56 protein-coding genes and 1 pseudogene (2 of these 57 only partly in view) are annotated in these 56,284 nt (G+C 69.9%); 44 read left to right on the plus strand and 13 right to left on the minus strand.

Annotated elements, in window-relative coordinates; genetic code table 11:
• The 14 genes from NXI30_25565 to NXI30_25630 form a co-directional block, all read left to right on the plus strand.
• Positions 1-71 carry the final stretch of a peptidoglycan DD-metalloendopeptidase family protein gene (locus NXI30_25565; GenBank protein ID MCR9097600.1) on the plus strand. 1,093 nt of this gene lie to the left of the window's left edge, so 71 of the gene's 1,164 nt are visible here — the last part of the coding sequence; its start codon lies off the left edge, out of view; the stop codon is at positions 69-71.
• A gap of 172 nt (positions 72-243) precedes the next feature.
• Positions 244-1,761, plus strand: coding sequence for a S41 family peptidase (locus tag NXI30_25570; protein ID MCR9097601.1), 1,518 nt, complete (start codon positions 244-246; stop codon positions 1,759-1,761).
• A complete protein-coding gene (gene xseA, locus NXI30_25575; GenBank protein MCR9097602.1) occupies positions 1,758-3,014 on the plus strand; it encodes an exodeoxyribonuclease VII large subunit in 1,257 nt (418 codons plus the stop codon). The genes NXI30_25570 and xseA overlap by 4 nt, the downstream gene beginning before the upstream one ends.
• Before the next feature lie 124 nt (positions 3,015-3,138).
• Positions 3,139-3,456 carry an exodeoxyribonuclease VII small subunit gene (gene xseB, locus NXI30_25580; protein ID MCR9097603.1) on the plus strand — a complete coding sequence of 106 codons (318 nt, stop codon included), beginning with the start codon at positions 3,139-3,141 and terminating at the stop codon, positions 3,454-3,456.
• Between the two features lie 43 nt (positions 3,457-3,499).
• Entirely contained in the window at positions 3,500-4,369 is an 870-nt protein-coding gene (locus tag NXI30_25585; protein ID MCR9097604.1) for a polyprenyl synthetase family protein, read from the plus strand.
• Between the two features lie 28 nt (positions 4,370-4,397).
• Positions 4,398-6,293 carry a 1-deoxy-D-xylulose-5-phosphate synthase gene (gene dxs, locus NXI30_25590; protein MCR9097605.1) on the plus strand — a complete coding sequence of 632 codons (1,896 nt, stop codon included), beginning with the start codon at positions 4,398-4,400 and terminating at the stop codon, positions 6,291-6,293.
• Between the two features lie 13 nt (positions 6,294-6,306).
• A complete protein-coding gene (locus tag NXI30_25595) occupies positions 6,307-7,077 on the plus strand; it encodes a TlyA family RNA methyltransferase (protein MCR9097606.1) in 771 nt (256 codons plus the stop codon).
• A 118-nt stretch (positions 7,078-7,195) separates the two neighbouring features.
• Positions 7,196-7,522 (plus strand): iron-sulfur cluster assembly accessory protein, encoded by a 327-nt coding sequence (locus NXI30_25600; protein ID MCR9097607.1) that lies wholly within the window; start codon positions 7,196-7,198, stop codon positions 7,520-7,522.
• A gap of 6 nt (positions 7,523-7,528) precedes the next feature.
• Positions 7,529-8,725, plus strand: a complete 1,197-nt coding sequence (locus NXI30_25605) for a cysteine desulfurase (GenBank protein ID MCR9097608.1) — start codon at positions 7,529-7,531, stop codon at positions 8,723-8,725.
• 57 nt (positions 8,726-8,782) lie between these two features.
• Positions 8,783-9,448 carry a TetR/AcrR family transcriptional regulator gene (locus tag NXI30_25610; protein MCR9097609.1) on the plus strand — a complete coding sequence of 222 codons (666 nt, stop codon included), beginning with the start codon at positions 8,783-8,785 and terminating at the stop codon, positions 9,446-9,448.
• A 48-nt stretch (positions 9,449-9,496) separates the two neighbouring features.
• Positions 9,497-9,898 (plus strand): cupin domain-containing protein, encoded by a 402-nt coding sequence (locus NXI30_25615; GenBank protein ID MCR9097610.1) that lies wholly within the window; start codon positions 9,497-9,499, stop codon positions 9,896-9,898.
• 416 nt (positions 9,899-10,314) lie between these two features.
• Positions 10,315-10,923 (plus strand): adenylyl-sulfate kinase, encoded by a 609-nt coding sequence (cysC, locus tag NXI30_25620; GenBank protein ID MCR9097611.1) that lies wholly within the window; start codon positions 10,315-10,317, stop codon positions 10,921-10,923.
• Between the two features lie 338 nt (positions 10,924-11,261).
• Entirely contained in the window at positions 11,262-13,103 is a 1,842-nt protein-coding gene (locus NXI30_25625; protein ID MCR9097612.1) for a tetratricopeptide repeat protein, read from the plus strand.
• A gap of 7 nt (positions 13,104-13,110) precedes the next feature.
• Positions 13,111-14,019, plus strand: a complete 909-nt coding sequence (locus NXI30_25630) for a hypothetical protein (protein MCR9097613.1) — start codon at positions 13,111-13,113, stop codon at positions 14,017-14,019.
• A gap of 24 nt (positions 14,020-14,043) precedes the next feature.
• Here the strand turns inward: NXI30_25630 and NXI30_25635 are convergent, their stop codons facing one another.
• Entirely contained in the window at positions 14,044-15,720 is a 1,677-nt protein-coding gene (locus NXI30_25635) for a formate--tetrahydrofolate ligase (protein MCR9097614.1), read from the minus strand.
• A gap of 260 nt (positions 15,721-15,980) precedes the next feature.
• Between NXI30_25635 and NXI30_25640 the strand changes: the two genes are divergently transcribed.
• From NXI30_25640 to NXI30_25670, 7 genes are all read left to right on the plus strand, one after another.
• Positions 15,981-18,026, plus strand: a complete 2,046-nt coding sequence (locus NXI30_25640) for an ABC transporter substrate-binding protein (GenBank protein MCR9097615.1) — start codon at positions 15,981-15,983, stop codon at positions 18,024-18,026.
• Positions 18,027-18,989: an ABC transporter permease gene (locus NXI30_25645; GenBank protein MCR9097616.1), complete on the plus strand. Its 963-nt coding sequence runs from the start codon at positions 18,027-18,029 to the stop codon at positions 18,987-18,989.
• Positions 18,989-20,017 (plus strand): ABC transporter permease, encoded by a 1,029-nt coding sequence (locus tag NXI30_25650; protein MCR9097617.1) that lies wholly within the window; start codon positions 18,989-18,991, stop codon positions 20,015-20,017. The genes NXI30_25645 and NXI30_25650 overlap by 1 nt, the downstream gene beginning before the upstream one ends.
• Entirely contained in the window at positions 20,014-20,988 is a 975-nt protein-coding gene (locus tag NXI30_25655) for an ABC transporter ATP-binding protein (GenBank protein ID MCR9097618.1), read from the plus strand. The genes NXI30_25650 and NXI30_25655 overlap by 4 nt, the downstream gene beginning before the upstream one ends.
• Positions 20,985-21,983: an ATP-binding cassette domain-containing protein gene (locus NXI30_25660; protein ID MCR9097619.1), complete on the plus strand. Its 999-nt coding sequence runs from the start codon at positions 20,985-20,987 to the stop codon at positions 21,981-21,983. The genes NXI30_25655 and NXI30_25660 overlap by 4 nt, the downstream gene beginning before the upstream one ends.
• A gap of 148 nt (positions 21,984-22,131) precedes the next feature.
• Positions 22,132-23,355, plus strand: coding sequence for a hypothetical protein (locus tag NXI30_25665; GenBank protein MCR9097620.1), 1,224 nt, complete (start codon positions 22,132-22,134; stop codon positions 23,353-23,355).
• A 118-nt stretch (positions 23,356-23,473) separates the two neighbouring features.
• Positions 23,474-23,782, plus strand: a complete 309-nt coding sequence (locus NXI30_25670; GenBank protein MCR9097621.1) for a hypothetical protein — start codon at positions 23,474-23,476, stop codon at positions 23,780-23,782.
• Between the two features lie 28 nt (positions 23,783-23,810).
• Here the strand turns inward: NXI30_25670 and NXI30_25675 are convergent, their stop codons facing one another.
• Both NXI30_25675 and NXI30_25680 read right to left on the minus strand, forming a co-directional pair.
• Positions 23,811-25,340 (minus strand): hypothetical protein, encoded by a 1,530-nt coding sequence (locus NXI30_25675; protein MCR9097622.1) that lies wholly within the window; start codon positions 25,338-25,340, stop codon positions 23,811-23,813.
• Positions 25,337-26,461 (minus strand): glycosyltransferase family 4 protein, encoded by a 1,125-nt coding sequence (locus tag NXI30_25680; protein MCR9097623.1) that lies wholly within the window; start codon positions 26,459-26,461, stop codon positions 25,337-25,339. The genes NXI30_25675 and NXI30_25680 overlap by 4 nt, the downstream gene beginning before the upstream one ends.
• 321 nt (positions 26,462-26,782) lie before the next feature.
• Here NXI30_25680 and NXI30_25685 point away from each other — a divergent pair, with 321 nt between their 5' ends.
• The 5 genes from NXI30_25685 to NXI30_25705 are packed head-to-tail and all read left to right on the plus strand — an operon-like array spanning position 26,783 to position 32,251.
• A complete protein-coding gene (locus tag NXI30_25685) occupies positions 26,783-27,484 on the plus strand; it encodes a TetR/AcrR family transcriptional regulator (protein MCR9097624.1) in 702 nt (233 codons plus the stop codon).
• 42 nt (positions 27,485-27,526) lie between these two features.
• Entirely contained in the window at positions 27,527-28,351 is an 825-nt protein-coding gene (locus tag NXI30_25690) for an ABC transporter ATP-binding protein (GenBank protein MCR9097625.1), read from the plus strand.
• 1 nt (position 28,352) lies between these two features.
• Positions 28,353-29,150, plus strand: a complete 798-nt coding sequence (locus NXI30_25695; GenBank protein MCR9097626.1) for an ABC transporter permease — start codon at positions 28,353-28,355, stop codon at positions 29,148-29,150.
• Positions 29,151-30,782 (plus strand): Gldg family protein, encoded by a 1,632-nt coding sequence (locus tag NXI30_25700; protein ID MCR9097627.1) that lies wholly within the window; start codon positions 29,151-29,153, stop codon positions 30,780-30,782. It abuts the gene before it with no gap.
• Entirely contained in the window at positions 30,779-32,251 is a 1,473-nt protein-coding gene (locus NXI30_25705) for a DUF4340 domain-containing protein (protein MCR9097628.1), read from the plus strand. The genes NXI30_25700 and NXI30_25705 overlap by 4 nt, the downstream gene beginning before the upstream one ends.
• Positions 32,252-32,257: 6 nt before the next feature.
• Here the strand turns inward: NXI30_25705 and NXI30_25710 are convergent, their stop codons facing one another.
• From NXI30_25710 to NXI30_25720, 3 genes are all read right to left on the minus strand, one after another.
• Positions 32,258-33,079: an inositol monophosphatase gene (locus NXI30_25710; protein ID MCR9097629.1), complete on the minus strand. Its 822-nt coding sequence runs from the start codon at positions 33,077-33,079 to the stop codon at positions 32,258-32,260.
• Positions 33,080-33,126: 47 nt separating this feature from the next.
• Positions 33,127-33,921 (minus strand): TatD family hydrolase, encoded by a 795-nt coding sequence (locus tag NXI30_25715; protein MCR9097630.1) that lies wholly within the window; start codon positions 33,919-33,921, stop codon positions 33,127-33,129.
• A 95-nt stretch (positions 33,922-34,016) separates the two neighbouring features.
• Positions 34,017-34,934 (minus strand): hypothetical protein, encoded by a 918-nt coding sequence (locus NXI30_25720; protein MCR9097631.1) that lies wholly within the window; start codon positions 34,932-34,934, stop codon positions 34,017-34,019.
• Positions 34,935-35,095: 161 nt separating this feature from the next.
• On the opposite strand from NXI30_25720, the gene NXI30_25725 reads away from it, so the two are divergent.
• The gene (locus tag NXI30_25725) at positions 35,096-35,578 is read left to right on the plus strand and encodes a polymer-forming cytoskeletal protein (protein ID MCR9097632.1); all 483 of its coding nucleotides are present in this window, start codon (positions 35,096-35,098) and stop codon (positions 35,576-35,578) included.
• A gap of 169 nt (positions 35,579-35,747) precedes the next feature.
• Here the strand turns inward: NXI30_25725 and NXI30_25730 are convergent, their stop codons facing one another.
• Both NXI30_25730 and NXI30_25735 read right to left on the minus strand, forming a co-directional pair.
• Positions 35,748-36,008: a NifU family protein gene (locus NXI30_25730; protein ID MCR9097633.1), complete on the minus strand. Its 261-nt coding sequence runs from the start codon at positions 36,006-36,008 to the stop codon at positions 35,748-35,750.
• 138 nt (positions 36,009-36,146) lie between these two features.
• Positions 36,147-37,553 (minus strand): hypothetical protein, encoded by a 1,407-nt coding sequence (locus tag NXI30_25735; GenBank protein ID MCR9097634.1) that lies wholly within the window; start codon positions 37,551-37,553, stop codon positions 36,147-36,149.
• Between the two features lie 389 nt (positions 37,554-37,942).
• Between NXI30_25735 and NXI30_25740 the strand changes: the two genes are divergently transcribed.
• The 3 genes from NXI30_25740 (at position 37,943) to NXI30_25750 (ending at position 40,630) form a co-directional block, all read left to right on the plus strand.
• Complete coding sequence (locus NXI30_25740; protein MCR9097635.1) at positions 37,943-38,611, plus strand: molybdenum cofactor biosynthesis protein MoaE; 669 nt, start codon at positions 37,943-37,945, stop codon at positions 38,609-38,611.
• 53 nt (positions 38,612-38,664) lie between these two features.
• Positions 38,665-39,204 carry a molybdenum cofactor biosynthesis protein MoaB gene (locus NXI30_25745; GenBank protein ID MCR9097636.1) on the plus strand — a complete coding sequence of 180 codons (540 nt, stop codon included), beginning with the start codon at positions 38,665-38,667 and terminating at the stop codon, positions 39,202-39,204.
• 70 nt (positions 39,205-39,274) lie between these two features.
• Complete coding sequence (locus tag NXI30_25750; protein ID MCR9097637.1) at positions 39,275-40,630, plus strand: peptidase MA family metallohydrolase; 1,356 nt, start codon at positions 39,275-39,277, stop codon at positions 40,628-40,630.
• Positions 40,631-40,636: 6 nt separating this feature from the next.
• Here the strand turns inward: NXI30_25750 and NXI30_25755 are convergent, their stop codons facing one another.
• The 5 genes from NXI30_25755 to NXI30_25775 all read right to left on the minus strand — a co-directional run bounded on the left by NXI30_25755 (position 40,637) and on the right by NXI30_25775 (position 45,297).
• Positions 40,637-41,149, minus strand: coding sequence for a DUF192 domain-containing protein (locus NXI30_25755; protein ID MCR9097638.1), 513 nt, complete (start codon positions 41,147-41,149; stop codon positions 40,637-40,639).
• Positions 41,146-42,285, minus strand: coding sequence for an RNA polymerase factor sigma-32 (locus NXI30_25760; protein MCR9097639.1), 1,140 nt, complete (start codon positions 42,283-42,285; stop codon positions 41,146-41,148). The genes NXI30_25755 and NXI30_25760 overlap by 4 nt, the downstream gene beginning before the upstream one ends.
• A 78-nt stretch (positions 42,286-42,363) precedes the next feature.
• A complete protein-coding gene (locus NXI30_25765) occupies positions 42,364-42,765 on the minus strand; it encodes a cytochrome c (protein MCR9097640.1) in 402 nt (133 codons plus the stop codon).
• A 227-nt stretch (positions 42,766-42,992) separates the two neighbouring features.
• A complete protein-coding gene (locus NXI30_25770) occupies positions 42,993-43,370 on the minus strand; it encodes a cytochrome c (GenBank protein MCR9097641.1) in 378 nt (125 codons plus the stop codon).
• 403 nt (positions 43,371-43,773) lie between these two features.
• Positions 43,774-45,297, minus strand: a complete 1,524-nt coding sequence (locus NXI30_25775) for a leucyl aminopeptidase (GenBank protein MCR9097642.1) — start codon at positions 45,295-45,297, stop codon at positions 43,774-43,776.
• Positions 45,298-45,471: 174 nt separating this feature from the next.
• On the opposite strand from NXI30_25775, the gene NXI30_25780 reads away from it, so the two are divergent.
• The 14 genes and pseudogenes from NXI30_25780 to NXI30_25845 all read left to right on the plus strand — a co-directional run.
• Entirely contained in the window at positions 45,472-46,176 is a 705-nt protein-coding gene (locus NXI30_25780; protein MCR9097643.1) for a MotA/TolQ/ExbB proton channel family protein, read from the plus strand.
• 9 nt (positions 46,177-46,185) lie between these two features.
• Positions 46,186-46,599, plus strand: coding sequence for a biopolymer transporter ExbD (locus NXI30_25785; protein ID MCR9097644.1), 414 nt, complete (start codon positions 46,186-46,188; stop codon positions 46,597-46,599).
• 22 nt (positions 46,600-46,621) lie between these two features.
• Positions 46,622-47,482 carry a cell envelope integrity protein TolA gene (locus tag NXI30_25790; GenBank protein ID MCR9097645.1) on the plus strand — a complete coding sequence of 287 codons (861 nt, stop codon included), beginning with the start codon at positions 46,622-46,624 and terminating at the stop codon, positions 47,480-47,482.
• A gap of 33 nt (positions 47,483-47,515) precedes the next feature.
• Complete coding sequence (locus NXI30_25795) at positions 47,516-48,862, plus strand: hypothetical protein (protein MCR9097646.1); 1,347 nt, start codon at positions 47,516-47,518, stop codon at positions 48,860-48,862.
• 292 nt (positions 48,863-49,154) lie between these two features.
• Positions 49,155-49,856: a tol-pal system protein YbgF gene (ybgF, locus tag NXI30_25800; GenBank protein MCR9097647.1), complete on the plus strand. Its 702-nt coding sequence runs from the start codon at positions 49,155-49,157 to the stop codon at positions 49,854-49,856.
• 84 nt (positions 49,857-49,940) lie between these two features.
• Positions 49,941-50,303, plus strand: coding sequence for an RNA polymerase-binding protein DksA (gene dksA, locus NXI30_25805; protein MCR9097648.1), 363 nt, complete (start codon positions 49,941-49,943; stop codon positions 50,301-50,303).
• Positions 50,303-51,391 (plus strand): tRNA (adenosine(37)-N6)-threonylcarbamoyltransferase complex transferase subunit TsaD, encoded by a 1,089-nt coding sequence (gene tsaD / locus NXI30_25810; GenBank protein MCR9097649.1) that lies wholly within the window; start codon positions 50,303-50,305, stop codon positions 51,389-51,391. Before dksA ends, tsaD begins: the two co-directional genes overlap by 1 nt.
• On the plus strand, positions 51,388-52,320 hold the full coding sequence (gene rsmA / locus NXI30_25815; protein MCR9097650.1) for a 16S rRNA (adenine(1518)-N(6)/adenine(1519)-N(6))-dimethyltransferase RsmA: 933 nt from the start codon (positions 51,388-51,390) through the stop codon (positions 52,318-52,320). The genes tsaD and rsmA overlap by 4 nt, the downstream gene beginning before the upstream one ends.
• Entirely contained in the window at positions 52,313-52,621 is a 309-nt protein-coding gene (locus NXI30_25820) for a hypothetical protein (protein MCR9097651.1), read from the plus strand. Before rsmA ends, NXI30_25820 begins: the two co-directional genes overlap by 8 nt.
• A 473-nt stretch (positions 52,622-53,094) precedes the next feature.
• Positions 53,095-53,925 carry a 3-methyl-2-oxobutanoate hydroxymethyltransferase gene (gene panB, locus NXI30_25825; protein ID MCR9097652.1) on the plus strand — a complete coding sequence of 277 codons (831 nt, stop codon included), beginning with the start codon at positions 53,095-53,097 and terminating at the stop codon, positions 53,923-53,925.
• A gap of 39 nt (positions 53,926-53,964) precedes the next feature.
• Entirely contained in the window at positions 53,965-54,840 is an 876-nt protein-coding gene (gene panC, locus NXI30_25830; protein ID MCR9097653.1) for a pantoate--beta-alanine ligase, read from the plus strand.
• Positions 54,841-54,924: 84 nt separating this feature from the next.
• Positions 54,925-55,260, plus strand: a pseudogene (locus tag NXI30_25835) (aspartate 1-decarboxylase).
• 96 nt (positions 55,261-55,356) lie between these two features.
• Positions 55,357-55,863 carry an SsrA-binding protein SmpB gene (gene smpB / locus NXI30_25840; protein MCR9097654.1) on the plus strand — a complete coding sequence of 169 codons (507 nt, stop codon included), beginning with the start codon at positions 55,357-55,359 and terminating at the stop codon, positions 55,861-55,863.
• A 43-nt stretch (positions 55,864-55,906) separates the two neighbouring features.
• Positions 55,907-56,284 carry the 5' portion of a nitroreductase family deazaflavin-dependent oxidoreductase gene (locus NXI30_25845; GenBank protein MCR9097655.1) on the plus strand. It continues 48 nt past the right edge of the window, so the window shows 378 of its 426 coding nt (coding positions 1-378); it begins with the start codon at positions 55,907-55,909; its stop codon lies off the right edge, out of view.

Below are 56,284 nucleotides of genomic sequence, written 5' to 3' on the forward strand. Positions count from 1 at the left end.
TCTACTTCGAGCTCCGCGAGAACGGGCAGCCGGTCGATCCGGAGCCGTGGCTGCTGGACCCACGGGCGTGAGCGCGGTCGCACCGTCCCGGTCGCGCCGCGCTCTCCGGTGTCGTCCAGGCTTCCGGACCTCGCCGAGGGCCAGAGCGGAACTGCTACCGTCCCGGCTTCGTCCGAAACCGGACGCCCCCCGATCACGACCCGTTCCCGCGCATGGCTGCGGGCGGGACCATGAGGACTCGACGTGAACGAGCGACCGTCCACCCACCCCTCCCGAGGCGGGCTGGCCTCGCGCCTGCGACGCGCTGCCGGGGCCCTCTTCGTGGCTTCGATCGCGCTCGCCGCGCAGCCCCTCACCGCGCTCGCCGACGAGGAGCGCGATCGCCGCGCCCAGCGCTACGAGGATCTCGCCGTCTTCACGAGCGTGCTCGAACGCGTGCGAAGCCACTATGTCGAAGAGGTCGACGAACACGCGCTGATGGAATCGGCGATGAAGGGGATCCTCGAGGACCTCGATCCGCACTCGGCCTTCATGACGCCGGACGCCTGCGAGGACATGAAGGTCGAGACCCGCGGCGAGTTCCACGGGATCGGCATCGAGATCTCGAAGGCGAGCGGCGCGTTCATCGAGGTCGTCTCCCCGATCGACGGCACCCCCGCTTCTCGCGCCGGCATCCAGGCCCGCGACCGCATCACCTCGATCTGTCCGACCGAGAAGCCGGCGGACTGGACCGAGGATTGTCGCGGCACGACGGAGATGAGTCTCGTCGAGGCCGTCTCGCTCATGCGCGGCAAGCGCGGCACGACGATCTCGATCTACGTCCTCCGCGAAGGCCTCGCCGAACCCCGGCGCTACGAGATCGAGCGGGACACAGTCAAGGTCGCGTCGGTCCGCGACGAGATCGTGGAGCCCGGGATCGGGCACCTCAAGATCTCCTCGTTCCAGGAACGAACCGGCGCGGACGTTCGGAGGAGTCTCGACGAGCTGCGCGAGGTGAACGAGGGGCCGCTCGAAGGACTCGTCCTCGATCTGCGCGACAACCCGGGCGGGCTGCTCAACCAGGCGGTCGAGGTCGCAGACGCCTGGCTCGGCGAAGGTCTCGTGGTCTACACGCAGGGACGCGACGAGCGGGAACGGACGGAGTTTCCGGCGGGCGACGCGACGCGCGAGCCCGACTACCCGGTCGTCGTGCTCGTGAACGAGGGCAGCGCGAGCGCCTCCGAGATCGTCGCCGGCGCCCTCCAGGACCATCACCGCGCGCTCGTGCTCGGCGTGCCCACCTTCGGCAAGGGCTCCGTACAGACGATCTACGACCTCGACGGCGGCGCCTGCCTGCGGATCACGACCGCCCTCTACTACACGCCGGCGGGTCGTTCGATCCAGGAGGTCGGCATCCAGCCCGACCTGCTCGTCCAGCGGGGCGACTCGGAGGGCGGCCGACTGCCGAGCCGGCGTCGCGTGAGAGAGAAGGACCTGCAGGGGCACTTCACCCAGAAGGACGCCACCGAGCTCGACGGGGGCACCGCGCCGCCGACTCGCATCCTCGAACACGAGCAGTCGCCCGCGGATGGAGCCGCTCCCGACGGAGAGACCCAGGCGCTGGAAGCGTCCGAGCAGGCTGAGCCCGTCGACGTGCAGCTCGCCCGCGCGGTCGAGGTCCTCAAGAGCTGGACCTATTTCGAGGATCTGCGGAAGATGCGCGAAGAGCGGGACGGCGAAGCGACCGACGGCGCGACGGTCGCAGCGGCCGAGGGTTCGTGACGAGCGAGGTCGGTGGGGTGCGCCCGCGCCGGCGCGAGCCGCGGTTGCTCGGTGTCGGCCAGCTGCTCCGCGGCCTCCAGGGCCTCTTCGAGCAGCGCGTCGGAAACGTCTTCGTCGTCGGCGAGATCAGCAATCTCCACGAGGCGCGCTCGGGGCACGCCTACTTCACGCTCAAGGACGACGAGGGGCAGATCCGCTGCGCACTCTTCCGCGGCGCGGCGCGAAGCGTCCGCTTCGGCCTCGAAGAGGGGCTCGAGGTCGTCGCCGAGGCGGACGTCTCGATCTACGCCGCTCGCGGCGATCTCCAGCTCGTCGTGCGGACGCTCGAGCCGCGCGGGGTGGGTGCGCTCCAGCTCGCCTTCGAGCAGCTGCGCAAGCGCCTGCAGGCGGCGGGTCTCTTCGACGAGGAGCGGAAACGCCCGTTGCCCGAATACCCGAAGCGGATCGGGTTGGTGACCTCGCCGACGAGCGCGGCCGTCCGTGACGTGCTCAAGGTCGCCGGGCGGCGTTTCCCGGGGACACCGATCCTGATCGCGCCGACGCTCGTCCAGGGCGACGAGGCGCCGGCGCAGGTGGCCGCGGCGATCGGTCGCGTCGCCTCTGCGCCGGATGTCGACGTGGTGCTCGTCGTGCGCGGCGGCGGCTCCCTCGAGGATCTCTGGGCCTTCAACACCGAGGCGGTGGCCCATGCGATCGCGGACTGCCCGGTCCCCGTCGTCGCGGGGGTCGGACACGAGACCGACGTGACGATCGCGGACCTGGTCGCGGACGTGCGTGCGCCGACGCCGTCGGCGGCGGCGATGGTCGCGCTCCCGGACGGGGAGGCGCTCGCACGGCTCGTCGAGCGGGACACGCGACGGTTGGTGTCGGCGATCGAGTCGGAGCTCGATTCGGCGCGGCATCGGGTCGAGCGGTCCGTCGAGGTCCTCCATGCGCGCAGCCCGCAGGCGCGGGTCGCGCTCGCGCGGACCCGCGAGGCCCGGGCGCGAACGGCGGCCCTCGCGGCGATCCGGCGCCACGTCGATCGGCGGAGGCGGCGGGTCGGCGAGTTGGCGGCGCGGCTCGATGCGATGAGTCCGCTCGCCGTGCTCGGGCGGGGCTACGCCCTGGCGCGCCGGAGCGAGGACGGCCGGGTCGTGCGCCGGGCGACGGACGTGGCGGTCGGCGAGACCCTCGACGTGCAGCTCGCGGAGGGGGCGCTCGGCGTCGAGGTCACGCGACTCGACCCCGCCGAGGACGCGGACCGGGCCTGACCGGAGGCCGGGCGAAACGATTCGCTGCGCTAAAAAGTCCTTCGATTCCAAGGGGTTCGGGGCATGTGTCGCGTTGACGCACACCGGGTCCACGGTTAGAGTCGGGAACACCGATCGAGGTCCCATGGCCGCCAAGAGCAGCAAAGCCGCCGCGCAGAATCAGGAGGCCCCCGAGCCCCTCAGCTTCGAGGGTGCCCTCGAGCAGCTGGAGACGACGGTCGGTCGCCTCGAAGAGGGGGAGATGCCCCTCGAAGAGGCGCTCGAGCTCTTCGAGAAGGGCGTGGGGCTGTCTCGGCAGTGCACGGAGACCCTCGAGGCCGCGGAGAGGCGGATCGAAATCCTGGTGGCGGACCGGGAGGGCGCCGACGGCGAGTGGGCGAGCGAGCCCTTCGACGATGCCTTCGAGCAGGACGAGGACGATGACGAAGATCCCGACGACTGAGCGGTCGGTCAGGGACGCCGCGCGAGCGGCCTGAGGATTGCCGGTGGATGTCGCAGCGTACATGGCGGAACGGATTCCGCTGGTCGATCGCGCGATCGAAGCGCGCCTCGATGGCCTCGCGAGCGGGGAGGCGCCGATCCCGGCGAACCTCGCCGGCGCGATGCGGCACCTGCTCTTCCCGGGCGGCAAGCGGCTGCGGCCCGTCATGGCGCTCGCTGCGGCCGAGGCCGTCGGAGGGCCCGCAGAGGCGGCGCTTCCGCTCGGCGTCGCGGTCGAGCTCGTCCACACGTATTCGCTGATCCACGACGACCTGCCCTGCATGGACGACGACGATCTGCGGCGGGGTCGGCCGACGGTCCACAAGGCCTTCGACGAGGCGACGGCGGTCCTGGCCGGTGATGCGCTCCTGACCGAGGCCTTCTCGGTCCTGTCGGAGGACGCGCACGCCGCCGATGCGCAGATCCGCCTCGACGTGGTCGGGCTGCTCTCGCGCTCGTCCGGCGCGCTCGGGCTGGTCGGCGGACAGGTCGACGATCTCGCCTTCGAAGCGGCGGGCGGGGACACGGGGGGAACCTCCGCGGGCTTCCTCGCGTCCATCCATGCGCGCAAGACCGCCGCGCTCTTCCGTGCCTCGATCGAGGGCGGGGCGATGCTGGCGGGCGCCAACGCCGGGCAGCGCGAGGCGCTCGAGCGCTTCTCGCGGGACGTCGGCATCGGCTTCCAGATCGCTGACGACGTGCTCGATGCGGACTCGGGCGAGGCAGCGAGTATCCTCCGGCTCCAGGGGATCGACGACGCGAAGCACGGTGCAGAAGGGCTGCTCGACCGGGCCCTCGGCGAGATCGATGGGTGGGGCGAGGCGGCGGAGCCGCTGCGGGCGCTGGCGCGCTTCGCGATCCGGAGAGAACGATGAGCGGACGATGCGGAAGACGGGGACGGCGATGAGCGACGCAAACGAGACGCGACCGCTGCTCCACGAGATCGAGCGCCCGTCCGATCTGCGCAAGCTTCCGCGCGACAAGGTCGAGCAGGTGGCCTCCGAGATCCGCCACGAGATCCTCTCACGGGTTTCGCAGACCGGCGGCCATCTGGCGTCGAGCCTCGGCGCCGTCGAGCTGATTACGGCGATCCACTACGTCTTCGACACGCCGAGCGATCGGCTGATCCTCGACGTCGGTCACCAGGGCTACCCGCACAAGATGCTGACGGGCCGGCGCGAGGACTTCGAGACGATCGGCCAGCGCGGGGGCATGTCCAAGTTCCTGCGCCGGACCGAGTCCGAGTTCGACCATTTCGGCGCCGGCCACGCGGGGACGTCGATCTCGGCGGCCCTCGGGATGGCGCGCGCGAAGTTCCACCAGGGCGAGGACGGCGTGGTCATCGCCCTGATCGGCGACGGCTCGATGACCGCGGGCATGGCCTTCGAGGCCCTGAACCACGCGGGTCACCTCGACGAGAACAACCTGATCGTCGTCCTGAACGACAACGAGATGTCGATCGATCCGAACGTCGGCGCGCTCTCCTCCTACCTCTCGAGAAAGCTCTCGGCGCCGATGGTCCGCCGCATGAAGGGCTGGGCGCGCGAGTTCCTCGACGGCCTCCCTGGCGACATGCTCCACTGGGCCCGGAAGGCCGAGGAGTCGGTCAAGACCTTCTTCACCCCCGGCATGCTCTTCGAGGCCCTCGGTTTCCGCTACGTCGGTCCGATCCAGGGACATCGCATGGACATCGTCCTCGAGACGATGGAGAACGTGAAGGAGCTCGTCGCGAACGGCGGCGGTCCCGTCTTGATCCACGCGATGACCGAGAAGGGCCACGGCTACGCGCCGGCCGAGGCCGACCCGCTCAAGTACCACGGCGTCGGCCAGTTCGACGTGGAGAGCGGAAAGTTCGCGCCCAAGAAGGCGGCGCCGCCGACCTACACGAACGTCTTCTCGGACACGCTGATCCGGCTCGCGCGCGAGGACGAGCGGATCGTCGCGATCACCGCGGCGATGGCCTCGGGCACCGGCCTCGACAAGTTCCAGCGAAAGCTTCCGAAGCGCTTCTACGACGTCGGAATCGCCGAGCAGCACGCGGTCACGTTCGCTGCGGGTCTTGCCGCCGAGGGCATGAAGCCCGTCGCGGCGATCTACTCGACCTTTCTCCAGCGGGCCTTCGACCAGGTCGTGCACGACGTCTGCCTGCAGAACCTCGACGTGACCTTCGCCCTCGACCGGGCCGGGCTCGTGGGTGCCGACGGCGCGACCCACCAGGGACTCTTCGACTACGCCTACCTGCGAACGCTGCCGAACGCGGTCGTAATGGCTCCGAAGGACGAGAACGAGCTCCAGCACCTGCTCGCGACCGCGATCAAGTACCCGGGCCCGTCGGCGATCCGCTTCCCGCGCGGCTCGGGGATCGGGACGGCGCTCGATCCCGACGTCAAGGAGATCGCCATGGGCGAGGCGGAGCTCCTGCGAGACGGCGACGACGTCGCGCTGATCGCGATCGGCAACACCGTCCATCCGGCGGTCGAGGCGGCCGGTGAGCTCGCGAGCGAAGGCATTTCGAGCGCGGTCCTCAATGCGCGCTTCGTGAAGCCGCTCGACCGCGAACGGATCCTCGACCTGGCCCGCCGCGTCCGCACCGTCGTCACCATCGAGGAACACAGCGCGATGGGTGGCTTCGGGAGCGCGGTGCTCGAGCTGCTGGCCGAGGAAGGGATCCGGACGCCGGTCCGGACCCTCGGCATCCCGGACAAGCTGATCGAGCACGGCGAATCCGCCGCGACCCTCGGGCTCGCCTCGCCGGACATCGCCGCCGCCGCCCGCGCCCTCGTCGCGGCCGCGGACTGATCCCCGTACTCCCTTGGCGCCCGCCGCCGCCCGGGGTGAGCGACTCGACGAGCGGGTCGTCCGCGAAGGCCTCGCCGAGAGTCGGAGCGCGGCGCAGGCGCTGATCCTCGCGGGCCGGGTCCTCGTCGACGACACGCCCATGGACAAGGCGGGGACGCGGATCGCGCCGGAGAAGTCCGTGCGCCTCAAGGGCGGCGCCCGCGCCTTCGTCTCTCGCGGTGGCGACAAGCTCGCCTCCGCCCTCGACCATTTCGGCTTCGACCCGACCGGTCTGCGCGCTCTCGACGTCGGCGCCTCCACCGGGGGCTTCACCGACTGCCTGCTGAAGCGGGGGGCGTCCCACGTCTGCGCGATCGACGTCGGGCACTCCCAGATGCACTCCCGGCTCCGGCTCGATCCGCGGGTCGACGTCCACGAGCGGGTGAACGCGCGGCACCTCGACCCGGCCGAGTTCCCGGGGCCCTTCGATCTCTTCGTCGTCGACGTTTCCTTCATCTCCCTCACGCTGGTCCTGCCCGCGATCGATGCCTGCGCGCCGGCTGCCGACGGCCTGCTCCTCGTGAAGCCCCAGTTCGAGGTCGGGCGCGATCACGTGGGGAAGGGCGGGGTGGTTCGCGACGACGCGCGGAGGGCCGAGGCCGTGGACGCGGTCGCGGCCGCAGCGGCCTCCCTCGGCCGCCGGGAGCTCGGGCGCGTGGACAGCGCCGTGCCCGGTCCCAAGGGCAACCGCGAGATCTTCCTCTGGATATCCGGCGCCGGGGACGATGAAGGGGCAGGGGGTTGATTCCGGGTCCCGCGGGACCAGGTTCGCCCCACGCGGATGGGGAGGGGCCGGGCTGCTATGGTCCCGAATGCCCGCGATGCGCCGGTTCCGGCCGGTGCTGCGAAGAAGGAGTTCCCGGATGATCGACGTGACGACGGAAGCGGCCGCGCAGATTCGAACGCTGCTCGCCGAGGACGACAAGCTCGAGACTCATGGCCTCCGCATGAAGGTGATCGGCGGCGGCTGCTCCGGACTCCAGTACCAGCTCTCCTTCGACGACGTCGTGCGCGACGTCGACGCGGAGATCGAGGCCGAGGGCGTCAAGGTGATCGTCGACGAGAAGAGTGCGCTCTACCTGGTCGGCTCGGTCCTCGACTTCGTCGATACGCTCCAGGAGTCGGGCTTCAAGATCGAGAACCCGAACGCCTCCAACACCTGCGGATGCGGCTCTTCTTTCGCCGCCTGATGAACGGTGTCTGATCGCTCGGGCGCCTCTCCCGATCCCGACCGCTCCCCTCGCGTTCCCTACCTCGACCACCACGCGACCACGCCCATCGACGAGCGGGTTCGCGAGGCGATGGCGCCCTATCTCGAGTCCGAGTTCGGGAACGCCGCGAGCACGACCCACGCCTTCGGGTGGCGGGCGGAAGCCGCGGTGGATCTCGCGCGGGAGCGGATCGCGGAGTTGGTCGGCGCGGAGCCGCGGGAGATCGTCTTCACGAGCGGAGCGACCGAGAGCAACAATCTGGCGATCCTCGGTCTCGCCGACGCGGCGGCGCCGCCCGGGCATCTCGTGACCGTTGCCACCGAGCACCCCGCGGTCCTCGACCCCTGCCGCGCCCTGATCGCCCGCGGCTGGGAGCTCACCGAGCTTCCCGTGGACGGGGAGGGACGCGTCTCCCTCGACGATCTGGACGACGCGTTGCGTGACGACACGCGACTGGTCTCCGTCATGGCGGCGAACAACGAGATCGGGATCATCGCGCCGGTGGGCGAGATCGCCGGGCGATGCCACGCGCGCGGGATCGTCTTCCATACCGACGCGGCCCAGGCGGCGGGCAAGATCCCGCTCGATGCCCGGGCGCAGGGCCTCGACCTCGTGAGCGTGTCGGGCCACAAACTCTACGGACCGAAGGGCGTGGGCTTTCTCCGCGTTCGCCGCGGCGGGCAACCGCGGGTGAAGCTCGCGCCGCGCCAGTTCGGGGGCGGACACGAAGGCGGACTGCGTTCGGGGACGCTGCCCGTTGCGCTCATCGTCGGACTCGCGCGCGCCTACGAGATCGCCGAGGGCGAGCGCCAGGCGGAGTCGAAGCGGCTCGCCGATCTGCGGGACGGGCTCTGGCAGGCACTCGCGACCGCGCTTCCCGGACGCGTGCGCTGGAACGGACCCCGCGACGAGCGTCTGGCCGCGAACCTGAACGTCTCGTTCGAAGGCATCGACGGCGAGCGGCTCCTCGCGGATCTCGGCGGGCTCGCGATCTCGTCCGGCTCCGCCTGCAGCTCCGCGAAGCCCGAGCCGAGCCACGTGCTGCTCGCCCTCGGGCACACGCCCGCCCTCGCCAAGGCGACGCTCCGGATCGGGTTCGGGCGCCACAACACGCCCGCCGACGTGGACCATGCGGCGGAGCGGATCGTCGGGGCCGTGCGCGCACAGAAGCCGAAGAGCTGAGCGCGGTGTCTCCCCGGGGCGCCTCGCGCGGGGAGTGTACGTGTATACTCCGCGCCCATGGCGGCCGGCGGAGCGCGTCCGACAAAGAGGGGGCGCCGCCCCCGACTCTCCCGCGATCAGGTCGTCGACGCGGCGACACGGATCCTGCTCGAGGAAGGGGTCGAGTCGCTCACGATCCGCGCGGTCGGTACGGCGCTGGGAAGCTCGCCGATGGCCGTGTACCGCCACGTCCAGGACAAGGACCACCTGCTGGTGCTCGTCCTCGACCAGGTCGCGGCCGAGATCCCGAGGCCGAGGCTCCCGAAGCGGCCCCGCGCTCGGGTGATCAAGCTCTGGTGTGCCATCCATGCATGCCTGACCGAGCACGCCTGGGCGGTCGAGGTACTGGCGGCAGGCGACAAGATGGGCCCATCGATCCTCTGGTTCATGGAGCGGACCGGCGGTGCGCTTCGGGACGCGGGTCTCTCCGAGCGCGAATCGGTTCGAGTGATCGACGCGATCTGGCGTCTCACGATCGGGTCGTTGCTCGTCCAGCGCGGGTACGACGCACTGACGGGCTCGTCGCCCGAGGCGTCGATGCAGCGGGCGCTCTACGAGAATCCCGATCGCGACGCCTTCCCGGTTCTGGCGACGTTGTCCCGGGAATGGGAAGCCGTCCGCGCACGGAACGACTATCGCGCCCACCTGGGGGCCCTCCTCGACGGGCTCCACGAATGGGATTGACCAAGGGCCTGCTTTTTGTTTACGTGTACGCAAAAGGAGGACCCACCCGTGGAAGCGTATGAGCTCGGTGCGATCGTCCCGAACCTGAAGCCCCTGAAGCTGTCGCCGAACGCGACGGAAGCGGATCACGATGCCGCGATGAGGCCGCTCGGGACCTTCAACGAATGCATGACCGGACTGCTCCGTTTCGAAGGGCAGTCGCCCTGGGAGCGGCACCCGCAGGACGAGCTGCTGATGGTCCTCGATGGCGCGGTCGAGCTGACGCTGCTCGCCGACGATGGGCGTCACGTGACGGAGTCGCTGGGCAAGGACTCGGTCGCCGTCGTTCCCTCCGGCGTCTGGCATCGCCAGCACGCGAGAGCGGGCGTGACGCTCTTCTTCGTGACGGCTTCGGGGGAGGACGACGTGTCCTGGGCGGACGACCCGAGGTCGGCGGACGACCCCGCCTGAGCGCGCGACGAGTCGCCGGGAAGCGCGTGGACGGTTTGCCCCCAGGGTGGGGCTGGGTGCCCGATCGTCGATCCACGCCGGCTCGGGACGAGTCGCGGCCCCTCGAAGCCTGCTCCGAGCGCTCGGAGCCCGGCCAGCGGATCGGGACCGGTCCGCTATAGTGCCGCCGCCGCAGCGCGACCCCCGGTCACCCTCGGCGCTCCGATGGGTCTTGGCCCGTCCCGGAATCCCGCCCGTGCTCTCGGGCCGGTGACCGGTCACCGGAGCGGCCCGACCCCCGCGCGCGGCGAATCCGCGGAACAGGGCGCGTACGTCGCGCCCTCTCGTTCGCATCGCACCCATCACCCGGAGCGCAGCGGCGGCCGACCCGGCCGGCGGACGGCGCTCCCGTCCGAAACCCGAGAAGGAAGAAGCAAGTGTCGGAACCCAAGGGAAAGAACCTCACGTGGCACGAAGGTCAGGTCAGCCGTGACGACCGCGAGAAGAAGCTCGGCCAGAAGGGCTGCACGATCTGGCTGACGGGGCTCTCCGGCTCCGGCAAGTCGACGATCGCCGTGGCCGCCGAGAAGGCGCTCGCCGAGAAGGGCCACCTCACGTACATCCTCGACGGCGACAACATCCGCATGGGCCTCAACTCGAACCTCGGCTTCTCGCCGGAGGATCGGACGGAGAACATCCGGCGGATCGGCGAAGTGTCGAAGCTCTTCACCGACGCCGGCATCATCTGCTTCACGTCCTTCATCTCGCCGTATCGCGCCGACCGAGACCAGGTCCGCGAGATCATGGGCGAGGGGGACTTCATCGAGGCCTGGGTGCAGGCCTCGGTCGAGACCTGCGAAGGCCGCGACGTGAAGGGTCTCTACAAGAAGGCCCGCGCGGGCGAGATCCCGGAGTTCACCGGCATCTCCGCGCCGTACGAGGAGCCGCTGAACGCCGAGCTCGCGCTCGACACGAACGGGCAGTCGGTCGACGAGAGCGTCGCCCAGCTGATCGCGTTCCTCGACAAGAGCGGATACCTCTCCTAGTCGGCGCTACGCGGCGCTCTCCAGTCGGCGCTTCGCGCCTCTCGGCAGGCCCCTTCTTGGGGCCTGTCTTGCGCCGAGGGCTCCTGTTGGAATCCGGCGGTGTGCGCTCGGCGCTGATCTCCAGTCGCGGCCCTTTTCCGTCGATGCAGGACGGGAAAGGGCCGCGCTGCATTTCGAAGCTGGAAGCGGGGGAGGGGGGAACCCCGCGCCCTGCGTTCCTCGAGGCGCAGTCGACAGGAGAGGGTCGAAGGGTGACTCTCTCGGCCGCGGTACGCGGACACCCGGTCGGTTCGGTCGGTGTCCCAAGTGCCTGGAATCGCAGGGAACGAGGGGGAGATGTGAGCGAAGCGGCCGAGATGGCGATGCCGAGTCCGGTGCGAGGACGTGCCGGGCGGTCCTGGCTCGCGGTGGCCGCGACGCTGATCCTCCTGGGAAGTGCGGGCTGTGCCTCGGTCCCCTCGCCGAAGTGGACCGTGGGCGACGGGCGGGCCGAGCGGCGCGCCCCGGCCCTTCGCGAGATCCGAGCGGAACGCTCGGCGGACTACGACGTGCTGGTCGGCGAGCTGGCCAAGGCGGACCGTGACCTCGAAGGCGCCCGCGAGGCCTACCTGCGGGCCGCCGAGAAGGATCCGAACTCGGCCTTCATCGCGGACCGGCTCGCGCGGCTCCACTGGCAGCTCGACGACGTCGATCTCGCGGTCGACCAGGCGGAGCGGGCCTTCGAGCTCGCGCCGGACCAGGTCGAGGTCCGTCTCTTCCTGGGCCGTCTCTACAGCCTGGAGCAGAACTACGAAGGACTCGATCGCGTGCTGCGCGATCGGGACGGGCGGCCCCTGGACGCCGACTCCGCGTCCCAGCTCTATCAGGTCAGCCTCGAACGCGGCGACCTCGACGAGGCCGAGAACCTCGCGCGCCAGCTCAGCGAGATGGAGCCGGACCAGCTCCGTGGCCCGCTCGGACTGGCGACCGTGTACGAGCAGCGCCGCGACTTCGACGCGGCGACCGCCGTCGTACGCCGGACCCTCGAGAACTTCCCGGACAATTTCCTCCTGTACATGCGCCTGGTGCAGATCGAACGCCAGCGCGGGGATCGTGCAGGAGAGATCGCCGTCTACCGGGAAGTGCTTCGCAGTCACGCGAACCACTACGGCGTCCTTCAGCGCATGGGCCAGGCCCAGCTCGAGGAGAACGACATCGACGGGGCGATCGCGACCTATTCGTTGATCGTCGAGAACTATCCCGAGGACGTGCGCACGCTCCGCCGCCTCGCGCAGATCGAGTTCTCCGCGGGGCGCTACGAGTCCGCCGCCGGGCGGCTGGAGGTCGTGCTCGAGAAGTCGCCGGACCAGCCCGACCTCGCCTTCGCCCTCGGGCAGATCAAGCGCGCGCTCGGGGACGACGAGCGCGCGTTCGCCATCTTCGAAACGATCGCCCCGACCGCGGCCAACTACGTCGACGCGCGGCTGCAGATGGCGGCGATCCACGAGCAGGCCGGCCGCAAGGCCGAGTCCCTCGCCGAGGTCGACCGTCTTCGCGCTCTCCGACCGAATCGGCAGCTGGATTTCCATGCCGCCGCCCTGCGGATCGAGATCGGGGACTTCGAAGGCGGCGTCGCGCTGCTCGAAGGACTCCTCGACGGCAGCGACGACGACCGCGACGTGCTCTACCAGCTGGGCGTCCAGTACGGCATCGCCGGCGACGCCGATCGTTCCGTCGAGTACATGCAGCAGGTCCTCGAACTCGACCCGGACGACGCGAACGCGCTCAACTACATCGGCTACACGTGGGCGGACGAGGGTGAGAATCTCGAGGAAGCGGAGCGCATGATCGCGCGGGCCCTCGAGCTGTCCCCCGACGACGGCTACATCACGGACTCCCTCGGCTGGGTCTACTACCGGAGGGCCGAGGAGCGCTTCGCGGCCAAGGACGAGGACGAGGCGCTTCGCCTGCTCGAGCGGGCGGAGACGGCGCTCATGCGCGCGGCAGAGCTGACCGGCGGCGACTCGGTCGTGTCCGAGCACCTCGGTGACGTGTTGCTGCTTCGTGGAGACAAGCGCGGAGCGCTCGGGTACTACGAAGAGGCCGTGACCCTCGACGTGCGCGAGGACGAACAGCCGAACCTCTACGACAAGCTCGAGAGTCTGCGGCGCGACCTCGGGGCGTCGAGTCCTGCTCAGTGAGAAGGCCGTGAGCCTGCCCCTTCGGGCAGTGCGCCTCGTCGCACTCCTCGCGATCGCCGCGAGTCTGGCCGGATGTCTCGACCGGCGCCCGGCGCTTCCGATCGTGCCCGAGGGCCAACCCCTCGCCTTCGCCGACGAGCGGGTGGCTCGTGTCCTCGCACGCCACGCCTCGCGAGCGAGCGAGCGGGCCGGGCTCACCGGCAGCGCCCGCGTCGCGCTCTCGGGACCCGACTTCAAGCTGAACCGTCCCCAGCGAATCGCCCTCGCGCGCCCGGCCCGACTCCGCTTCGAGATCCTCGGCCTCTTCGATCAGCTCGCGGCGATCCTCGTGACCGATGGGCTCGACTACGGCTTCTTCGACGCGTCGACGGGCGAGGTCTCCCGCGGCCGCGTCTCGAGCGCGCTCCTCTGGAACCTGACGAAGATCGACCTCGCTCCGGACGAGCTCGTCGGTCTCCTGCTTGCCGGGCCGCGCCCCGCCGACGGGACCCTGCACGCGGGGGCCTGGCTCGAGCCGTCCGGGCGCCTCGCGATCGCCTTCGCCTGGCCCACGGACGGGGCAGAGGCGGCCTGCCTGGCCGAGGACCCGCTCGACGTCTCCGCTTCGCCGGAGTGCGCCCTCCCCGAACGCGCGGTCGTCGCGACGGGGGGCCAGCTCTTCTTCTTCGACGAGATGGAGGAACTCGTGGAGGTGCGGGGGCTCGATCCCGGCGGCGTGATCCGGTACCGCGTCCGCTTCGAAGACTACGTCGCGATCGAAGGTCCGGACGAGTCCCGGTTCCCGAAGCGCGTGACGTTGGAATCCCCCGCGACCGCCTCGGAGGCCCGCTTCCAGTGGAAGCGGGTTCGTTTCGTGCCGGAGCTGACCGACGAAGTCTTCCAGCTTCCGGAAACGATGCGGGGGCGCGACGGCTAGCCGTTCGAGGCCGTCGCGTGACGGCTATTCGAGGCCGGTGATGCGATCCCCGTCGACGTCGATCCGCTCTGCGAGCGGACGGGCGGGCAGGCCGGGCATGCGCAGGATCTCGCCGGTCAGCGCGACGAGGAAGCCGGCGCCCGCGTTGATCTGCAGACCGCGCACGGTGATGTCGAAGCCGCTCGGGCGTCCGCGCAGACGCGCGTCGTCGGAGAGCGAGCCCGGGACCTTGGCGATGCAGATCGGCAGGTCGCCCAGGCCGAGGCGATCGATCTCGGTGAGGTCGCGTCTCGCGCTCTTCGTGAACTCGACGCCACTCGCGCCGTACATCGTCCGGGCGACCGCCTCGATCTTCTCCTGGACCGGATCGGAGAGCGCGTAGAGCGGGCGATAGGGCGAGGGACTCTCTTCGGCGTGCTCGACGAGCAGGCGGGCGAGTGTCTCCGTGCCCTCGCCGCCGTGGGCGAAGTGATCGGCGAGGGCGACGGGCACCGAGAGCGATTCGCAGAACGCGATGACGCGATCGAGCTCCTCGGGCGAGTCCTCACCGAAGCGGTTCAGCGCGACGATCGGCGTCTCTCCGAAACAGCGGATGCTCTCGAGGTGCTTCTCGAGGTTCGGCAGTCCCCGCTCGAGCGCCTCGATGTCGGGCTGGCCGAGCGCGCTCCGAGCGACGCCGCCGTGCATCTTGAGCGCCCGGATCGTCGCGACCAGCACGACCGCGGCGGTGTCGAGGCCGGCCGCGCGGCACTTGATGTCGAAGAACTTCTCGGCCCCGAGGTCGAACCCGAAGCCCGCCTCGGTGATCGTCCAGTCGGCGTGATGCAGGGCCATGCGGGTGGCGAGCACGCTGTTGCAGCCATGGGCGATGTTCGCGAAGGGGCCACCGTGCAGAAAGGCGGGTGTGCCTTCGAGGGTCTGCACGAGGTTCGGGCGGAGCGCATCGCGAAGCAGCGCGAGCATCGCGCCGGTCCCACCGAGGGATTTCGCAACGACCGGATTGCCCGCGCGATCGAAGCCGATGAGAATCCGGTCGAGCCGCTCGCGCAGGTCCTCGATGCCTTCCGCGAGGCAGAGGATCGCCATCACTTCGGAAGCGGCCGTGATGTCGAAGCCGCTCTCGCGCGGAACGCCGCCGGTCTTCCCGCCCAGTCCGATCACGATGTCGCGCAGGGCGCGATCGTTCATGTCCATCACGCGCTTCCAGAGCACGCGGCGAGGGTCGAGGTCGAGGTCGTTGCCGTGGTGGAGGTGGTTATCGATCAGCGCGGCCAGGAGGTTGTGTGCGCTCGTGATCGCATGGAAATCCCCGGTGAAGTGCAGGTTGATGCGCTCCATCGGGATCACCTGCGCGTAGCCGCCGCCCGCGGCACCGCCCTTGAGCCCCAGCGACGGTCCGAGCGAGGGTTCCCGGAGCGCCAGGGCGACGGACTCGCCGATCCGCGCGAGGCCGTCGGCCAGTCCGATGCTCGTCGTCGTCTTGCCTTCGCCCGCCGGGGTGGGGGTGATCGCGGAGACCAGCACCAGTCGGCCGGGCTCGCGACGCGCCGCCGGTCGCTCCCGGGTGAGGGCGGCCAGGTCGATCTTGGCGACGTCCTCCCCGTAGCGGTGGAGGTCGGTGGTCTGGATCCCGAGCGCCCCCGCGATCTCGTCGATCGGGCGGGGGCGCGCGGCCTGGGCAATCTCGACGTCGCTCGGCATGGCGTCAATCGTCCCCCGGCCGGAGCACCGGCGCCAGCACGTCCGTCTCGACCCCGTGCTCTCGGGACGGGGTTCTCTCCTCGCTCATTGAGCGGCGCCATTCTGCCGATACGGGGTCACGTCCAGCACCCGGTCGAGCTTTCCGGGACCCGGGGCGCCGCGCGGCTACGGAAAATCTTTTCCTTTACCGCGACGAAGCCACTAGAATCCGGCCTGGAACGGAAATTCGAGCAGAACTGGGGGGTTCGAGTCCATTGCGCATGTCGGGGGGGCATCGCGTGATCGAGCAGCGGCGGGGTCGCTGCGTCCTCGTCGGGCTGGGCCTCGCGCTCACGCTCGTGCTCACCGCGTGCTCGAACGATCCCTACCCGCCGGAGCCGCCCGGGCAGAAGATCCTCTACAGCTCCTTCACGGAAGCGCCCCGGACCCTCGATCCGGCGACCGCCTACACCACGGTCGCCCACTCCGTCACGGGGGCCGTCTACGAGACGCTGCTCAAGTACCACTTCCTGAAGCGGCCCCTCGAGCTGATGCCGGGGCTCGCCGCCGCGCTGCCCACGGTCGAGGACCTCGGCGAGGGGCGGAGTCGCTATCGCTTCGTGCTCCGGAAGGGCCTCCTCTTCGCGGACGACGCGTGCTTCGAGCTCGGAGCACCCGGCGCGCGGACGCGCGAGATCGTGATGGGTGACGTCGCCTTCCAGCTGATGCGCCTCGCCGACCCGAAGGTCGGCAGCCCGGTGATCGAGCCCTTCGCGAACATCGACGGGTTCCAGGAATTTGGATCGGCCCTGGCCGAGCGTCGGGAGGCGGACGAAGCCTTCGCGGCGCGACCGGTCCACGAACAGTACGCCGAGCTCGGGGGGATCCGCGGGATCGCGACGCCCACGCCCTGGACGCTCGAGATCACGCTCCACCGTCCCTATCCGCAGATCCGGTACTGGTTCGCGATGGAGTTCTCGACGCCGGTGCCCTGGGAGGCCGTCGCGTACTACGACGGGCAGGGCGGGCGACCGCGCTTCGACGACCACCCCGTCGGCGCCGGTCCCTTCTACCTGGCCGAGTACGACAAGCATGCGCGCTACGTGCTCGAGAAGAACCCGAACTGGTACGGAGTGCGGAATCCCGAGTGGCGGGCGCCCGCCGCCGTCTTCCCCGAGCCGGCCGAGGAAAGCGACGTGGACTCGGGGCGGGCCGAATACGCCGGCCGGTCGCTCCCGCTGATCGACCGCGTGATCGTCGTCCGCGAGAAGGAGAACATCCCGCGCTTCAACAAGTTCATCCAGGGCTACTACGACGCGTCGGGCATCATCAAGGAGAGCTTCGACAGCGTCGTCGTCGAAGGGGGACTCTCCGAGGAGATGAAGGAGAGGGGGATGCGCCTGGGGAAGAGTGTCTCCCCGGACGTGTTCTACATCGGGTTCAACTTCGACGACGAGGTGATCGGGCGCGCCGGGGGGGAGCGGAGCCGAAAGCTCCGTCAGGCGATGAGCCTGTCGCTCGACGTCGGCGAGTTCCTGCGGATCTTCAACAACGGCCGCGGGGTCGTCGCGCAGTCCCCGCTGCCGCCGGGCATCTACGGGTTCGACTCCGACTACCAGAACCCGAATCGACGTCTCGATCTCGAGCGCGCTCGCGAGCTGATGGTGGAAGCCGGCTATCCCGGCGGGATCGATCCCGCGACGAACGAAGCGCTGAAGCTCGGTTTCGACACCGCGAACACCACGACCGCCGGTCTCAACCAGGTCCGCTTCTTCACGAACGCCTGGCGCGAGATCGGGATCGACGTCGCGATCCGGCCCACGAACTACAATCAGTTCCAGGACAAGATTCGCCGCGGCGACTATCAGGTCTTCCAGTTCGGGTGGGTGGCCGACTACCCGGACCCGGAGAACTTCTTCTTTCTCCTCTGGTCGAAGATGGCGCGCAGCGTGGCCGGCGGGCCCAACGCGGCGAACTTCATGGACGACCGCTTCGACGAGCTCTTCGTCTCGATGAAGGCGCGGGAGAACGGGCCGGAGCGGATCGCCGAAATTCGCGAGATGCGCTCGATTCTCGAGCGCGAGCGCCCCTGGATCGAGCTCTTCCACCGCGAGGACTACTCGCTCTATCAGGGTTGGGTGAAGAACGTGAAGCCGATGGGGCTGTCGATCCCGACCTACCAGTACCGGGACATCGATCCGGAGGCGCGGCGCGCGCTTCGCGAAGAGTGGAACGAGCCGGTGCTCTGGCCGGCCTGGACGCTGCTCTTCCTCGCCTTCCTGGTGATCGTCCCGGGCGTTCGAACCTACCTCGAGGAGCGTCAGTAGATGGGCGCCTACGTCCTCAGACGACTCGCCTACGGCGTCGGCGTCGTGCTCGGCGTGCTCTTCCTGCTCTTCGTGCTCTTCTTCGCGGTCACGGAGCCGGAGGACATCGCGCGGAAGGCCCTCGGCGACAAGGTGCCGCCGGAGGCGATCGCCGTCTGGCTCGAGAACCACGGCTACGACCGTCCGCTCTGGCCCTGGCAGGACTTCGAGGAGAACCTCCTCTTCGACCACTACCGGAGGATGCTGACCTTCGACTTCGGTCTCTCGGACGCGGACGACTCGCCGATCGTCGATCGGATCCGCGCGGGCGCCGGGCCCTCGCTCACGTTGACCGTGCCGCTCCTGGTGCTCGGACTGCTGACGGCGATCCCGCTCTCGCTCCTCGTCGCGTTCTTCCGCGAGACCTACATCGACCGGATGGGCGTCTTCCTCTGCGTCCTTGCCATGTCCGTCTCGACGCTCCTCTACATCATCGGCGGCCAATACGTGGTCGGGAAGCTGCTGCGCTGGTACCCGATCTCGGGCTTCGACGCGGATCCGATGATGCTGCCGCGATTTCTCGCGCTGCCGATCCTGGTCGGGATCCTCTCCGGCGTCGGCGGGGACGTGCGCTTCTACCGGACGGTCTTCCTCGAAGAGAGCAGCCGTGATTTCGTCCGCACGGCCCGTTCGAAGGGCGCGAGCGAGCCCCGGATCATGACGCGGCACGTCCTCCGAAACGCGCTCATCCCGATCCTGACCCGGGTCGTGACCGCGATTCCGTTCCTCTTCATGGGATCGCTGCTGCTCGAAGCCTTCTTCGGCATCCCCGGACTCGGTTCGATGACCTTCGACGCGATCCAGGCGAACGACTTCGCGACGCTGCGGACGATGGTGTACGTCGGAGCCCTGCTCTTCATCTTCGGTCAGGTCGCGACGGACATCTCGTACGGATTCGTCGATCCGCGGGTGAGGGTCGAGTGATGGAGATCGAGGCGTACGTCTGGTCGAACGCGTTGACCGTGCTCCTGCTCGCGGGCATCGCCTGGGCGGCGCGGATCGTGCGCGGCCAGCGGCTCTGGCGCGAAGCGGCCGCGGAGCTCTGGCGGCGTCGGCGCTTCGCGATCGTCGTCGTGGGGATCTACCTGGGCATCGGCGTCGCCGATTCGATCGCCTGGGTCGGCGGCGTGCCGGAGGATGCGGTCGGCGTGCTCCCGAACGCGCCGCTCTCGCTGATCGACCGGCTCTTCCTCGACACGCGCGAGGCGAGCTACTCGGCGCCGCTGGCGTCGATCGAGTTCTACGGCGGCAAGCCCCTCCGCCACCCCGGGAGCCACCTGCTCGGGACCGACATCCTCGGTCGCGACGTCCTCTACATGGTCTTCAAGGGCGCGCGGGTCGCGCTCCTGATCGGCGGCCTGACGAGCCTGATCGCGATTCCGCTGGCGCTCTTCTTCGGCGTCTCCGCCGGCTACTTCGGCGGGCGGATCGACGACGTGGTCTTCTTCCTGATCTCGACCCTCGCCGCGATCCCGGGCCTGCTCCTCTTGATCGCCCTGATCATGGTCATGGGGCGCAGCACGGTCTCCGTCTGCATCGCCCTGGCCGTGACGGGCTGGGTCGGCTTCTGTCGCCTCTCCCGCGCGGAGACCCTCAAGCTCCGGGAGCTCGACTACGTCCAGGCGGCCCGCGCGCTCGGTGTCTCCGAGTCGCGGATCATCCGCCGGCACATCCTCCCGAATCTGGCCCACCTGATCGTGATCACCTTCGTGCTCACCTTCAGCGGTCTCGTCCTGTCGGAGGCCACGCTCTCCTGGCTGGGAATCGGCGTCGACGGAAGCTGGGGGCAGATGATCGACGGCGCCCGCGACGAGCTCTCCCGCAGCCCGATCGTGTGGTGGAACATCGGCGCGGCCGGCAGTGCACTCTTCGGCTTGATCCTGGCGGTGAACGCCGTCGGCGATGCGATCCGCGACGTGCTCGACCCGCGGACGACGCGAGGCGGCGAATGACGGCGCTGCTCGAGGTGCGGGATCTGCGGACGGCCTTCCCGTCGAAGGGGGGGCCGCTCCCGGTCGTCGACGGCGTCTCCTTCGACCTCCACCGGGGCGAGGTCCTCGCCCTCGTGGGCGAGTCCGGCTCCGGCAAGTCGATGACGGCGTTCTCGGCGATGCGACTCGTGCCGAAGCCGGGCCGCGTCGTGTCCGGCAGCGTTCGGCTCGACGGGACGGAGCTGCTCGACCTTCCCGTGACCGAGATGCGCAAGGTGCGCGGCGCACGCATGGCGATGATCTTCCAGGAGCCGATGACCTGCCTGAATCCGGTCATGCGCGCCGGAGACCAGGTGATCGAGGCGATCCAGCTCCACGAGGACGTGTCGACGGCGGATGCAAGGGCCCGGACGCGGGAGCTCTTCGTCGAGGTCGGGATCCCCGACCCGGAAGCGCGGCTCGATGCCTATCCCCATCAGCTCTCGGGCGGACTCAAGCAGCGCGTGATGATCGCGATGGCGCTCGCGACGCGTCCCGAGATCCTGATCGCCGACGAACCGACGACGGCTCTCGACGTGACCGTTCAGGCGCAGATCCTGTCGCTCCTGCGCGACCTCCAGCGCAGTCGCGGTGCGGCGATCCTGCTCATCACCCACGATCTCGGGATCGTGAACGAGCTCGCAGATCGCGTCGCGGTCATGTACGCCGGTCGGCTGGTGGAGGTCGCCGAGCGCCGGGCGCTCCTGAGCGACCCGCGACATCCCTATACCCAGGGGCTCCTCCGATCGATCCCGGCCCTCGCCGCGCCGGGCGAGGCGCGTCCCGAGATCGCCGGGGTCGTTCCGTCGCCGGATCAGTGGCCCGCCGGCTGCCGCTTCTCCACGCGCTGCCCGAAGCGGATCGAGCGTTGCGACACGGTCTTCCCGGAGGAGACTGCGCCGGAAGAGGGGCGTCGCGTCTGGTGCCACGTCCAGGACGGAGAGGGCGCATGAGCGAGTTGCGCGACGAGCTGCTCCGCGTGTCCGGCCTGCGGACGTGGTATCCGATCAAGAAGGGCCTGCTCCGCAAGACCGTCGGCCACGTCCAGGCGGCGACGGACATCGGCTTCGCGATCGCGCCCGGCGAGACGCTGGCGCTCGTCGGTGAATCCGGCTGCGGCAAGACGACCGTCGGCCGTTCGATCCTCCGCCTCGAATCGCCCCAGGAGGGCGAGGTCCTCTTCGAGGGCCGCGATCTCCTCGCCCAGGACGACGAAACGCTCCGGGCCGCGCGCCAGCGTGTCCAGATCGTGTTCCAGGATCCGATGGCGAGTCTCGACCCGCGCATGCGCATTCGCGACCAGATCGCCGAGGGCATGGAGTCCTTCGGGATCGGCGAGAACGAGGCCGACCGGACGAAGCGCGTGGCGCGCCTGCTCGAACGCGTCCAGCTCGATCCCGCGGCGATGGATCGCTACCCCCACGAGTTCTCCGGTGGTCAGCGTCAACGCATCTGCATCGCGCGGGCCCTCGCGGTCGAGCCCCGGCTCATCGTCTGCGACGAGTCGGTCTCCGCCCTCGACGTCTCCATCCAGGCCCAGATCCTGAACCTGCTGCGCGAGCTGCAGGTCGAGCTCGGCCTCTCGTACCTCTTCATCACCCACGATCTCTCGGTCGTGCGCTATCTCGCCCATCAGGTCGCCGTCATGTACCTCGGGAAGATCGTCGAGCAGGGGCCGACGGAGCGCATCTTCGCGACCCCGGCCCATCCCTACACCCAGGGTCTCCTCGCGGCGATCCCGTCGATCGACCCGGACCGCCGGGGCGGGGCGCCTCCTGTGCTCGGCGATGTCCCTTCGCCCTCGGATCCGCCGCCGGGCTGCCACTTCCACACGCGCTGCCCCCGCGTGATGGACCGCTGTCGTCGGGAAGCGCCGCCGATGGTCCCGATCGAGGGGGGCGCAAGCCGCTGCTTCCTCTCGGCCGAGGAGGGCGACGCCCCGGCCTGATCCGGGCCCGCCTCGGGAGCGTCCGCGAGGCGCTCTGCGTCGCCTCGGGGTTTCCTCCGATCCGGGGGCCATTCGATTCGGGGCAGGCGCCTGCGGATCCGGGGACTTGGGTCTCAGGTTGCTCGGAGGATCGGTCGATGCTGTGGCCATGCAGACTCGACCCAGGGTCGGAGAGATCCTCGTCTCCGCCGGCATCATCGACGAACTCCAGCTCGACGCAGCGCTCGGCGAGCAGAAGCGCTGGGGGCGCCGGCTCGGCGTGACCCTGATCAAGATGGGGATGGTCGAAGAGGGCCATCTGATTCGTGCGCTCGCGAAGCAGCTCGACCTGCCGGTCGCGAGCCTCGCCGGCAAGCGCATCCCCGAGGACGTGATCGCGCTCGTGCCCGGACGGATGGCGTCGGAGCACGGCGTGATCCCGCTCTTCACGAAGGACGGCGGCCGCAACGGCCAGCTCTATCTCGGCATGGAAGATCCCTCCAATCTGGCCGTCCTCGACGATCTCGCTTTCCGCACGGGCATGGAGATCCATCCCGTGATGGTCGGGCCCACCGAGCTCGGCGAGGCGATCGACCGCTACTACCACGCACGCAATGGCGGCGCGCCGCAGCAGGATCCCTTCAAGACGGGCGAACCGATGAATCCAGGCAGCCTGCGCGTCGTGACCGACGACTCGCCGCAGCCGGGCACCGCACCCGCGGAGCCCTCCATCGAACGCGAGGTCAAGGCTGCCGCCAGCGGCTATCCGATGCCCGCTCTCACTCCACCGATCGAGCTGAACGACGCGGTCGAGCCCGCCCCGTCGGCCGCCACGGAGACGTGGGCGATGCCCGAGGACCCGACCGCGGACCTGGCGCGCATCGACGAAGCCCTCGAGGCGCTGCGAAGCGACGTGACCCGCGTGAGCGACGAGGTCGCCGGCGTGCGGGAGAACGTGACGGGCGTGCAGGGGCGCGTCGAGACGGTCCAGAGCACGGTCACGAACGTGCAGTCGGACGTGCTCCGGATTCGCGACGAGGTCGCGGGCGAGCAGTCCGACCGGGAAGACCCCGGTCCGGTCCGGAACGACGTGGCGCGGCTGCAGGAAGACGTCTCGAAGCTCGGCGACGCGCTGGCCGTTCTACGCGGGGAGTTCGAACGTCTCTCGCAGGACCTTGGCTCCGAGCCGGCTGGCACGACCGCGGCGACCGAAATGGCGGCGCGGGCCAGCGAGGAGACGGAGCGAACGCGGATCGTCGCCAAGGCGATCACGACGCTGCTGGTCGAGAAGGGCGTGCTCGGTCTGGACGCGCTTCAGGCCCAGATCTCGCTCCTCAAGGCGGCCGCCGAGGCCGACGACACGGGCGGCGATCTCGAGCCCCTCGACGACTGAGCGACGCGACCCCGCGTCGCGCGCGAGAACCCCGCACGCTTGACTTTCCACGGGCCGCAGGTCACTCTGCGCGCCCTTCACCCCGACCCGGCGCGTCCCGCGCCGATGCGAGAGTCCCATGCGCCTCGAATACGGCTTCCAACTCCAGGAATGCGAGATTCCCCGTTTCGCCGTCGAGGCGGTCGAGGGAATCGGCAAGCTCTTCACCCTCGCGACCCTCGTGCTGAACGTGCTCGCGACCAAGGAGCAGGTCGAGATCGTCTTCCACGGTCTGAACCCCGAGGATCCCGAGAAGAAGATCCAGGCGTTCAAGGAGATCGCCCAGTCGGCGCCGACGGTCTCGGGGCTCGCCTACGAGCCCGGCCAGCGGGGCAGCGTCCCGGGCTCCTCGAGCTACTACCAGTGGCTCACGGTGAGCAGGGGCTAGGTGTCCCCCGCCTGGGGGCGCTCGGCAGTCAGGCGTCCCACTCGCCGCGGTAGCGGTGGCGCCGGGCGAGACTCTTCGTATGGATCTCCCTCGCGATCTCGTCGAGAGGACGGTCGAAGGGGAGTCGCGCGTGGTAGCGCGCGAGGGCGCCGCGGCGCGTCTCTGCGTCGAAGGCCTCGTCTGCGAGGGAGGCGTTCAGCTGGACCAGCGCGCGCAGGCGTGCGGATTCCGGCAGGCGTACGGGACCGACGAGGTCCTCGAGGTCGACCCACCAGAAGCGGGGCGTCTCCCGGCCTTCCCGGGCGACGCGGATGTTTCCGCCCTTGGCGTCGCGATGCCCCAGACCGATCGCGTGTTGCTCGGCGAGCCAGTCCATCAGCGAGAGCGCAAGGTGACGCGCTTCCTCGGGCGAGGCGGGGCGGTGGGTGTCGAGATCGAACTCGCCCACCTGTTCGAGGAGCAGCACGCTCTCGGGCACGCGCCCGAGCGCGCGACGCTCGAGGAAGGCGAGGGTGCGCGCGGCACGGTCGGAGATCAGGTGGTCGCGCTCGCTGCGATGGAAGGCGCGGCGCGCGGGGGAGCCGCGCAGACGATCCGCCAGGGCCCGTCGTCCGCTTCCGGCGAGGACGCGTTTCCGGATCCAGGTCGAGGGATCGGAGGCCCCCTTCGCGTCGATCTCTTCGACCGTGACGCGGCCGTCGCGTCGCGGCGCCTCGCGTCGGCGCACCGGCGCCTCGAGCAGCGCTTCGCGCAGTACGCCTGCGTCGAGATCCGCGGTGGCGAGGCCTTCCCGGCCCGGCGCGGCGGATAGACGCTGCCAGTCCGCGCCGGGGCGGTGGTGCCGTCGCGCACGCCCCCGCGCGTGGTCCGCCAGAAAGCGACGTCGCGCCTCGTCGAGTCGGTCCTCGCCGCCCAGGGCGAGACGCAGGGCCTCCCTCGCTGGCGGCCCGCCCGCGTCGCGCTCGACGGAGTAGAGGAGCCGCGCCCGGTCGGCGTCGCGTGCGCGCGGGGAGGTCGTGCGTCGCGCGCGCCCGAGATCGAGGAGGTGGACCGCGTCGCCGGTGGCCCGAAGGTTGCCCAGGTGGAGATCGCCGTGGACGAAGCCCGCTTCATGGAGCCGCCGGACGGTCGCGGCCAACGAAGCGAGGAGCGCACGGCCCTCTTCGGGCGAAGCCCGCCGCAGACGATCGAGGAGCGGGGCCTCGCCCACCGGGCGCATCGCGACCACCCGATCCCCCGACGGCGTGCGTCCGAGGGCCAACGGCGGCGGAACCGGAAGTCCGGCGGCTTCGAGCGCGACGAGCGTCCGCCATTCCCGGGTGTCGGCCGTCCGACCGAGGAGGCGGTCGCGCAGGCGACGCAGGGCCGGGCGGCGGGGGGCGTACCACTTGAGCACGATCGGGGCGTCCCCGGGCTGGGTGTCGCGCCAGGCCTCGACCCAGCGATGGGGCCCGGTGTGGAGCCGTTCGGGCGCGGCGCCGCTCGACCGCAATCGATTGATCTCGAGAAAGGCGGCGCGATCTCCGGCGATCCAGCGAATCGTTTCGCCGCGGCTCATCGTCCGGCCCGCGCTCGTCGTTCGACGATCGACGCATACTCGTCGCGCAACGCGCGCACGTGCGACGACCAGTCGAGGGTCGCGGCGCGGGCCTGCATGGCCTTTCCGCGGCGCACGCGTTCGTGCACGTCGACGAGCTTGCCGAGGTGTGCGGCGAGACCCTCGGCATCGTCGGCCCGATCCAGCACGAGGAGCGCGTCCCCGAGCCATTCCCCCGCCCCGTTCGACGTCGTCGTGACGATCGGGCGGGCGGCGGCGGCGGCTTCGAGGGTCGCGTTCGCGAAGGGGTCGTAGCGGGTCGGGAGGACGACGGCGTCGGCCGCAGCATAGACCGCGGGCATGTCGCTGCGTCGTCCCAGGAAGTGCGCGCGGCCGGCGACGCCCAGCGCGCGGGCGCGCGCCCGCCAGCGGTCCGGCCGGTCGCTGCCTGCGACCCACAGGTGCTCCTCCTTCGGCCGGGCGGCGAGGGCGCGGAGGGCGGTGTCGAGGCCCTTGCGATGCCAACCCGATGCGGGCAGGAGCCAGACCCGGGCGTCGCCGGGCGCGTACGCCGCGCGGAGGGCGCGGGCGGGCGCGGCCTGGGCCTCGGGGTCGAAGGCGGCCGCGTCGACGGCGTTGGGAAGGAGCAGGATCCGCTCCGGGCCGACCCGGTGCTCGCGCTCGAGGACGTCCGCGACCAGCCGCGAGGCGCACTGGATCCGCTGGTCACTCCGCTCGAAGACGTCGCGCTCGATCGCGAAGCGGATCCGATAGCGAGGCGAGAGGGTTCGGAGCACGCGTCCTGCACCGGCGTGGGTCCGGCGCAGCCAGTCGCGGTGGCTGCCGCCGCCGGCGCGGAAGAGATCCTGGGTGCGGGTATGCGAGAAGCCGTGGACGACATCGAAGTCGCCGCGGGCGAGGCGCTGCGCGACCTGGCGCGAGAACGTCGAGATCCGGATCGGCTGCCAGGCGCGCGGCGCCCGGATCCGTTCGGTCTCGACACCGGCCTGCGCATCGATCTCCCGGGCGAGGACGGTGACGTCTTCCCCGTGCCGCGCGAGTGTGTGCGCGACCTGCCAGGCCACGTTCTCGACTCCCCCGGCGCCGGGCAGGAAACGTTCGATCACGAGTGCGATGCGCACGGCAGATTCCTCGGCGGGGACCGGCGAAGGTATCGGTCCGTCGCGACGCCGGCGAACGTCCGTCGCTGCCCGGGCGAACCGGCGCAGGGCCGCGGTGTCCCTGCCTGGGACGGGGATGCCGTGGCGCGCGGAGCGGGCATTCGCGAACATTTCGGGCCGACCGACGGACCGTCCGCGGTCCGGGCGAAAGCGCGCCGCAGCCGTGTGCCGGAACGACCCACCCGAAGAAGCGGAACCCCCATCCCGATGCCTCGAAGAGAAGGAAGTCCGTCGAGCGCGGAACCCCTCGACGCGACGTCGCCCACCGTGGGCGAACCGGGGATGCCCCGGCGTGCCGGGAGCGCGCGGCGGAAACAGGCCAGGGGGAAGCGCTCGAGCGGCGAGAGGCGCGGGACGAGCGCCGAGAAGCGGAAGCTGATCCTGGACACGGCGATCCAGGTCTTCGCCGAGAAGGGTTACCCCGACACGCGGATCTCGGACATCGCGAAGCGCGCCGAGATCGCCTATGGCCTCGTCTACCACTACTTCAAGAACAAGGAAGAGATCCTCGACACGATCTTCATGGAGCGCTGGGGCGAGTTCATCGCCAGCGTCCGTGCGATCGCCGGGGACGACGGCCCCGTCGAGGACAAGCTCCGCTCGATCGCCGAGGTGATCCTCTCGGCCCATCGGAGTCGCCCCGAGTGGGTGAAGATCCTGATCTTCGAGATCCGGCGCAGCCAGCGCATGCTCGACCGCGAGCGGATGGAGGGGATCGCCGAGCTCTTCGAGGCGATCGCCGGCATCCTCCGGGACGGCCAGGCGCGCGGAGAGCTGCGGCGTGACCTCGATCCCGAGGTGGCCTGCTACATCTTCGTCGGCGGCCTCGACACGGTCGTGACCAGCCGATTTCTCGCGCTCATGCCCTCCGACGGGGCGACGCCGGAGGCCGAGGGCGCCCACCATACCCACTACGTCCAGCTCGCCCACACGGTGGTCGAGCTCTTCGTGCGGGGCATGGCGAGGCCGGCGGGTTCGAGCTGAACGACGGGATCGTGACGGACGATCGGGACGAGGGGGGAACCATTGTCTTCATCGAACAGATCTGGGACTGCGGACGCCGCGACGGCTGCGAGTGCAGCGAACGGCGGCGCCGGTACGAGTCCGGCGATCCGCGTCGCCGGACTCGCGAAGCGCTATGGCGACTTCGAGGCGGTGCGCGGTCTCGACTTCGAGGTGGCGCCCGGTGAAGTCGTCGGCTTCCTCGGGCCGAACGGTGCAGGCAAGACCACGACCATGCGGATGTTGACCGGCTTCCTGCCGGCGACCGACGGCGATGTCGTGATCGCGGGCCACGACATCTTCCGGGAGGCCACGCCGGCGCGACGCGCGATCGGCTACCTGCCCGAGACGCCGCCGCTCTATCCGGAGATGACGCCGGCGAGCTACGTGACCTTCGTGGCGAAGATCAAGGACGTGCCGCGGGGCGAGCGCGCGGCGCGGGTCGAGCAGGCCCTCGAGCGGTGCGGCCTCCTCGAGGTGCGCGACCGGGAGATCCGCCAGCTCTCGAAGGGCTATCGCCAGCGCGTGGGCCTCGCCCAGGCGATCGTGCACGAGCCCGCGGTCCTCGTCCTCGACGAACCGACGGTCGGGCTCGACCCGATCCAGATCCGCGAGATCCGGGCGCTGATCCGGGATCTCGCCGCGACCGGGGGGCAGACGGTGCTCCTCTCGACGCACATCCTGGCGGAGGTCGAGGCGATCTGTCAGCGCGTGGTCCTGATCGATCGCGGTCGCAAGGTCCTCGATCGGCCGATCGCCGAGCTGACGGCCGACGGCGGGTCGCTGGAAGAGGTCTTCACGAGGGTGTTGACGCGCGACGTGGCGGAAGAGACCGGGGAGGCCGCCTAGCATGCATACCTTCACGATCGCGGGGCGCGAGCTCCGCGCGCTCTTCGTCTCACCGGTCGCCTACGTGGTGCTCACGCTCTGGAGCGTGATCGCCGGGACCTTCTTCCTGGCGAGCCTGATCGGCTTCCAGGAGCGGATGATCCAGCTCCAGCAGTTCCAGATGATCCAGCAGATCGAGGAGACCAACCTGAACGATCAGTTGATCGAACCCTTCATCGGCTCGATGTGGGTGATCCTGCTCTTCCTGCTCCCGGCCGTCACGATGGGCCTCGTCTCGAGCGAGAAGGCGAACGGGACCGAAGAGCTGCTGCTCACGAGCCCGATCTCGATCTGGGACATCGTCCTCGGGAAGTTCCTCGCCGGCTCGGGCTTCGTCTTCGTGATGGCGGCGATCATCGCGTTCTTCCCCTCGCTGCTCTTCGTGTACGGCGAGCCGGAGCTCGGGAAGACGGTTTCCGGTCTCGTCTGCCTGCTCCTCGTCAGCATGACCTACGTCGCCGTCGGGGTATTCGCGTCCTCGGTCACGCGCAGTCAGCTGATCGCCTTCGTGCTGACGCTCGTGCTGCTCGTGATGCTCGGGCTGATGCTGCCCTTCCTGGTCGACATCACCCTGGCCGGGAGCGGGGTGGGGCGCGACTCGGCGATCTCGCAGGTCGTGCAGTGGATCGCGACCGGGAGCCACGTCGACCGCATGCTGCGGGGGCTGGTCGACACGGCGGACCTCGCCTACTTCGCGATCGCGAGCGCGGTGTTCCTGCTGCTCTCGAAGACCGTGATCGAATCCGCGAGGTGGCGCTAGATGACGGGCGTGGCCGCACTCCTCGCCGGTCTCGGCGTCGTCGCCATCGCGTTCGGGATCCTGTCCGCGCTGTTGGCCCTCCTCCAACCCTTCACCGACCCGCTCTGGATCGCGGCGAACCTCGTCCTGGGGATCGTGCTTCTCGGCGCGGCGGTGTTCATGAGCCTCGACTCGCTCCGGGAGCGCCTCCGATCGGGCGGCGGGCGTCGCGCGGGCAAGTACGGCACGTCGGCGGTCGTCGGGACCGCGCTCGGGATCGTGATCCTGGGCTTCCTGGGCTTTCTGTCGAGTCGCTACCACCACCGCTTCGACGTGAGCGAGGCCGGCGTGCACACGCTGTCGGCTCAGACGACGGAGCTCCTGGCGTCGCTCGAGGAGGACGTCACGATGACGGGCTTCTTCAGCGAGCTGCAATCGCCGGACGCGGCGGCGCTCCTCGATCGTTATGCCTTCGCATCGGAGCGGGTCTCGATCCGCTACGTCGATCCGAACGACGATCCGCTCCTGGTCGAGGAGCTCGGTCTCGACACCGAGGCGCTCTCCCGCGGCGTGATCCACATCGCCCTCGCCTCCGGGGCGCACACGAGTCTCTCCGAGTTCAGCGCCGCGAATTTCGAGCCCGACGTGACGAACGCGCTGGTCAAGCTCGTGAAGAGCACGGGCAAGAAGGTCTACTTCCTGGTCGGCCACAACGAGCGGCCGATCGCGGGGGAGGCCGAAGGGGGAGCCTTCGCCGCGGCCGCCGAGAGCTACGGCCGGGCGGCGGCCGCGCTCACGAACGAGACCTATGCGGTCGAGTCGCTGCTGCTCACGTCCCTCGAAACCGTTCCGGACGATGCGTCCGCCGTCGTGATCGCCGGGCCGACGCGTCCCTACCTGCCTCACGAGATCGAAGCCCTCGACGCCTACGTCGCTCGAGGCGGTGGCCTCTTCGTGGCGATCGATCCCCGGGCCCAGACGAACCTCTACGAGCTCACGGCAGGCTGGGGGGTCGAGTTCGGCGACGACGCGATCATCGACCGCCAGGCCGCGCTCTTCGGTCAGGCGACCAGTCCGATCACCGACGACTACGCCCCGGCGCACCCGATCACCGAGCCCTTCGCCGAGCCCACGCTCTTCCCGATGGTTCGGAGCCTCGCGCTCGCCGAGGACGCTTCCGGGCTCGACGTGTTGATTCGGACCGGCGAGGCGTCCTGGGCGGAACGCAGTCTCGACGCATCGCGGGAGACGGGACGGGTCGAGTACGACGAGCTCGACGTGCTCGGGCCCGTGGCGATCGCGGTCGCCGGGACGCCCGGCGGCGGGGCGGCGGGCGCCCACGATCCACACGGCGGTTCGGCGCCGCCGACCTCCGGCCGCGTCGTCGTCCTCGGCGACTCGGACTTCGCGTCGAACCAATACATCGACACGCTCCGGAACAAGGACCTCTTTCTCAACGCGATCAACTGGCTGGCGGGCGAAGCGGCCGCGATCACCGTGCGCCCCAACGTTTCGCGGGCTTCGAGCTTCCAGATGTCCCAGGACGAGTTCCGGCGGATCCAGTTCCTTTCGCTCTTCGTCCTGCCGGAGGCGATCGCCGTCGTCGGGGTGCTGGCCTGGTGGTTCCGGCGCAAGGCCGGAGGCGCGGCGTGAGTCCGCGAACGACCGGAATCCTCGCGGTCGTCGCCCTCGCGCTCGGCCTCTTCGTCTGGTTCCACGAGATCGAGGGGGAGGCGGAGCGCCGGGCCGTCGCGGACGAAGCGAACAAGGTCTGGAGCGGTCTCGCCCCTGGAGACGTCGACGCGATCGAGATGACGACCCTCGACGGGGTCGAGGCTCGCTTCGAGCGCCGGGAGGGGCGCTGGTGGCTGGTCGCGCCGGTCCTGGCGCGCGCCGACGCGACCGCCCTCGATGCGATCACGAACGCGCTCACGAACCTGCCGAAGGAAGGCGACGTGTCCGGAGACCGGGATCCCGTCGACTTCGATCTGGGGATCGATCCGTCGGCGCCGGGCTCGGCGCGGCGACTCGTGCGCTTCGAGATCGCGGGCGAGACACGAGGGCTTCGCGTCGGACGGACGACGCCGGTCGGGGGGCACCGCTACGTGGCGCGCCTCGCCGACGACGCGGTCGCCTATGTCGAGAGCTTCCGGGTCAATGCCTTCGAGCGGAACCTCGCGGACCTGCGCGATCGCGACGTGTTCACCTTCGCGAGCGACGACGTCGAGCGGGTCGGGGTCGCGCCGGGCAGCGACGGACGCGAGGTCGTGCTCGCGCGCGATGCCTCGGGCGCGTGGCAGCTGGTCGCTCCTTTCGAGGCGAAGGCCGACGAGGAGGCCGTCCGCGAGCTCGTCTCGAACCTGACCCACCTGCGCGCGCGGGACTTCGTCGACGACCCCGCCGCGATCGATCCAGCGCTCCGGGCGCAGACGGCCCTCCGCCTCTCCTGGCGACTGGCCGGTGAAGCCAGCGATCGCCGGGCGCGGATCGCGGGCTCGACCGCGGAGGGGCGCCTCTTCGAGTCCACCGACGGAACCTTCTTCCTGGTCGCCGAGGAGCGATTGGGTGAGTTCGCGTCGGAGGCGGATGCGTACCGCTTCAAGCGCCTCGCCGACTTCGATCTGGCGTCGGCCCGTCGCGTCGAGCTGCATTTCATGGAGGCCGCCGCGGATCGCTCGGAGACGCTCGACGTCGTGGCCGAGCTCCGGGAAACCGGGTGGGCGAGCGGCGACAGCCCCCTCGATCCGGACCGCATGACGCGTCTGATCCGCGAGCTCTCGAGTCTCGAGGCGACGTCGATCCTGGCGGACGAGGTGGGCGAAGCCGAACTCGAAGGGCTCGGCCTCGCGCCGCCGCGCGCGCGGCTCCGGATCGAAGGCGCGGCCGATCGCGCGGAACCGCTCGAGGTGCTCGCGGACCTGCGTTTCGGTCGCTTCGACGGGACACGCGGGCTCGTCGTCCAGCGCGCGGACCTCGGCACGGTCTTCGTGCTCGAGCCCGAGCTGGCCGAGGGTCTCCCGTACTCGGCGGACCACTACCGCTTCGCGTTCGAGACCCTCGGGAGTGAGGCGGAGGAGCCGCCGCCCGAGATCGATCCGCTCGAAGGGGTGCCGGGGCCCTGACCGGTCTCAGCCCGGCCGGACGATCCGTTCGAGCAGGGCTTCGTGGATCCGCCCGTTCGAGCTCGCGACCTCCCGTCCGCTCCGGTCCGGCGGTCCGCCGACGAAGTCCGTGACGCGCCCGCCGGCTTCTTCGAGGATCAGGTAGCCGGCCGCGACGTCCCACGGATGGAGCTTGAGCTCCCAGTACGCGTCCACCCGACCGGCCGCGACGTAGCAGAGGTCGAGGGCGGCGCTCCCGTCGCGGCGGATGCCCCGGGCGCTCTTCACGACGTTGCGGAAGCTCTCGAGATTGTCGTCGTCGCTCCGGTGGACGTCGTAGGCGAAGCCTGTGGCGACGAGGGCGCGCCCCCATTCCTCCTCCCGGGAAACCGTGAGCCGGCGATCCCGCAGCCAGGCCCCATCGCCCTTCGCCGCCTCGAAGCGCTCGTCGAGCAGCGGATCGTAGACGATGCCGACCGCTCGCTCGTACTCACCGTCCGCGGTTCGGCGTTCGATCCCGATCGAGACGCAGAAGCGCGGAAAGCCGTGGGCGAAGTTCGTGGTGCCGTCGAGGGGGTCGATGATCCAGCGGAAGGGGGCGTCGCGGTCTTCGCCGTGGCCCTCCTCGGCGAGGATCGCGTCGTCGGGTCGGGCGCCTTCGATCCCCGAGACGATCAGCTGCTCGCAGGCGCGATCGACTTCGGTCACGAGGTCGATCGATGCGCTCTTCGTGTCGATCGTGAGGCCCGTCTCGTAGCGGTCACGCTGGATCGCCCCCGCGCGTTCGGCGAGATCGCGGGCGATGGCGAGGATCGGGGCGAGGGCGTCGTCGGACGCGGCGAGCGGCATACGGAGCTCCGTTCGATGGGGCGGTGAGTGCGGTGTGCCGGTCTGGCTCAGTCGGCGTCCGGGAGGCGGTAGAAGCGGCGCGCGTTGTTCGTGGTGTGCGCGGCCACGGTCTCGACGGGGACCTCGTGCACGCGGGCGAGGGTCTCGCCGACGACGGCGACCCAGGCGGGCTCGTTCCTTCGACCGCGATGGCCCTGGGGCGCCAGGAAGGGCGCGTCCGTCTCGACCATCAGGCGTTCGAGGGGAACACCCGCGGCGGTGGCGCGCAGGTCATGGCTGTTCTTGAACGTCACGATCCCGGAGAACGAGACGTAGAAGCCGTGGTCCATCGCCCGCTGCGCGAAGTCGAGGTTTCCCGAATAGCAGTGGAGGACGCCTTCGAGCGCGTCCTGACCCTCGGCGATCCAGATCTCGAGGAGCTCCTCGTAGGCGTTCGGCTCGTCCCCGCGCACGTGGATCGAGACCGGCACCCCCAGCTCCTTCGCGAGCGCGACCTGCTCGGCGAAGACCGCCCGTTGGATCTCCCGCGGCGAGTTCATGTAGTGGTAGTCGAGGCCGCATTCTCCGAGAGCGACGACGCGGGGGTGGTCGAGCCAGGCACGAATCGCCGCGCGGTTCTCGTCGTCGAGCTCCGCGGCCTCGTGGGGATGGACGCCGACCGTGGCCCAGATCCGGTCGTCGGTCTCGGCGAGGGCGATCGCCTCGGCATTGCCGGCGATGCCGTAGCCCGAGCCGATCGAGACGATCTCGTCCACGCCCCCCGCGAACGTGCGCGCGAGCACCTCCGCGCGGTCTTCGTCGAAGCGGTTCGCAGTCACGTGGCAATGGCTGTCGAGCCACATCGTTCGGATTCCTCTCGCGGGGGCGTTACGGGGTCGGAGGACACTCGCCGAGCGCCCGCGGGCGATGGATCGGCCGAGCGCCCGCAGGCGAATGATCAGCCGGTTGCGTCGCGCAGGCCGAGCAGGAGTCGTTCGGCCACCATCTGAGGATTCGCGTTGCGCTGGATCAGGTCGCGCCGGAGCTGCTGGACGCTCCGGTAGGCATCGAGGGCCCGCACGCCGGGCGTCTCGCCCCGCTCGACGCGGGCCTTCACGTCCTGGCGAAGCCACTCGGCGGACACGTCGATCAGCTCGGTGACGCCCTCCGCGGCCACGGCCCGGGCGCCGCGGTAGCCCTCCGCGAAATCGAGGACCTCGCCGATGCTCCGGCCGCGCAGACCGTCGAGCATGGACACGATCTCGAATACGTCTTCTTCGGCGTCGGGGCCGCGCAGGACGCGGTTCTCGTCGGTCGGGAAGCGGATCCGCACGCTGCGCGACCGGATCGTCGCGATGATCGCGGAGGCGCGACTGGCGACGAGGAGGACGCTCGTGTTCTCCGGCGGCTCCTCGGTCAGGCGGAGGAGGGCGTTCTGGGCCTGCGGATTCAGCCACTCGGCGCCGTCGATGATCGCCACTCGGCGCCCGCCCTCGTTCGCGCCGAGGCGGAGCGCGTTCTGAATGTCGCGGATCTGGCCGATCGTGATCCGGGTGTCGTCGGGGCCCCGCTCCACGTAGAGCAGATCGGGATGGTCGCCGAGGTGGCGGTGGGTGGGACCGCGCTTGCCCTTGCCGTCGAGGACGATCGGCTCCGTCTCGTCGTCCTGACGGGAGCGCTGGCAGGCGCTGCACTGCTCGCAGGGGCGGCCGTCGATCGGGTCCAGGCAGACGAGGGCTCGGGCGAACGCCTGGGCCAGGACTCCGGGAAGCGTGCCGGTCCCGGTCAAGAGATAGGACGAGTGGACTCGGCCGTTCTCCACCGAACGACGGAGGATTTCCGCCGGATCATTCTCCCCGTGGGCCATGCCTTCCATCGCGCCTCAGTCTAGCGGGCCCCTCTCATGCGCGTCACGGCCGTGCAGAGCCCCCCGCAACCGCAGGGCGCCCCGCGATTTTTTCGCGGGATTGCACTCAAGATGCCGCTTGCCTGCGTCGATAACGCGGGTGTCAGGCGATTTACGGAGGCACCCCAGCGATGGCAATCAGCGGATTCGGGAAAGGCAAGGAAGGCACGACGACGACCAGCACGAGCACCAGCTCGGCGCCGGCGGCCGGAGGCCTGGGCAACCTGACCGCCTTCATCGACCAGGGCTCCGAGTTCGAGGGCAAGCTGTCCTTCAAGGACACGGTCCGCATCGACGGCACCTTCAGCGGCGAGATCTCCAGCGACAACACGCTGATCGTCGGTGAGTCGGGTCAGATCCACGCGACGATCCACTCGGTCTGCGTCGTGATCAGCGGCCTCGTCGAAGGAAACATCATCGCCAGCGAGCAGATCTTCCTGCACAAGTCGGCGGTCGTGAACGGCGACCTCGAGAGCCCGATCGTGATCATGGAAGAGGGCGCCCAGCTGAACGGCAACGTGAAGATGGGCAAGGCGGCCGGGAGCGCGAGCAAGAGCCCGCCGCCCGCCGCGACGAACGACGGCGCCAAGAACGGCGACGGATCGTCGAACTAGCGAATTCAGTCGCGTCCAGAGGACGCGCGCAGTGAGCAAGGGGGGCCGGCCCCGTCTTTCGCGTACAGCACGCGGGGGGCGGGGCCACTCTCTTTCAGGGGCGCCGTGTGCCACCTGACCGGCGGCGTCGTGTGCCGCCTGACCGGCGCGGAGCGCCTGGCGTCGACGGTCAGTACGCGTCGACGGCGACCACGGTCTGGACGCCGCTGAACGCCTTCTTGAGCGGCTCCTCGATCCCGACCCTGAGCGTCGCGAGTCGGGCAGGGCACTCGATGCAGGCCCCCTGGAGTGCGATGCGCACGGTCCCGTCGCGCTCGACGGAGAGGAGCTCGACGTTCCCGCCGTCGGCCACGATCGCCGGACGAACCCGATCGAGCCAGGCCTCGACGGCCTCCCTCGCCGGCGGCGGAGTATCCCAGGCAGCGCTCATGAAGCTCCCATCGGCGCCCCGAGGACCCGGCTGGAGCCCCGACGATCGACGCGGCGGGAGAGCGGCACGACGCGTGTCCCGTCCCGGATCCAGAGGCGCCTCGGATGCGAGCCGAGCGGAGCGCTGGCAGGCGGGCGCCTAGAACGTCACCCGCTGCTGGAGGCCGCCGTCGGCGGTCCAGATCTCGAGGTCGCCTTCGCTGAGCCAGGCGATCTCGGCCGCGCCGTCTTCGTCGACGTCGACCGTCGCGACGAGGTCGAGGGCCGCGTCCGGGAGGACTGCGCCCTCCTGCCAGTCGATCGAGATGGGCGCGTCGGCCGCGCCGCCTTCGGCGAAGCCGATGACGAGGGTCCCGTTCGCCGCGCGGGTCAGGAGGTCGTCGCGTCCGTTGCCGTCGAGATCCGCGATCGCGAGGAGCGTCGTTCCGGCAGGCTGTCCGCTGTCGGCCGCGAGGCTCGGTGCGGCGAGGCTCGCGCTCGAGAGCGTCAGGCCACGATCGCCGTCGACCCAGAGGAGTTCGGCGACGCCGTCGCCGTCGAAGTCACCGTGGCCGGCGAGTCGCATGTCGGCATGCGCGCGGGCCGGCGGTTGGGTCTCGTCGTTCGCGCCGCTCACGATCCAGACGTCGCCGGTCGCCGTATCTTCCACGAGCCAGTCGCCGAAGCCGTCGCCGTCGAAGTCCGCAAGCCCGACGAAGCGCTCGGTCGCGTTCAGTCGCAGACCTTCGGCGAGCGTCGCGGGCAGGTCGGTCGCATCGAGGAAGTCCTCGCCATCGGACACGAAGAGCTGGCCAGCCGGGTCCTGCCAGACGAGCTCGCGGAGATCGTCCGCGTCGGCACGGCCCGTACCCGCGAGCGAGACGCCCGCAGCGATCTCGTGGTCGACGTGGGCCTGCAGCCAGTCCCGGGCCTCGGTCGAGAGACCGGCCTCGGGCAGGCGGGCATCGCCGCCGAGGAGCAGCGCGCGAAGCGAATGGGCGAGTCGGGTCAGCGCGTCCGCGTCCTCTTCGTCCGAGGCCTCGGTCGAGATCGTGTCGTCGACGTCCGCCGCCGGGTCGTTCGGACCCTCGCTCGAGGCGATCGGCGCTTCGTCGGCGACGGGCGCTTCCTCGGGCAGCATCGGCGCCGGTGCCGCGACGCCCTGCGGCGCGGCCTGCGCGACGACGGCCTCGGCCGAAGCCTGGAAGATCATCGGGGGCGAGGGCGGCGAGTTGTCGCTCATCTCGCCGTTCGGGCTGATCGCGACGACCGTGACCCGGACCTGGTCGCCGGGGCTGCCGACGATGTCCGCGCTCGGCGTCATGGCGATCGTGGAGAAGGAGTAGGCCGAGCCGTTGCGCGACTCGAAGACCAGATAGTTGTCGACCGGGCCTTCCGAAGGCGCCCACGCGAGCGTCGCGACGGTCTGCCCGGGCGCCAGGAAGACGGGATCGACGGCCACGACTGCGTCGGTGGGTGCGGTCGTGCCGCCCCCGCCGCCGCCTCCGCCGGTCGCGCCGCAGCCCGCGAGGACGCTCAGCGCGACCGCCAGGACCCCGAATCGCACGAGCCGGGCACACACACTCCGTCGGCTGCGTGCGGCGGCAGCGGACGTGTGATCGAGCGCCTCGGAGCGCGCGGAGTGTGAGCGACGAACGTGCACGGTCCCCCCATTCAGGCCGGCCAATTCGGATGGATCCGATGATTCAGATACGCTGATGGATCTGGAATCCGATCCGAGTGGATTCTGGGATCTGACCCGGGGGGTGTTGGTTCCGCCGGGCCGATCTCTGTTTCAGTGAGTTTCGGAGAGCGCCGGGGTTGTCGATGTGACGTTGATCACAACAACTGGGCGCATCGTCAATTTCTCGACATCGGGATGGAAAACACCCATCTCGGGCTGGGGCGTTCCTCGATTTGAGGGGGGCGGAGCCCCGGGGTAGGCTCCGCCGCTCCATGAAGATCCACCTCCTCCTCTTCGGCTCCCTGCGCGAATCCATCGGGGAATCCCGGCTCGAGGTCGACCTGCCCGACGGCTCGACCCTGGCGGACCTCCGGAGCTGGCTCGCCGAGCGGAGTGAGCTCGTCGAGAAGCTGGGCGAGCGCCTCGCCGCCAGCATCAACATGGAGGTCGCGGACCTCTCGGACGCCCTCGAGGACGGCGACGAGGTCGCGTTCCTGCCGCCGGTGGCCGGGGGCGATGGCAGCGCCCGGCGCTGCACGATCTCCGAGACCGCCCTCGACGAGGCCGAAGTCGCCGCCCGGGTCGAGGGACCGGACGCGGGCGGTGTCGTCTCGTTCGTGGGGCGCGTCCGCGATCACGCCCGTGGTCACTCGATCGAGCATCTCGAGTACGAGGCCTACCCGGCCATGGCCGAACGCGAGATGGAGAAGATCGTCGACGAGGCGGCGGAGAAGTGGCCGGGTACGCGGGTGGCCATCGCGCATCGGGTCGGCAGGCTCGAGATCGGTGATGCGGCGGTCGTGGTCGTCGCGGCCTCGGCCCACCGCGGCGAGGCGTTCGATGCGTGCCGATTCGCGATCGACACGCTCAAGGTCACGGTCCCGATCTGGAAGCGCGAGGTCGCGACGGACGGTGCCTACTGGGTCGACGATCACGCCTAGGCGAGACCCCGCCCCCTGGCGAGGGCGCCTAACATCACTTCCGGGAGTCCGTCTTGAGCGAGGAATCGGGCCACAAGCCCTCCCACCACGAGCACCACCATCGCACCGCCGCGCCGGAGAAGGTCCCGACTGCGATCGTGACCGTCAGCGATACGCGCACCCTCGATACCGACACCGGCGGCGCGCTCGTCGAGACCCTGCTCGGCGAGGCGGGGCAACCGGTCGCCGGGCGGCAGATCGTGAAGGACGAGCCGGACGCCATCGCCGCCGCCCTCGAGGCGGCGCTCGCGGACGAGGCCTGTCGCGCCGTGATCTTCACCGGCGGGACCGGCGTCGCCCCCCGCGATGTCACGCCGGACACGATCGAGCCGCATCTGGAGCGGATCGTTCCGGGATTCGGAGAGCTCTTCCGGATGCTCTCCTACGAGGACATCGGCTCGGCGGCGATTCTCTCTCGCGCCCTCGCCGGCTTGAAGGGTGGGAAGGTCGTGTTCGTGATTCCGGGCTCTCGGGGGGCGGTGCGGCTCGCGATGGAGAAGCTGATCGTGCCGGAGCTCGGACATCTGGCTGGGGAAGCCGTCAAGACGCGCTGAGGGCGGGCCAGCGCATTCGCGCGGGACGACGGTGATCAAGCCCTCCCGTGTGGGGGCCGATGAGATCGGCATGTTTCGCTTCGTCCGCCCCTCGCCGCGCCTGCGGCAACGCGCGCGCAATCCGCGCGCTGCGTTTCTCGTCCTGGCGCTCGGCGTCGCTTCGACCGCCGTCCTGGCGGCTGACCCGTCCCGCGCCGAGATTCGCGTCTGGGTCGACGATCAGGGCGTCACCCATTTCAGCGACGACCCCGAGCGGGCCCCCGACGCCGCGACCTCCGTCGAGAGCGACACCGCGATCGAGACCCTGCGCTCGGTCTGGAACGACGGTCTCGTCGGGCCGCCGATCGAGGGCGGGCGCGAGTCGAGCTTCGGCGACGATCGCGTCGCACGCTTGCTGCGCGGCGCCGTCGAAGACCTGCGTCGGGGCGAAGTCGCACGCGCGGACTCGACGCTTCGCGGTGTCGTCCGGCTGGCGCCGGAACGGCCGGAGGCCCACTGGTATCTCTCGGGACTCGCCCGCGCGCGCGGACGCTTCTCGACCGCCGAGCACCATCTGCGCCGCTTCCTCGATACGGCGGGTCCGAAGCTCGAGTCGTGGCGCGTCCGCGCGCGGCAACGCCTGGCGGCGATCGAGGACGAGCGGCGGCTCGCGGATCCCGAGGCCCTCGACGGGCCCCTCGAGCTCGAGACGATCCGCGGCGACCATTTCCGCCTGCAGCTCGATGCGCGACTCGGCGACGTCTCCCGAGACTACGCGGCCGAGGTCATGGGCTATCTCCGCGAGGCCCGGGCGGACGTCTCGCGCTCGATCGGCGTCGAGCCCCTCGAGCCGCTCGGGGTCGTGCTCTACGGCCGCGCCGCCTACGTGCGCGCCCACGCCCATCGCTTCTCGTTCCAGACGATCGGCTTCTTCGACGGTCGGATCCACGTCGCGTCGCCGGCGCATCCGACCGAGTCGCTGCGCGGTGTCCTCTTCCACGAATACACCCACGCGGTCTTCCGTGACGTGACCGGTGGCGATCGCCCCTACTGGCTGAACGAGGGACTCGCCGAGCAGATCGAGCGTGCGTCCCGTGGACGGGCCGTCTCGACGCGCAGCGAGCGCGCGGCGCTGCGCGCGAACGTCGAGATGGGGGCCTGGATTCCGCTCGCTTCGATCGCCGACAGCTTCGCCGGGCTCGACGACGACGGGGCGCGGAACGCCTACCTGCAGTCGGTCGTGACCGTGGGCTACATCCACGACAACACGAGCGTCGAGCAGCGTCGGCGTCTGCTGGAGCGGATCGGCGACGGGTTCTCCGTCGACCAGGCGCTCCACGAGGTGATGGGCGTCGACACCGCGGGCATCGACGCGGCCGTGCGAGCGGAGATCCGCCGCGAGTTCCCGGAGTGGACCCTGCCGGCGGACGTGCCCGCGAATCCCTGATCGCGTCTAGCTCGACGTCGCGGTGCGCTCGAAGCGCACGCGATCCCCGACCCGCCAGCCGCTTGCCCGGCTGTATCCCGCCGGGACCTCGAGGACCGCATCGGCGGCCTCACTCGGCCGGACGGTCGGGCCGTTGCCGCCGGGCTCGAAGGGGACGCTGTCGTGCACGTCCACGATCCGGCCGTCGCGGATCCAGACGATGTCGATCGAGAAGCGCATGCCCTTCATCCAGAACGACGGCATCACTGCACGCGGGTACGGGAAATACATGCCGGTGTCCCACGCGAGGGAATCGCGATAGCCGAGGCCGCGTTGCTGCTTCTCGGGCGTGTCGGCGACCTCGACCGCGACCTCGCTCGTCCCGATCCGGACCCAGGCCTCGGGCTCGTCCGCCGTGATGCCTTCGAGGCTCGCGGGGCACCCCGCAAGGAAGAAGGCCGCGAGGATCGCGAAGACGACGACGAAGCGATGCCGGAGAGGGGGGAGGGCGACGGTCCCGCGGCGACGAGCGGGGCTCACGAGCCGCCCCCCGGCGCGTAGTACTCGAAGTCGACCAGGTTCTCTTCCATGTAGGCACGCAGCCGCTTCACGAGCTTCGCCTCGAGCTGGCGCACGCGCTCCCGGGAGACGGCGAACTCCTCGCCGAGGTCGGCGAGCGTGCGGGGCTCCTCGGCGAGGATGCGCTCGTCGAGGATCTGACGGTCGCGGTCCTCGAGCCCCTCGGCGAACTCGGCGATCGTGTCGAGGAAGACTCTGCGGAGCTCGTTCGCTCCGACGGTGGCCTCGCTGCTGACGCCCGGCGCGGCCATGCGGTCGCCGAAGGTCATGCCGTCGCTCTCGTCGCTGCGGACCGGCGCGTCGAAGGATACGTCGGGACGCGAGAGCCGCGCCTCCATGTCGATCACGTCGTCCTCGGAGACGTCGAGCCGCTCCGCGAGCAGGCGCGGCTCGACCTCGTAGCCCTGCCGTTCGAGCTCGCGCTTCTCCTTGTTCAGGCGGAAGAAGAGCTTGCGCGAGGCACGTGTCGTCCCGAGCCGGACGCTCCGCATGTTGTCGAGGATGTACTTCAGGATATAGGCGCGAATCCAGTAGACCGCGTAGGACGAGAGCTTGACGCCCTGGTAGGGGTCGAAGCGCTGGACCGCCTCCATCAGCCCGACGTTGCCCTCCTGGATCAGGTCGAGGGTGTTCGTCCAGGCCCGCCGGTACTCCATCGAGATCTTCACGACGAGGCGGAGATTCGCGAGGACGAGCTGCTTGGCGGCGTCGACGTCGCCGTCCTCGACCCACTTGACCGCGAGCGCGTGCTCCTCCTCGCGCGAGATCGGCGCGTGGTGCCGCAGCTGGGACATGTAGGCGGTGAGGGCGCTGGCCTGGGAGACCCCGGGCGCCTTCGGATCCGCCGGGATCGGCAGGCTCGGCGTCGGGCCGTCCGAGGGATCGGAGGAGTCGGAGGTGTCGGTATCACCGTCCTCTGCGTCGACCGAAACGGCGGAGACCACGATCGTGTCCGCGTCGTCGTCGGCCTGCTCCCGCGCGAGGGCCTCGATCTCGATCGCTTCGGCCTCGATCACCGCGTCCGGACTCACGTCGGACGTCTCCGCCTCTTCGGGGTCGGCGGGCTCGATTTCGGGTTCGACGGGGCGAGGGGACATGACTTGGTTGCCGTCCACCTTAGCAGAGGGCGGAGGCCGCCCGGACGGGCGGAAGCGGGCAGGTCGGGGCGCGCGGCCCTAGCGTGCGGCCAGGGACCGGATGAACGCCACGAGATCCGCGAGGTCGTCGTCGCTCAGACCCTTGGTCGGCCCCATCATCTGGGAGCCTCCGAACACGAGGGCGCCGCGCACGATCACGTTCCGCAGATCGCGGTCGGTTCCAGTCTTGCCGTCCTTGTCGGTGTCGAGCTTGAACGTGCTCGGGTCGCTCCAGTCGCCGGGCGACTTGCCGATCTGCTCGAGGGTCAGCCCGACGGGGCCGTCGCCCCGACCCTTCGGGCCGTGGCACTTCGCGCAGTCCGCCTTCTCGTAGACGCGTTTCCCGCGTGCGGCGCTCGCCGCCGGCGCACTGCCTGCGAGCAGCATCGCGACGGAGACCACGGTGGCGAGCGTGAGCAGTCCGGTCAGACGGTTCGACATCGGCTTCACCAGGGCTTCCCTTCGCGATCGATCGGGTCGATCGGCTTTCTTCGCGTTCCGCACTGAGGGTTCGTGGAGGGGCGACCGGTTCCGCGTCGGGAGCGGCTCCCCTCGTCCTCGGTCCCCAAAATAGCGAAACGCGCGGCGACCCGAGCAGGGCACACCGCGCGCTTCGAATTCGAGGCTCGCGAGGCGGCTCCATCGCGGAGCACGCCCCTGTTCGCGCTCTACTCCTTGAGGGAGCGGATGAACGCGATCAGGTTCGCGACGTCGTCGTCCGAGAGGGTCGGGTTCGGGGCCATCAGCGGGTTGCCGCCGTAGGGCGCGGCGCCGTTCTTGATGACGTCCGCGAGGTCCGCGTCGGTCCCGACCTCACCATCCTTGTTCGTATCGAACTTGAACTCGCCGATCGTGAAGTCGCGCGGGGCCGGCTGTCCGGCGGCAGCGAGCGCCTTGCCGGTCGGGCCGTCGCCCTTGCCGCCCTCACCGTGGCAGGAAACGCAAACGCCGAAGTTCGCCTTGCCCGCGGCGGCGTCGCCGGCGAACGAAACGCCGGGAAGGACGAGGGCAGCGAGCAGGATCGCGGTCGAGAGGATTCGAGTCATGGGTTTCTCCTGTTGGATCGATCCCGGTCCTGGGCGCCGAAGCGCCGGTCGGATCCGGGTCGGACCGATCTCGTCGATCGGTGTTGAAATCGTGTGGGGCAGTGTCCGTCGGACGAGCGCTCGGCAGCGGGGGAGGCGGGGGTGGCCGAGGGCATGCTTCGCCCGGGACGTCGTGCGGCAGAGGATCGGTCCCGAAGTGGTCAGCGTCTAGGGGTGCAACGGAAGGTTGCGTTCGATTCCGCCCGTTCGGCGCGCGCACCCTGCGCGCTCGTCCTCCCAATGCGGCGTCGAACGGGTTCGACACATCGGTCGGCGAGGCGGTGCCCTCGCATGATCGGGAGAATCTCCCAGTCGTCTCCGGGTGTCTGTGGCAGGACGCCGCGTTCCTTCCGAAACGCGGAACCTACTCCGCCCGGCCGCGCACCCACTCGGTCAGCATGCGTACGCCCACGCCCGTTCCGCCCCCGATGTGGAGCGGCGTCTGCGTGTTCGTCATGCCGGAGCCCGCGATGTCGAGATGGACCCAGGGCGTGTCGCCGACGAAGCCCTGAAGGAACGCCCCGGCGGTGGAGACGCCTCCGGTCGGGCCCCCCGAGTTCTTCCAGTCCGCGACCTTCGAGCGCATCGCCTTCGTGTGCGCGTCGAGCAGCGGCATCGGCCACACCGTCTCGCCGACCACGTCGCCCGCTGCCTGCAGCTCCGCGAGCACGTCGTCGTCGTTGCCGAGACCCGCGGTCGCGTGCGGCCCGAAGGCCATCATCGCGGCGCCGGTCAGGGTGGCGATGTCGATCATCGCATCGGGCTCGTAGCGCTTCACCGCGAGATCGAGCGCGTCCGCCATCACGAGGCGGCCTTCCGCGTCGGTGTTCACGATCTCGATCGTCTGGCCCGAGGCCGACTCGATGATGTCGCTGGGGCGATAGGCGAGATGGCTCGGCATGTTCTCGGCGGCGGCGAGGATCCCGACGACGTGGATCGGGAGGTCCAGGAGGGCGATCGCCTTCATCGCGCCGAATACGGAGGCGGCCCCGGACATGTCGTGCTTCATCTCGAGCATGCCGGCGGCGGTCTTGAGCGAGAGCCCGCCGGAATCGAACGTGATGCCCTTGCCGATCATCGCGATCGTGCCCTTGCGCTTCCGGGCCGCCGTCGCGCCGTGCTCGAGCACGATCATGCGCGGCGGACGGAGGCTGCCCTGACCGACCGCGAGGATCGCGCCCATCCCGCGCTTCTCCATCTCGGCGACGTTCATGACCGAGCACTTGAGGCCGACCGCGCGGGCCATCTTGCGCGCTTCGCGGGCCAGGGTCTCGGGGTAGAGCGCGTTCGGGGGCTCGTTCGAGAGGTCTCTTGCTTCGAGCTGGCATTCGGCGATCTGGACGGCGCGCTTCGTCGCCGCCCGGAGTCCGGCGAGGCTCTTCACCTTTCTCACGGTCACGATCCGCAGTCGCTTCGTCTCGGCCTTCTTCTTCCGACCGCCGTTCTTGTAGCGGTTGAAGGTGTAGCCCCCCAGAAGGGCGCCCTCGGCGATCAGGGGAACTGCGCCCTCCGGCGCGAGTCCTGCGCCGGGGGGAAGCACGAACGCCACGCGTCCATGTCCTTCGCGAATGGCCTCGCGGCCCACGCGACCTCCGAGCTCGCGGAGCCGGGCGTCGTCGATCCCGTCGCCGTCGCCGAGCCCGAGGAAGATCACGCGAACGAGATCGCCACCCTTCGGTCCGTAGATCGCGAGCCGATCACCGAGGCCCGCTTTGTAGTCGCCGCTCGCGATCGCATCCGAGAGGCGCCCGCCCATGCGTCGATCCAACGCCGACAGGCCCTGGGGCAGGGTGGTCGGCGGTTCGCCCCGGCGCGTGATCGGGATCACCACCGTGTCGGCCTTGACCTCGCCCGCGCTGCCGGCGTCGATCTGGATTCGCATGGTCATGGGTTCGCTTCTCCCCTAATTTTCGCGGCACCGTGGTGCTCGGCTCGGTGTCCTTCGGACCTGTCTGCGGGCCATCCAGAACGGTAGCCGCTGGAGGCGGCTCCGAACGCGAAGCGTTCGGAGCGAATTCCAGGGCCACTCAGCGCAACTCACGGCAATTAGGGGGGTCTCGCCATGAGTTTCGACCTGATCGACCTGATTCTTCAGGCCGGTCTGATCGTCAAGCTCGTCCTGCTCGTTCTGTTCGTCTTCTCCCTGACCTCGCTCACGATCATCGCCGTGAAGTGGTGGGAGCTTCGCGCCGCGGATCAGGATAGCGAGGCGTTTCTGGAGGTCTATCGGAAGGAGGGCTTCGCCGAGGCCTTCGATGCCGCGCGACACCTCGACCGGAGTCCGCTGGCGGTCGTGTTCCTGACGACGGGCAGCGAACTCCAGGACGCGCGCGAGCGAAACGCCGGCGATCGTTCCCGGGACAAGCTGGTCACGCAGCTCGAGCGTTCGATCGCGTGGAACGCGACGGCCCAGGTGCGTCGACTCGAGCGCGGCATGCCCTTCCTGGCGACGACGGGCAGCGCCACGCCGTTCATCGGCCTCTTCGGGACCGTCGTCGGCATCATCGCCGCGTTCCAGTCGATCGGCGTTGCCGGTCAGGCCTCCCTCGCGGTGGTCGGCCCCGGGATCGCCGAGGCGCTCGTCGCGACCGCGGTCGGCCTGCTCGCCGCGATCCCGGCAACGATCGCCTACAACGCCTTCGGCGGTCGGATCGACGGCCTGCTCGCGATGCTCGAGCGCTTCACGAACCAGTTCGAGGAAGACGTCGGGCGGGTCGTCCAGTCGACGACGCCGCGCGCCGCCGCGCCGGTCGCGGGACAGGACTGAGGCGGACCGATGGGGGTTCAGCTGTCCAGATCCGGCGGGCGGAGGGGAAACGGCGAGATCAACGTCACGCCCTTCGTCGACGTCGTGCTCGTGTTGCTGATCATCTTCATGGTCACGGCGCCGCTCATGCTCCAGGGCATGGACGTGAACCTGCCCGAGACGTCGACCCAGCCGATCCGGATGCCCAACGCGCCGCTCGTGTTGACGGTGACGAAAGAGGGCGAGTACTCCCTCGCGCGCAAGATCATCCCGATCGACGAGCTTCAGACGAAGCTCGAGGCCGTCTTCGACGCGCGAGGCTCGAAAGAGGTCTTCCTGCGCGCGGACGAAGCGGCACCCTATGGGATCGTCGTCGAGGCGATGGCCGCGGCACGTCGCGCCGGCGCGACCCGGCTCGGGATCGTGACCGAGGAAGAGCGTTGATCCGCGCGATCGGGGTCGAGCGTTGACGGCGGACTTCGCGGCCTGGCACGACGAGCATCTGCTCGATCATCGCCGTCGACTGCGCACGGCGATGTGCGTCTCCCTGGCGATCCACGGCCTGATGTTCGCCGTCTTCGCGGCCGCCCCGCCGGCGCCGGTGGTGGACGTCCCGAAGTACGTCGCGGTCGATCTGGTCGCCGCGCTCCCGTCCCGTCCGGCGCCTGCGCGCTCCCCCGCGCCGGCGCCAGCACAGCCGAAGCCGCCGCCTGCGGCGACCCCGGCCCCGGCCCCGGCCCCGGCCCCGGCCGCGCCGCCGCCGCCGCCCGTCGCCAAGGCGCCGGTCCAGGTCCTGCCGGAGGAGACGCCCGGGAAGATCCGCAAGGCGAAGCCCGAGCCCGAGCTCTCGAAGGCCACGCCCGAACCCAAGCCGCAGGAGAGGCCCGCGAGACGTCGCCGCGGTGAGCCCGCGGAGCAGGTCTCGCTCGAGGACCTGCTGGCCGAGGAAGGGCCGGACGAGGCGACGGCGATGCTCCGTCGCGAGGACGACGCGCCCGCGGAGGACGAGGGCTCGACGGGAACCGCGGGGCCTGGAATCAAGGTCTCCCCCGAGCAGCTCGCCTGGGACCGCGAGGTGATTTCCCGGGTCTCCGATCGCTTCGTCGACCTCGCTCGCTACCGCAACCGCGGGCTCGTCGTCCGCTTCAGGATCCGGGTCGGGCCGGGCGGGGAGCTCATCGGCAAGCCCGACCTCCTCTCGACTTCCGGTGACGTCGACTTCGATCGCAGCGCCCTCTCTGCCGTCCTGATCGCGGGTCCTTTTCCGCCGCCGCTCACGCCCGAGCCGCGGATCCTCTCTCTACGCCCCGAAGCCGTCGCGCGTTAGGCGTGGCGTGCCTCGAACGTGAGGTCTGAAACGATGCAACTCCCGAAGCGATGTCTCTGCTTCTTCCTCGCCCTGTCGTGGCTCGTCGCTCCCGTCGCCTTCGCCAAGGACCTGTCGAACGAGCAGGGCCCGCTCCCGACCCTCGAGATCACGCCGGGCGGGGGGAAGTCGTTCCGGGCGGCCGTACTTCGCTTTCGCGAGGTCGGGCCGCCGGTCGGTGAGGAGCGGATCGAGTCGTTGCGCGACGAGATCGAGCGCGCGCTGAGCTTCTCGAGCGAGGTCCTGCCGCTGGCGCGGGCGGCCTATCTCGGTCCGGATCTCTCGCCCGCCGAAGAGGAGCGCGTCGACTGCGACGCGTGGAAGCAGAGCGGGGCGGACGCGTTGGTCGTCGGCGAGGTCCAGCGCGAGGCGGCGCAGCTGCGCGCGGATCTCCGGATCATCGACGTCGCCGGCTGCGTCGATCTCAAGACGGGCAAGGTCCTCGCGGATCGCAACGCGCTCGCGCCGGCCGGGCGGACGATCGCGGACGAGGTCGTGGAGGCGGTGACCGGGATCCGGGGCGTCTCCGCGACGGAGATCGCCTTCATCTCCGACCGGACCGGAGATCGCGAGGTCTACGTGATGAGCGCGGACGGCCGGGACCAGCGCCCCGCCACGGGCAGCCGGACGCTCAAGATGTTCCCCGAGTGGACGCCGGACGGACGCGCGCTCCTCTTCACGAACTACGATGGCGCCGCGCCCGGCTTCACGATCATCTCCCGTTCGCAGGAGATCGAAGCGGGCCCGATCCTGCGATCACTGCTCCGCGGGCTCCCGAAGTACCGCGGGCGATTCGATCCGAGCGGCGAGGAGCTCGCGATGGTGTCGAGCGTCGATGGCGCGGCCGAGATCTTTCGCGTCCAGCGGAAGGGGTCCGAGCCGCGGCGCCTCACGAACCACCCGGCGATCGACATCTCGCCTTCGTGGTCGCCGGATGGGCGCCAGCTCGTCTTCTGCTCCGACCGGAGCGGAGCGCCCCAGCTCTACATCATGGATCGCGACGGCGGGAACCTCCGCCGGCTGACCTACACCGGCGCGTACAACGCCTCGCCGGTCTGGTCTCCGGACGGCAAATGGATCGCCTACGAGACCCGGGTGCGCGGACAGTTCGACATCTGGCTGATCGATCCCTCGGGTCAGGTGAACTTCCCGATCGTCCAGCACGCCCGGAGCGACGAAGCCCCTTCCTGGTCCCCGGACGGCCGGAAGCTCGCCTTCTCGTCCTCCCGGCGCGGCCGTTTCGATATCTACGTCATGGACTGGAACGGCGAGAACCTCCAGCGGATGACGATGCGGGCGGGAAAGAACATCCAGCCGGACTGGGGGCCGAGAGTGCCCTGAGGCGCGCAAGGGCCGCCCGACTGGGCCGAATTCGCACGATTCCCGAGCCCGAGTGGCATCCCGATGGGGCTGCTAGACTCCGCGCCCCCCGGAACCGGGCCACCTGTCCGTACCGCGCTGGGGCGCACCGACCGAGGGGAACGAAACGGTGATGCAGATGCCGACGATGAAGCAGCTCATTTCCTTGGCCGGGGGTTCCCGGCCGGGTCGCGGACGCCTTTCGTTGGCCGGGGCGCGGCGACGCACGCTCGCGCTGGCGGTCGGCCTCTCTGTGCTCGGTCTCCTCGGCTGCGTGAGCCAGGGGGATTTCCTGCGATTGCAGGAGCGGGTCTCCGCGATGGACTCCGGCGCGCGAAACGAGCCCGACCCCTTCGCGCGGATCGCGCAGCTTTCCGCCGACGTCGATGCCCTCCGCCAGGAAGTGCGCGACCTGCAGGGGGAGCTCGAGCTCGCGCGCAAGGAAGCCGCCGATGCGCTCGAAGAGGTACGTCGCACGCGATCCGTGATCGCCGAAGGCGGTGCCACCGCGGGCGCGGCGAGTGTGACCGGCGAGGACGAGGCCGCGACGCAAGAGACCGAACAAACGTCGGCGACGGAGACCGGTCTCGATCAGGAGCTGGCCGCCTACCAGAACGCGCTCGGCGCCTGGCGCGCGGACGACTACCCGGTCTGCATCGAGCGCTTCACGGGCTTCCTGCAGGGCTGGCCCAAGTCGGGCTACGCGGACGATGCCGCCTACTGGTTGGCGGACTGCACGTACAAGAACGACGAGTTCAAGCGCGCCGTCGTGCGATTCAACGCCGTCGTCTCGGTCTACCCGGACAGCCCGAAGGCCCCGGACGCCCTCTACCGACAGGGGGAATCCCTGCTCAAGCTGGGACCGAAGTTCCACGAAGCCGCGAGGACGGTCTTCAAGAAGGTGCAGAAGGACTATCCGGATTCCGAGCGCGCCGGCGAAGCCGCACGGCAGCTCGAACGATTGGGCGCGGGCTGATCGCCCGCGGCACGAACCCCGTGCGAGGGACGCGTGAGAGCGCGTCGCAAGGCCTCGCAGAACGACACACGATGGAGCGAAGCGTTGAAGAAGCGTGACATGCAGCGATTCAAGAAGATCCTCGAGGAGCAGCGCGACGAGCTGATGGGCAACGCCCAGAAGACGCTGTCCGGGGACATCCATCTCGATCCCGACGACTTTCCGGACGAGATCGATGCCGCTTCCTCGGAGCAGAACCTCGCGTTCCAGGGGCGACTGCGCGAACGCGAACGTGGGCTGATCAGCAAGATCGAGCAGGCGCTCAAGAAGATCGAAGAGGGCGTCTACGGCGAGTGCGAGGAGTGCGGTGAGCAGATCTCGCTCAAGCGCATCCAGGCGCGCCCGGTCGCGGAGCTGTGCATCGACTGCAAGGCGGAGCAAGAGGCGCTGGAGCGGCGGAACGCCTGATGTCCGACTCGTTTCCGAGAGACGGGCTCGTCCTCGGGATCGAGAGCTCCTGCGACGAGATGGCGGCGGCGGTCCTGCGGGGTGGGCGCGAGATCGTCTCGAGTGCGGTCCACGGGCAGGAGAGCGTCCACGCGCCCTACGGCGGGGTCGTGCCCGAGCTCGCGAGTCGGGATCACGTGCGCGTGGTCTCCCGGGTCGTCGACGCGGCGCTCCGGGAAGCCTCGCTCAGGCCCGAGGAGCTCGACGGCGTCGCGGTCACCGCGGGCCCCGGGCTCGTCGGGTCGCTGCTGGTCGGTCTCTCCTTTGCCAAGGCGCTCGCCTTCGCGAACGATCTGCCCTTCGTGGGCGTGCATCATCTGGTGGGGCATCTGGTCGCTGCGGAGGTCGCGGGGCAGGGGGGTGACGCCGGCGCGGAGCTCCGCCCGCCCTACGTCGGACTCGTCGTTTCCGGCGGTCACACGGCGCTCTACCGCGTGGGGGCCGAGGGCGTGCCCGTCCTGCTCGGCGAGACCCGGGACGACGCAGCCGGCGAAGCCTTCGACAAGGTCGCGAAGCTGCTCGGGCTTCCCTATCCCGGCGGGCCGGCGATCTCGCAGGTCGCTGAGGGCGGGGATCCGACCGCCGTCGATCTTCCGCGCCCCATGGCGCGCCGCGGCGGCCTCGACTTCTCCTACAGCGGGCTCAAGACCGCCGTCTCCGTCGCGCTCGAGCGTCGCGGCGGCCTCGCGGCACTCGAAGCGCAGGACGTGGCCGACTTCGCCGCGTCCTTCGAAGCCGCGGTCGCCGAGAGCCTGGTCGCCCGGGCGGCGCGGGCGATGAAGCACGAGGAGGCGCGGCGCATCGCCGTCGTCGGCGGTGTCGCCGCGAATCGTCGACTGCGGGAAGAGATGCAGGCCGCAGGGGCGGGCGGCGGGTTCGAGGCGATCTTCCCGCCGATGGACCTCTGCACGGACAACGCCGTCATGATCGCAGCGGCGGGAACGCGACTCCTCGAACGCGGCGTCCGCGACGACCTCTCCCTCGAGGCGTTCTCACGGGTGCCGATCGGGGAAGCCCCCTGGCGCGACCCGGCGCAGGCGCCGGCGTGAACACCACGACCCTGCGCGAGATCCTCGACCGCCACGGGCTCCACCTCTCCCGCGATCTCGGCCAGAACTTCCTGACCGACGCCGACCTGGCGCTCGATCTCGCCCGCCGCGCGGGCGCGCGGGAGGGGGACTTCGTGATCGAGGTCGGGACGGGGCTCGGCGTGCTGACCCGCGCGATCGCGGGGATCGTCGATCGCGTGCGGACGGTCGAGGTCGATGCGGGGCTCGTCCGGGCGCTCGAAGCGGAGTCGCTCCTGCCCGAGAACGTCGAGCTGATCCACGCGGATGCGCGCGAGATCGACTGGCGGGCATGGGTCGCCGCGGCGGAGGGGCGCCCGGTCCGGTTGATCGCGAACCTGCCGTACTCGGTCGCGACGCCGCTCCTGCGGACCCTGCTCGATCTTCGCGACGTGCTCGCCGACTGGAGCGTGATGATCCAGGCCGAGGTGGCGGAGCGACTGGTCGCGCAGACCGGAGACCGGGCCTACGGCTCGCTGACCGTGCTCCATCGCCTGGCGACCGACGTCGACACGATCGCCCGCGTGGCCCCCGCACGATTCTTCCCGCAGCCGAAGGTCGACTCGAGCTTCGTCCGCGTCTGGCCGAGGGCGAAGAGCCCGCTCCGGGCGGGGGAGCTCGCCGCGGTCGAGCGGCTGACCCGCGCCGCCTTCGGCCAGCGCCGCAAGCGGGTGACGAACGGCCTGGCGCGGATCGCCGAGCGGGCCTTCCCCGGGCTCGAGAAGCCGGAGCGTCGGGCGGCCCTCGAAGCCCGACTCCGCGACGTCGGAATCGATCCCGGCCTCCGGCCCGAGCGGATCGAGCCGGAGGCCTGGCTGGCGCTGGCCCGCGCGTTCTCGAGGGATGAGCTGGGCCCCGTCGAGGCGGGCGAGGGGGTCGGATTCGATGCATCGGATGCGACCGATGGCTGATGGCGGCCTGCGCGACGAGGAGCTGCTGGAGGGGCTGTTGGGCCTCGCCCACGAGGCCGAGCTCGAAGTCCGGGTCCTCTCCGCCGGCGCCGCGGCCGCGGAGAACGCACCGACCCAGAGCGCAGCTGCGCGCGTAGGTGCCCGAATCTGGGTCGTTCTTGCCCCGAACGATCCGCCCCGGCATCAGGCCCGGATCCTCGCCGAGACCCTGGCGCGACACCGCTCCGAATTCCTGGAGGAACGCTTCGTGGCCCCCGCACTACGCGACTTCATCGAACGCGTTGACCCCCTGGAACGTTGATCCTAAAATCATGACCGCCGAGGGGCACCGCAGGTCGCGGGCTCCATCGATCAACCGCCCGGGCACCCGTACTTCACCGGGGCCCGCAGAGACAGGAAAGCGTTCCTCGACGTCATCCGATTTCGCTTGGATCCCCCGCGCCGCGTGCGCTGAAAGAGAGTGGGGACTGAGACGGAGGTGACGGGAAGGTACGAAGCACTGTTGCCGAGCCAGCCCTGATTTCCGATCGGCGTCCGCCGTTCGAAGGTCCGGTCCCTCGGAAGCAATGCCCCCGGAGACGGATCCGCTCTCGCGGTCGCCCCGGACCTCCCCTGACGCGCCTCCGGATGCCATCCGAGAGGCGTTTTTCGTTTCCAGAGCCAGGCCCGAGAGACTCCCTCGAAGGCCACCGGAAGCACGGGCAGACCGGGAGAGCACAGTTCGAGTCCTTTCGACCGATCGAATCTGTCCGCTCAGACCGGAGACATTCCCCCATGTCCACCGTCACCACGGCTTCGGCCACCCGCGAACACCGCGTCACCGTCCGTTCCCTCGCCAGTCGCAAGCGCAAGGCCGAGCCCTTCACGATGCTCACGGCCTACGACTTCACCTTCGCCCGCATCTTCGACGAGGCCGGGGTCGACGTCCTGCTCGTCGGCGATTCGATGGGAAACGTCGTGCAGGGCCACGACACGACGCTCCCGGTCACCCTCGATGAAGTGACCTATCACACGCGGATGGTCGCCCGCGGCGTGCGCCGCGCGATGGTGGTCGCCGACATGCCCTTCGGGTCGTTCCAGGTGGGACCGGAGGACGCGGTCCGCTCCGCGATCCAGCTCGTCAAGGACGGCGGCGCCCACGCGGTCAAGCTCGAGGGCGGTCGTGACGTGGCGGATTCGATCCGCCGGATCGTCGCCGCGCAGATCCCGGTCATGGGCCATGTCGGACTCACGCCCCAGAGCGTGAATCAGATGGGCGGCTTCCGCGTCCAGGGTCGCGGTGACGAAGGTCGCCATCAGGTGATCGAGGACGCGCTGGCCGTCCAGGATTCGGGCGCCTTCTCCGTCGTCCTGGAGGGCATTCCCGCGGACCTCGGTCGCGAGGTGACCGAGATGCTCGATATCCCGACGATCGGCATCGGCGCCGGCGTCCACTGCGACGCGCAGGTGCTGGTCATGCACGACCTGCTCGGCCTCAACGATTGGACGCCGTCCTTCGTCAAGCAGTACGGCAACCTCGGCGCGCAGGCGTCGACCGCCGCGCGCGCCTACGTCGACGAAGTCGTGAATCGCAAGTTCCCCGATGAGGAGCACTCCTACCGCTAGTCCGTGACGCGTTAGGCGAGCACCCACCGAGGAATTCCAATGAAAGTCATCACCACGCGAGACGAGCTTCAGGCGTGGTCGGATACGGAGCGGGCCGCCGGCAGGCGGGTCGGTCTCGTGCCGACGATGGGCGCGCTCCACGCGGGCCATCTCTCCCTCGTGGAGACGGCGCGTGCGCACGTCGACCAGGTCGTCGTCTCGATCTTCGTGAACCCGACGCAGTTCAATGATCCGAAGGATTTCGAGGGGTATCCGCGGGTCGTGGAAGACGATCTCGCCGCCTGTCGGGAGGCAGGGGTCGACGTCGTCTGGACGCCCCGGGTCGAGGAGCTCTATCCCGACGGCGCGCCGGTCTGGGTCGACGTCGAAGAGATCTCCGAGCCGCTCTGCGGTCAGAATCGCCCCGGGCATTTCCGGGGCGTCACGACCGTCGTGACGAAGCTCTTTCTCGCGGCACGGCCCCACGTGGCCGTCTTCGGAGAGAAGGACTGGCAACAGCTGGCGGTGATCCGGCGCATGACCGACGCCCTCGGCTTCGGGATCGAGATCCTCGGCGGGGCGACGGTTCGCGAGAGAGACGGCCTCGCGCTCTCGAGCCGCAACGTCCATCTCGGTCCGGTCGGACGAAAGCAGGCGCTCCGGATCTCCGAGAGCCTCGCGCTCGCGCAGCAGCGGATCGACGACGGAGAGCGGGGGCATTCGGCGCTTCTCGAAGCCGTGACGAAGAAGCTCGGCGAGGCGACGCAGGCCCGGATCGACTACGCGGAGTTCCGAGATCCCGCGACGCTCGAGCTCGCGGGCGACACCCTGGAAGGGCCGACGCTACTGGCGATCGCCCTTCAATTCGCTCCCGACCCGGACGGGCAGGGGGCCGACGTCCGACTGATCGACAACCGGGTCCTGGCCGTCCGTTAGGCCACGTCCCTCGAATTCCCTTCCCATGCGGCGGTCGCGAACGACCCGCCGCGCCCAGGAGAGACCCCAACCATGATGCGCCACATGCTCAAGTCCAAGATCCACCGCGCGACCGTGACCGAAGCGAACATCGAGTACGAAGGCTCCGTCACGATCGACCGGAACCTGATGGACGCCGCCGACATGGTCGAGTACGAGCGAGTCGACATCTGGAACTGCACGAACGGCAATCGCCTCACGACCTACGTGATCGAGGGGGAGCGCGGTGAGGGCCAGATCTGCATCAACGGTGCGGCTGCGCACCTGATGAAGCCCGGCGATCACGTGATCATCGCGAGCTGGGCCGACGTTCCGGACAGCGAAGTCCCGAGCTACGACGCGAAGCGCGTCTTCGTGGACCACCAGAACGTGATCCGGGACCTGGAGCACGACTCCGGCGTGCGTCCGGGCGGACCCGTCGAAGGGCGATAGCGCAGCAGCCGGATTTCCGACGGAATCCGCTACTTTGCCGCCCCCATGGCGCCGGCGAAGAAAAAGAAGAAGCAGGCCGAGAAGGTCGATCCCGACGGCAAGACGGTCGTCGCGACGAATCGGCGTGGCCGGTTCGACTACGAGATCGTGGACACCTGGGAGGCCGGGATCCAGCTCTGGGGTCCCGAGGTCAAGAGCCTCCGCGACGGTCGGGCGAACCTCGGCGACGCCTTCGCCACGATCCATCGTGGCGAGGCCTGGCTCGAGAAGATGCACATCTCGCCCTACGAGCCTGCGACCCGAGCGAATCCCACCGACCCGCAACGCCGACGCAAGTTGCTGCTCCATCGCCACGAAATCGATCGGATGGACAGCCGGGTGACCGAGAAGGGATTCACCCTCATTCCACTCTCGGTGTATTTCCGCCGAGGGCGCGCGAAGGTGGAGCTCGCTCTTGCGCGTGGCAAGCAGCGCCACGACAAGAGAGAGTCGATCAAGCGACGTGAGGGAGATCGCGAAGCGCGGCGCGCGATGCGCCGACACTCGCGGTAGCGCCGCACACGAAGGGGGCGGCGGTCAGCCTTCGGGGTCGGACATGCTCTTCGCGAAATGGGCCGTAGCGCTCGGGATCGTCTATGTCGTCGCCGGCGTGGGAACGAGCTTCCTGTCCGCGGAGACGGCCGATCTCCATACGACCGACGCACGCGGCGGCGGGCTGCAGACCTCGGTCTGGGTCGTCGACGTGACCGGCGACCTCTGGATTCGCGCGACCGATCCCGAGGCGCTCTGGTACGCGCGATTGCGGGCGAACCCCGACGTCCAGCTGGTTCGGGACGGGCGCCGCGTCCCGTGTCGCGCGCTGATCGTCGACGGATTCGACGACCAGGTCGACGAAGCGATGCGTGAGAAGTACGGCCGGGCCGACGAGCTGATCGCGTGGGTTCGCGACCCGAGTGAGTTCGTCGCCATCCGT

This window comes from bacterium (genome assembly GCA_024742285.1).
GTDB lineage: Bacteria > Myxococcota_A > UBA9160 > UBA9160 > UBA4427 > UBA4427.

Excerpts from the sequence above, each read along its gene's own strand:
- NXI30_25640 (MCR9097615.1), top strand. The coding sequence starts at position 15,981 with ATGTCGGGGGGGCATCGCGTGATCGAGCAGCGGCGGGGTCGCTGCGTC.
- NXI30_25780 (MCR9097643.1), top strand. The coding sequence starts at position 45,472 with ATGAGTTTCGACCTGATCGACCTGATTCTTCAGGCCGGTCTGATCGTC.
- NXI30_25765 (MCR9097640.1), bottom strand. The coding sequence starts at position 42,765 with ATGTCGAACCGTCTGACCGGACTGCTCACGCTCGCCACCGTGGTCTCC.
- NXI30_25770 (MCR9097641.1), bottom strand. The coding sequence starts at position 43,370 with ATGACTCGAATCCTCTCGACCGCGATCCTGCTCGCTGCCCTCGTCCTT.
- NXI30_25785 (MCR9097644.1), top strand. The coding sequence starts at position 46,186 with ATGGGGGTTCAGCTGTCCAGATCCGGCGGGCGGAGGGGAAACGGCGAG.
- NXI30_25775 (MCR9097642.1), bottom strand. The coding sequence starts at position 45,297 with ATGACCATGCGAATCCAGATCGACGCCGGCAGCGCGGGCGAGGTCAAG.
- NXI30_25700 (MCR9097627.1), top strand. The coding sequence starts at position 29,151 with ATGACGGGCGTGGCCGCACTCCTCGCCGGTCTCGGCGTCGTCGCCATC.
- NXI30_25685 (MCR9097624.1), top strand. The coding sequence starts at position 26,783 with ATGCCCCGGCGTGCCGGGAGCGCGCGGCGGAAACAGGCCAGGGGGAAG.
- NXI30_25650 (MCR9097617.1), top strand. The coding sequence starts at position 18,989 with ATGGAGATCGAGGCGTACGTCTGGTCGAACGCGTTGACCGTGCTCCTG.
- tsaD (MCR9097649.1), top strand. The coding sequence starts at position 50,303 with ATGTCCGACTCGTTTCCGAGAGACGGGCTCGTCCTCGGGATCGAGAGC.
- NXI30_25710 (MCR9097629.1), bottom strand. The coding sequence starts at position 33,079 with ATGCCGCTCGCCGCGTCCGACGACGCCCTCGCCCCGATCCTCGCCATC.
- xseB (MCR9097603.1), top strand. The coding sequence starts at position 3,139 with ATGGCCGCCAAGAGCAGCAAAGCCGCCGCGCAGAATCAGGAGGCCCCC.
- NXI30_25695 (MCR9097626.1), top strand. The coding sequence starts at position 28,353 with ATGCATACCTTCACGATCGCGGGGCGCGAGCTCCGCGCGCTCTTCGTC.
- NXI30_25715 (MCR9097630.1), bottom strand. The coding sequence starts at position 33,921 with ATGTGGCTCGACAGCCATTGCCACGTGACTGCGAACCGCTTCGACGAA.
- NXI30_25660 (MCR9097619.1), top strand. The coding sequence starts at position 20,985 with ATGAGCGAGTTGCGCGACGAGCTGCTCCGCGTGTCCGGCCTGCGGACG.
- NXI30_25610 (MCR9097609.1), top strand. The coding sequence starts at position 8,783 with ATGGCGGCCGGCGGAGCGCGTCCGACAAAGAGGGGGCGCCGCCCCCGA.
- NXI30_25730 (MCR9097633.1), bottom strand. The coding sequence starts at position 36,008 with ATGAGCGCTGCCTGGGATACTCCGCCGCCGGCGAGGGAGGCCGTCGAG.
- NXI30_25750 (MCR9097637.1), top strand. The coding sequence starts at position 39,275 with ATGTTTCGCTTCGTCCGCCCCTCGCCGCGCCTGCGGCAACGCGCGCGC.
- smpB (MCR9097654.1), top strand. The coding sequence starts at position 55,357 with ATGGCGCCGGCGAAGAAAAAGAAGAAGCAGGCCGAGAAGGTCGATCCC.
- NXI30_25670 (MCR9097621.1), top strand. The coding sequence starts at position 23,474 with ATGCGCCTCGAATACGGCTTCCAACTCCAGGAATGCGAGATTCCCCGT.
- NXI30_25675 (MCR9097622.1), bottom strand. The coding sequence starts at position 25,340 with ATGAGCCGCGGCGAAACGATTCGCTGGATCGCCGGAGATCGCGCCGCC.
- panB (MCR9097652.1), top strand. The coding sequence starts at position 53,095 with ATGTCCACCGTCACCACGGCTTCGGCCACCCGCGAACACCGCGTCACC.
- NXI30_25720 (MCR9097631.1), bottom strand. The coding sequence starts at position 34,934 with ATGGAAGGCATGGCCCACGGGGAGAATGATCCGGCGGAAATCCTCCGT.
- NXI30_25740 (MCR9097635.1), top strand. The coding sequence starts at position 37,943 with ATGAAGATCCACCTCCTCCTCTTCGGCTCCCTGCGCGAATCCATCGGG.
- NXI30_25725 (MCR9097632.1), top strand. The coding sequence starts at position 35,096 with ATGGCAATCAGCGGATTCGGGAAAGGCAAGGAAGGCACGACGACGACC.
- NXI30_25760 (MCR9097639.1), bottom strand. The coding sequence starts at position 42,285 with ATGTCCCCTCGCCCCGTCGAACCCGAAATCGAGCCCGCCGACCCCGAA.
- panC (MCR9097653.1), top strand. The coding sequence starts at position 53,965 with ATGAAAGTCATCACCACGCGAGACGAGCTTCAGGCGTGGTCGGATACG.
- NXI30_25665 (MCR9097620.1), top strand. The coding sequence starts at position 22,132 with ATGCAGACTCGACCCAGGGTCGGAGAGATCCTCGTCTCCGCCGGCATC.
- dxs (MCR9097605.1), top strand. The coding sequence starts at position 4,398 with ATGAGCGACGCAAACGAGACGCGACCGCTGCTCCACGAGATCGAGCGC.
- NXI30_25645 (MCR9097616.1), top strand. The coding sequence starts at position 18,027 with ATGGGCGCCTACGTCCTCAGACGACTCGCCTACGGCGTCGGCGTCGTG.
- NXI30_25820 (MCR9097651.1), top strand. The coding sequence starts at position 52,313 with ATGGCTGATGGCGGCCTGCGCGACGAGGAGCTGCTGGAGGGGCTGTTG.
- NXI30_25795 (MCR9097646.1), top strand. The coding sequence starts at position 47,516 with ATGCAACTCCCGAAGCGATGTCTCTGCTTCTTCCTCGCCCTGTCGTGG.
- NXI30_25655 (MCR9097618.1), top strand. The coding sequence starts at position 20,014 with ATGACGGCGCTGCTCGAGGTGCGGGATCTGCGGACGGCCTTCCCGTCG.
- NXI30_25600 (MCR9097607.1), top strand. The coding sequence starts at position 7,196 with ATGATCGACGTGACGACGGAAGCGGCCGCGCAGATTCGAACGCTGCTC.
- NXI30_25635 (MCR9097614.1), bottom strand. The coding sequence starts at position 15,720 with ATGCCGAGCGACGTCGAGATTGCCCAGGCCGCGCGCCCCCGCCCGATC.